The 57671-nt window shown below is 42.7% G+C and carries 37 protein-coding genes and 1 pseudogene (2 of these 38 running past the window's edge); 10 read left to right on the top strand and 28 right to left on the bottom strand.

Going from position 1 to position 57671, the window contains the following annotated elements; all coding sequences use genetic code 11:
- The 3 genes from BacF7301_RS20535 to BacF7301_RS20525 all read right to left on the bottom strand — a co-directional run.
- Positions 1 to 2019 carry the 5' portion of an RNA-binding domain-containing protein gene (locus BacF7301_RS20535; RefSeq protein WP_167965769.1) on the bottom strand. Its footprint begins 1827 nt before the window's first position, so 2019 of the gene's 3846 nt are visible here — the first part of the coding sequence; the start codon lies at positions 2017 to 2019; the stop codon falls past the left edge of the window.
- Positions 2020 to 2161: 142 nt separating this feature from the next.
- Positions 2162 to 2590, bottom strand: a complete 429-nt coding sequence (locus BacF7301_RS20530) for a hypothetical protein (protein WP_167965767.1) — start codon at positions 2588 to 2590, stop codon at positions 2162 to 2164.
- A 1165-nt stretch (positions 2591 to 3755) separates the two neighbouring features.
- Positions 3756 to 5381, bottom strand: coding sequence for a sensor histidine kinase (locus BacF7301_RS20525; protein ID WP_167965766.1), 1626 nt, complete (start codon positions 5379 to 5381; stop codon positions 3756 to 3758).
- A 274-nt stretch (positions 5382 to 5655) separates the two neighbouring features.
- Here BacF7301_RS20525 and BacF7301_RS20520 point away from each other — a divergent pair, with 274 nt between their 5' ends.
- On the top strand, positions 5656 to 7515 hold the full coding sequence (locus BacF7301_RS20520; RefSeq protein ID WP_167965765.1) for an SLC13 family permease: 1860 nt from the start codon (positions 5656 to 5658) through the stop codon (positions 7513 to 7515).
- A gap of 263 nt (positions 7516 to 7778) precedes the next feature.
- Positions 7779 to 7943 (top strand): annotated as a pseudogene (locus tag BacF7301_RS20515) (LruC domain-containing protein); the annotation flags it as partial.
- Positions 7944 to 8172: 229 nt separating this feature from the next.
- On the opposite strand, the gene BacF7301_RS20510 reads toward BacF7301_RS20515, so the two are convergent.
- Together BacF7301_RS20510 and BacF7301_RS20505 are read right to left on the bottom strand one after the other, a co-directional pair.
- Entirely contained in the window at positions 8173 to 9114 is a 942-nt protein-coding gene (locus BacF7301_RS20510; RefSeq protein WP_167965764.1) for a Ppx/GppA phosphatase family protein, read from the bottom strand.
- The gene (locus BacF7301_RS20505; RefSeq protein ID WP_167965763.1) at positions 9111 to 11201 is read right to left on the bottom strand and encodes an RNA degradosome polyphosphate kinase; all 2091 of its coding nucleotides are present in this window, start codon (positions 11199 to 11201) and stop codon (positions 9111 to 9113) included. The genes BacF7301_RS20510 and BacF7301_RS20505 overlap by 4 nt, the downstream gene beginning before the upstream one ends.
- A 171-nt stretch (positions 11202 to 11372) precedes the next feature.
- Between BacF7301_RS20505 and BacF7301_RS20500 the strand changes: the two genes are divergently transcribed.
- On the top strand, positions 11373 to 11951 hold the full coding sequence (locus BacF7301_RS20500) for an HdeD family acid-resistance protein (RefSeq protein WP_167965762.1): 579 nt from the start codon (positions 11373 to 11375) through the stop codon (positions 11949 to 11951).
- A 93-nt stretch (positions 11952 to 12044) separates the two neighbouring features.
- Here the strand turns inward: BacF7301_RS20500 and BacF7301_RS20495 are convergent, their stop codons facing one another.
- The 5 genes from BacF7301_RS20495 to BacF7301_RS20475 are packed head-to-tail and all read right to left on the bottom strand — an operon-like array spanning position 12045 to position 22747.
- The gene (locus BacF7301_RS20495; RefSeq protein WP_167965761.1) at positions 12045 to 15029 is read right to left on the bottom strand and encodes a M60 family metallopeptidase; all 2985 of its coding nucleotides are present in this window, start codon (positions 15027 to 15029) and stop codon (positions 12045 to 12047) included.
- A gap of 34 nt (positions 15030 to 15063) precedes the next feature.
- Positions 15064 to 16365 carry a discoidin domain-containing protein gene (locus BacF7301_RS20490; protein WP_167965760.1) on the bottom strand — a complete coding sequence of 434 codons (1302 nt, stop codon included), beginning with the start codon at positions 16363 to 16365 and terminating at the stop codon, positions 15064 to 15066.
- 33 nt (positions 16366 to 16398) lie between these two features.
- A complete protein-coding gene (locus BacF7301_RS20485) occupies positions 16399 to 18351 on the bottom strand; it encodes a RagB/SusD family nutrient uptake outer membrane protein (RefSeq protein ID WP_167965759.1) in 1953 nt (650 codons plus the stop codon).
- Between the two features lie 24 nt (positions 18352 to 18375).
- Entirely contained in the window at positions 18376 to 21762 is a 3387-nt protein-coding gene (locus BacF7301_RS20480) for a TonB-dependent receptor (RefSeq protein WP_167965757.1), read from the bottom strand.
- Between the two features lie 46 nt (positions 21763 to 21808).
- Positions 21809 to 22747, bottom strand: coding sequence for a FecR family protein (locus BacF7301_RS20475; protein ID WP_167965755.1), 939 nt, complete (start codon positions 22745 to 22747; stop codon positions 21809 to 21811).
- Positions 22748 to 22949: 202 nt separating this feature from the next.
- On the opposite strand from BacF7301_RS20475, the gene BacF7301_RS20470 reads away from it, so the two are divergent.
- Positions 22950 to 23510 (top strand): RNA polymerase sigma-70 factor, encoded by a 561-nt coding sequence (locus BacF7301_RS20470; RefSeq protein WP_167965754.1) that lies wholly within the window; start codon positions 22950 to 22952, stop codon positions 23508 to 23510.
- Between the two features lie 126 nt (positions 23511 to 23636).
- Here the strand turns inward: BacF7301_RS20470 and BacF7301_RS20465 are convergent, their stop codons facing one another.
- The 6 genes from BacF7301_RS20465 to dapF form a co-directional block, all read right to left on the bottom strand.
- Complete coding sequence (locus BacF7301_RS20465; protein WP_167965752.1) at positions 23637 to 25826, bottom strand: glutamine synthetase III family protein; 2190 nt, start codon at positions 25824 to 25826, stop codon at positions 23637 to 23639.
- Positions 25827 to 25972: 146 nt separating this feature from the next.
- On the bottom strand, positions 25973 to 27409 hold the full coding sequence (locus tag BacF7301_RS20460; protein WP_167965751.1) for an ammonium transporter: 1437 nt from the start codon (positions 27407 to 27409) through the stop codon (positions 25973 to 25975).
- Positions 27410 to 27511: 102 nt separating this feature from the next.
- On the bottom strand, positions 27512 to 27868 hold the full coding sequence (locus tag BacF7301_RS20455; RefSeq protein ID WP_004303701.1) for a P-II family nitrogen regulator: 357 nt from the start codon (positions 27866 to 27868) through the stop codon (positions 27512 to 27514).
- Between the two features lie 147 nt (positions 27869 to 28015).
- The gene (locus tag BacF7301_RS20450; RefSeq protein ID WP_167965749.1) at positions 28016 to 28777 is read right to left on the bottom strand and encodes a hypothetical protein; all 762 of its coding nucleotides are present in this window, start codon (positions 28775 to 28777) and stop codon (positions 28016 to 28018) included.
- A 183-nt stretch (positions 28778 to 28960) separates the two neighbouring features.
- The gene (locus BacF7301_RS20445) at positions 28961 to 30193 is read right to left on the bottom strand and encodes an LL-diaminopimelate aminotransferase (RefSeq protein ID WP_167965748.1); all 1233 of its coding nucleotides are present in this window, start codon (positions 30191 to 30193) and stop codon (positions 28961 to 28963) included.
- Between the two features lie 23 nt (positions 30194 to 30216).
- Positions 30217 to 31059: a diaminopimelate epimerase gene (gene dapF / locus BacF7301_RS20440; protein WP_167965746.1), complete on the bottom strand. Its 843-nt coding sequence runs from the start codon at positions 31057 to 31059 to the stop codon at positions 30217 to 30219.
- 415 nt (positions 31060 to 31474) lie between these two features.
- Between dapF and BacF7301_RS20435 the strand changes: the two genes are divergently transcribed.
- A complete protein-coding gene (locus BacF7301_RS20435) occupies positions 31475 to 31771 on the top strand; it encodes a thioredoxin family protein (protein WP_167965744.1) in 297 nt (98 codons plus the stop codon).
- An 85-nt stretch (positions 31772 to 31856) separates the two neighbouring features.
- Here the strand turns inward: BacF7301_RS20435 and BacF7301_RS20430 are convergent, their stop codons facing one another.
- From BacF7301_RS20430 to BacF7301_RS20395, 8 genes are all read right to left on the bottom strand, one after another.
- A complete protein-coding gene (locus BacF7301_RS20430) occupies positions 31857 to 32195 on the bottom strand; it encodes a type II toxin-antitoxin system HicB family antitoxin (protein ID WP_167965743.1) in 339 nt (112 codons plus the stop codon).
- Between the two features lie 11 nt (positions 32196 to 32206).
- A complete protein-coding gene (locus tag BacF7301_RS20425; RefSeq protein WP_167965741.1) occupies positions 32207 to 32464 on the bottom strand; it encodes a type II toxin-antitoxin system HicA family toxin in 258 nt (85 codons plus the stop codon).
- An 87-nt stretch (positions 32465 to 32551) separates the two neighbouring features.
- Positions 32552 to 33412: a fimbrillin family protein gene (locus BacF7301_RS20420; protein ID WP_167965739.1), complete on the bottom strand. Its 861-nt coding sequence runs from the start codon at positions 33410 to 33412 to the stop codon at positions 32552 to 32554.
- Between the two features lie 38 nt (positions 33413 to 33450).
- On the bottom strand, positions 33451 to 35208 hold the full coding sequence (locus BacF7301_RS20415; protein WP_167965737.1) for a fimbrillin family protein: 1758 nt from the start codon (positions 35206 to 35208) through the stop codon (positions 33451 to 33453).
- A 154-nt stretch (positions 35209 to 35362) separates the two neighbouring features.
- The gene (locus BacF7301_RS20410; protein WP_167965735.1) at positions 35363 to 36367 is read right to left on the bottom strand and encodes a fimbrillin family protein; all 1005 of its coding nucleotides are present in this window, start codon (positions 36365 to 36367) and stop codon (positions 35363 to 35365) included.
- Between the two features lie 26 nt (positions 36368 to 36393).
- Positions 36394 to 37278, bottom strand: a complete 885-nt coding sequence (locus BacF7301_RS20405) for a FimB/Mfa2 family fimbrial subunit (protein WP_167965733.1) — start codon at positions 37276 to 37278, stop codon at positions 36394 to 36396.
- Positions 37260 to 38327 carry a DUF3575 domain-containing protein gene (locus BacF7301_RS20400; RefSeq protein ID WP_167965732.1) on the bottom strand — a complete coding sequence of 356 codons (1068 nt, stop codon included), beginning with the start codon at positions 38325 to 38327 and terminating at the stop codon, positions 37260 to 37262. The genes BacF7301_RS20405 and BacF7301_RS20400 overlap by 19 nt, the downstream gene beginning before the upstream one ends.
- Positions 38328 to 38703: 376 nt before the next feature.
- Positions 38704 to 39744 (bottom strand): tyrosine-type recombinase/integrase, encoded by a 1041-nt coding sequence (locus BacF7301_RS20395; protein WP_245208272.1) that lies wholly within the window; start codon positions 39742 to 39744, stop codon positions 38704 to 38706.
- Positions 39745 to 40294: 550 nt separating this feature from the next.
- On the opposite strand from BacF7301_RS20395, the gene BacF7301_RS20390 reads away from it, so the two are divergent.
- On the top strand, positions 40295 to 40789 hold the full coding sequence (locus BacF7301_RS20390) for a hypothetical protein (RefSeq protein ID WP_167965730.1): 495 nt from the start codon (positions 40295 to 40297) through the stop codon (positions 40787 to 40789).
- A 75-nt stretch (positions 40790 to 40864) separates the two neighbouring features.
- Here the strand turns inward: BacF7301_RS20390 and BacF7301_RS20385 are convergent, their stop codons facing one another.
- The 4 genes from BacF7301_RS20385 to gltB all read right to left on the bottom strand — a co-directional run bounded on the left by BacF7301_RS20385 (position 40865) and on the right by gltB (position 49490).
- Positions 40865 to 41629, bottom strand: a complete 765-nt coding sequence (locus BacF7301_RS20385) for a glycerophosphodiester phosphodiesterase family protein (RefSeq protein ID WP_167965729.1) — start codon at positions 41627 to 41629, stop codon at positions 40865 to 40867.
- A 173-nt stretch (positions 41630 to 41802) separates the two neighbouring features.
- Positions 41803 to 43470 (bottom strand): asparagine synthase B, encoded by a 1668-nt coding sequence (gene asnB / locus BacF7301_RS20380; protein WP_167965727.1) that lies wholly within the window; start codon positions 43468 to 43470, stop codon positions 41803 to 41805.
- Between the two features lie 4 nt (positions 43471 to 43474).
- Positions 43475 to 44821 carry a glutamate synthase subunit beta gene (locus BacF7301_RS20375; RefSeq protein WP_167965725.1) on the bottom strand — a complete coding sequence of 449 codons (1347 nt, stop codon included), beginning with the start codon at positions 44819 to 44821 and terminating at the stop codon, positions 43475 to 43477.
- Positions 44822 to 44885: 64 nt separating this feature from the next.
- Positions 44886 to 49490, bottom strand: coding sequence for a glutamate synthase large subunit (gene gltB / locus BacF7301_RS20370; RefSeq protein WP_167965723.1), 4605 nt, complete (start codon positions 49488 to 49490; stop codon positions 44886 to 44888).
- A 362-nt stretch (positions 49491 to 49852) separates the two neighbouring features.
- Between gltB and glmS the strand changes: the two genes are divergently transcribed.
- The 4 genes in view from glmS to carB are tightly spaced (at most 40 nt apart) and all read left to right on the top strand, a layout consistent with a single transcriptional unit that may run on beyond the window.
- Positions 49853 to 51697 (top strand): glutamine--fructose-6-phosphate transaminase (isomerizing), encoded by a 1845-nt coding sequence (gene glmS / locus BacF7301_RS20365; RefSeq protein ID WP_167965721.1) that lies wholly within the window; start codon positions 49853 to 49855, stop codon positions 51695 to 51697.
- Between the two features lie 40 nt (positions 51698 to 51737).
- Positions 51738 to 53621 (top strand): amidophosphoribosyltransferase, encoded by a 1884-nt coding sequence (locus BacF7301_RS20360; protein WP_167965719.1) that lies wholly within the window; start codon positions 51738 to 51740, stop codon positions 53619 to 53621.
- A 27-nt stretch (positions 53622 to 53648) separates the two neighbouring features.
- A complete protein-coding gene (gene carA / locus BacF7301_RS20355; RefSeq protein ID WP_167965718.1) occupies positions 53649 to 54800 on the top strand; it encodes a glutamine-hydrolyzing carbamoyl-phosphate synthase small subunit in 1152 nt (383 codons plus the stop codon).
- Positions 54801 to 54809: 9 nt separating this feature from the next.
- Positions 54810 to 57671 carry the 5' portion of a carbamoyl-phosphate synthase (glutamine-hydrolyzing) large subunit gene (carB, locus tag BacF7301_RS20350; RefSeq protein ID WP_167965717.1) on the top strand. Its footprint extends 366 nt past the window's final position, so 2862 of the gene's 3228 nt are visible here — the first part of the coding sequence; its start codon is at positions 54810 to 54812; the stop codon falls past the right edge of the window.

Genomic DNA, 57671 nt, shown 5'->3' with positions numbered 1-57671 from the left:
ATCGTCGTCGGGCCGGCAATAGCCGATATATTCTCTGACTAATGTTGCCAGTGCATTCTCTGTGTCAATCGGTGTATCGAGGTATTCTAAGACGGCGGCATTGATATATCCTCTCTGCTTGTTGATGTTCCTTACTTTCAATATGGCTGTTTCGCCCACTTCCGGATAAGGGTATGTGGCTGGTGTAAACAAACAATATCCTTCCTTACTCAGCCACATGCAAGATTTCTTTTGTACCCTGTACAACCTGGCATAAAATCTGCTGTCCGGCTGTACTGTAGACATTGCCATGTCGGACAATTCCTGGAAAATGCTGAACGATAGTCTCCCGTCACTATCTACCTTGACAACCGTTGCGTCGAATGTATCACCTTCATAAAATATGTTGTTGAAACTGTTGATGCGGTAATGGCATACTTCACTGGCAAGCAAGGCGCCTTTGCCTTCATAGTCAGGATCATCTATTTCGGCAAACATCATTAACGGGAAACGTGGGTTGAAAGCGGAAAGCCGGATAGTGACCTGTGTACCGACAGTAGGCAAAGTCTTTATGGCTGCTTCCTTGTTCTGTTTCACGTTCACTTTCTTTTTTGATATTTCCGTCAGTTCTTCCCAACATCTCTTTAATACTGTGATGTTTCCTTTTTCAGTCATTTTGAGCTTTAGCTCTTTTCCGGCTATTACTTGTATGCGTCCTTCAAAGGGCGAAAGGATTTCCGCATTTTTTTGATAATCCATCAATGTGTTGGGCGACTTTCCTGCGTATATGGAAAATACTCTGTCACGAAGCGAAATATGTCCGTTCGGCAACGCTAGTTGCGCAGCCGATTGTTGCTCTTCACTGTCTGTTTCACTGGTGAAAACGCGCAATTTGGTGACAAAAAACTCAGTCTTGAACCGTATTACATCATTCCAGGTAAATTCTAGCTTGCAAGTGTTTTCTTCCGTGACCAGTTCGTTGAATGCTTTGTCTACGAAAAAACGTGCTGACTCGGGATGGGCTGTACAACAGTATCTGTAAAGCATGGCTTTGTAGACTGAAAACAGCATATTCTTCCTGCCTTTACAAAGCAGCAGGTAAAGGGCGAGGAGATAAATGTTGCGGTCATAACGGGTTTCATTCCATTCCTGGTTGTCTATATGTTTGCGTATCAGTGCAATGAGGGACAATAGCGGATATTCATCCTCATCTGCTGTGCTGGTAGCCAGATACCGGCAAAATTCTGCTAATGCGCCGGGATCCTTATCCCATAACGTGGTATCAATGCCGAATAAAGCTATTACTTGCGCTATCTTTTTCGATTTGTCCAAAAGATAGCCGGATGTACGTATCTTGGAGAAAATCTTTTGAAGAAAGGCACTGGCTTCGCCGCCTTGCACAAGGGCGGCAGCATTCACCAATGCTTCTCCATGCGCCAGTTTCCGCTCGCATTCTTTACGATATGCGTCGGTGGCATCCGGTGAATAAAGCGTAAGATACAAGGAATCTTCCAGCATCCATTCTATAATTGCCTGCTGATAGTGTACCAAAGCACATAGCAGTTCAGTGTTCTTTACTTCAACGGCTTCATCCATTTCCGATTGCAGCACAGCAAGATAAGAAAGTATCCACGTCCCGACGCACTTCTCGTATTCCACTAGCATTTGCGTCAACATCTTATTTTTGACTGTTCTTTTTTTAAGAGCGTCCAACGTAAGGGATTCCAAAGGCGGTTCTGTCCGGATATTGTGAATCAATTGGTCATAAGTAAGGAAATTAGTTCCTTGTTTTAATTGCCGGTTATCCGGTTCATCCATAGTGATATCGGCTTTTTCTTGTACAAAAAGTGGTGAACCGTCGGCATCATATGTGGATAATGTACATCTTATGGTTTCGGGGATTGGCTGGCCGTACTGGGATTGCAGCATTTTTACACGTAATTTCAACTGGTTATCTTCTATCAGATAATATTGATTGTCGGCAATGGCTAATGTACCGGTTACCTTTAAATAATATGTAGTATTCTTTTCGTATTCCATGCAAATAGATGTTTGTGTGCAATTATTTAGTATTAGTCGATAAAAGTAGAAAAAATAAATAGGAAATCCTATCAGATGAGTAATTTTTTTTTTAAAGATTGCATATTCAGATATTATATTTATCGTTTTAAACGACTTATATTCACCGTTTCCATTTGCTGTATAATCTTTTTATCCATCCGGCGTTGACGAATCTTTCGTGCTTCGCAAGTTCTTTCTTGCAGTCACGTATCCGGACATTCAGTCTTTTCATTATCGCCTGTATTTCGTTTATCTTAGCGTTTTTTTCTCTTAGCAGTGCCAATTCCCTGTCTTGGGAGTTTATGATTTCGGCGTACATATTGCAAACTCTTGTTTTTTCGGCGCATAATTCTTCTAATGTGTCGATATATTCAGACGTAATTCCCGCCTTGTCCCAATGTAGGAACTCCTGAATCTCTTTCTCGTCGATAGCGGGGATGCCTTTTGCATATGATACAGTAAGTTTTTTCATTTCCACCCAAAGCCAAATTACTTCCTTGGCTATTCCGTATTTGACTGCTGCTTTTTCTACGCTAATACATTTTGACATAATGCTCTTTTTAGTGTTCCACGATAATAAGTGAATATTATTTTGTTTATGTTGGTTCAACGAGCATCCAGCCTTTTATATTCAGGTCGGATAGGGATTATGAGTCGGGCTGTATAAGGAACCGTCCGGACATAAAAAAAGCATGGATGCTGTTGTACCATATATCCAAACTTGAGGCTTAGCAAGACCCTTGACCGGATAATGATAACAACAGACATCCACGCTAATCGTTTATATATAACACATCTCTAGCTGATATGTTGATATACAGCTATTCACGTGGAGTATCTGTTGTATCATCTCTCGGTCAAAAACTGCTAATTTTCCAAGTTTGAGAGACAATACGAATTTTACTCCTTTTCAGGATAAAAAAACGCCTTCCACTTGTTTCATCACGCTGATGTGCGGAAAACGTGTTACAAAGATAGATGTTTTTTTTGTAATACAATGAAAATAATAGGAATAAATGCAGAAAGTTTCGTTCAGGGGATGATGCCTGATGTTTTTGCGCTTCTTTGTTAATTTTGTGATGCCTTGCAACTGCTCTTATATTCATAGATGTTTATAAGTGGAGTTCACTTTCTTCACCATGTTTCAAATCTTTGTGAATAAGAAAGTTATGGTGAAGAATCACCGGAAATTCCAGCTTTCACATCTCTTCACGCCTTCACCCGTTGAAAGCATCTTTTAGTCTGGACGCAAAATTAAAAGACGCCTGCTACCTGACTTTTTCAAAATACTATGAGCTAAAGTAAATATGATTATAGCTAATCTGATTTTCATTATAGCTAATCTGAATATGCTATAAGCAAATTTCTTGTTAGCTATTAATTGTTGAACTGTCAGCTATTAATTGTTAAACTGTCAGGTGTTAATGTTTGAAATACAGGATATTAATAGTTGAGGTGCAGGGTATATATGCATAACAGGTTGGATATATATGGCTGTGTCATAGCCATTACTAGTAAAGGAGTGAAGGATTGTGAAAGCCAATAAATCAGGCTTTCATTCACCGCAACCAGCTCATTTATAGTTGTTTGAGAAGCAGTGAAGAAAGTGAATATCCGGCAATGAACATAATGTAGTTTTATAAATGAGGATAATCTCGAAGCATCAGTCTCGGTGAGGTATATTGATAATCAATGTAGATAGACTGTCTATTTTATTATTTCACAATAATCTCCCGTATCGGAATTCTGAACCAAAAACAAGAACCTTCCCCTTCTTTGGAATCGACTCCGATCACTCCGCCCAATCGTTCTACAATAATACGGCAGATAGCCAATCCGAGTCCCGTTCCTTTTATGAAAGAGTTCAATTTGACAAAGCGTTCAAATACCTTGTCTGTCTTATCAGCAGGAATTCCGATTCCTGTATCTTTTACATAAAAATAGATATCACCTTTTTCCTCTTCAATCCGGTATCCCATTTGGATAGTACCTTTCGGAGTAAACTTCATGGCATTGTTGGTGAAGTTTATGATAACCTGCGACAGGCGAACGCGGTCGGTGTTGAGAATGCACTGCTCTGCCTTTTCCGCAAACATGATTTGTACGTCCGGCGAGGTATTCTTTTCTTGCATTTGCCGGCAGATGCCGTCCATCAATTCATTAATATCTGTCGGCCCTAATGTAAACTCCATAGTACCTGCTTCAATTTTCGACAAGTCGAGGATGTCATCTATCAACTGCAATAATAATATATTGTTGCTGGAGATAATTTTCATAAATTCCTGTTTTTCTTCTTCTTCCTGTGATTGGCAAATCATTTCGGAGAATCCGACGATAGCGTTTAACGGAGTACGAATTTCGTGGCTCATATTGGCAAGGAAAGCTGATTTTAACCGGTTGGACTCTTCCGCTTTTTCCTTTGCTTCTTGCAGCATCCTGTCCATTTTTAATTTCTCAGTGATATTTTCGAAACGAAGTAATCCGCCTATGATTTCAGTCTCGTTTTTGTCATTGAACACAGGAGTCGCCGTTACCTCAAAGTCTACTTGGTCAACTCTGATTGTATGTCGGATAATCTTCCCCTGCTCAATGGCTTTCTTAAAAGCACATTGTCCGCATGGCTCATCCCGGAGTGCGCTGGTTTGATAGCATATTTTGCCCGGAATATACCGTCTTCCTTTTACCATATTGGCGATATGGGTTGTTTCTTCCCATTGTACACGGTAATTTTTATCAATATAGATAAGCCCGAAATCTATACTTTTCAGAGCTAACTTCTGTTTTCTCAATGCTTTCTCCAACTGCTCTTTGGCAGTTTCCAATTCTCTTTCGTAATTCTTGAGTTGGGTAATGTCCCATCGGATTGCCAACAACCATTTTTTTTCTCCTTCCCATGAGATGATTGATTTCACGGCAATCGTGTCGTGTACTATTCCATCCGGAGTGATATATTTCTCTTCTCCGCGATAAATTTTACCTTCTTTTACGAGCTCTTTGTCGATATTGCGGTATTTTTCTCCCCGCTCTTCTCCGTATATTTCATAATCAGTACGTCCTATAGCCTCTTCACTGCTGATTCCGGATTCGATACTCGACTCTTTATTCCAATAGTAGTATCGAAAATCATTTGTAATGTCTTTTACGATGATGGGAAAGGGGAGATTATCGAGAATATCGAATGAGAAGCGATAAGAATGATTTGTTTTTTCTATTGCTTTGCGTAGCTTCTGAATTCGGAATAATAGGATGCAAACAATAAGAAGTAATATTATTATTAGTAAATAATTGAAACTCCAATGGGGCTCGCTAATCCAGTAAATCAATAAACTATTGTTTGCCATAAGATGTTTGTTATAAATAGGCTGTAAAGATATGAATTCTTACGTAATTCTCAAAATTTGATACATGAATATATCGTTGTTCAGCGATATATTATAAGACTGTAATTATATAATATTTTAAAAATAAAGCCTTTATGGTATTGATTGATTCCAGTTTGGTGTTAAGAACTAAAAACATATCTAATTTGTTTTTATTAAGTGGGAGTATTTTCTATTTTTGTCTGCCCAAATTGATTTTTGATAAAGTCAGAATAAAACAATCATTTAATTACTTATGTTAATAACCATTATTATTCTCGTTCTTTCGGCTATCTTTTTCGTGAACGGCAAGATTCGTTCGGATATTGTGGCACTTTGTGCGTTGGTAGCCTTACTTATTTTTCAGATATTAACCCCTGATGAAGCTCTTTCCGGTTTTTCCAATTCGGTAGTCATTATGATGATCGGATTGTTTGTGGTAGGCGGGGCTATTTTCCAGACAGGGCTGGCAAAAATGATAAGTTCCCGTATCCTTAAACTTGCGGGAACGAGTGAAACCCGTCTGTTTCTATTGGTCATGCTGGTGACTTCTGCCATTGGCGCATTTGTCAGTAATACCGGAACGGTGGCGCTGATGCTTCCTATTGTAGTCAGTTTAGCTATGAGCGCCGGAATGAATCCGAGCCGGCTGTTGATGCCGTTGGCTTTTGCAAGTAGTATGGGTGGTATGATGACCTTAATCGGTACTCCGCCGAACCTTGTGATACAAAACACACTGACTTCGGCAGGACTCGAACCGCTCTCTTTCTTTTCATTCTTGCCGGTAGGTCTTGTTTGTGTAGCTGTCGGTACGTTGGTGCTGATGCCGCTTAGCAAATGGTTTCTTTCTAAGAAAGGAAAGAAAAGCGACAATTCACGCTCAGGCAAATCGCTGAAGCAATTGGTAAATGAATACGGGCTTTCGAGCAATTTGTTCCGTTTGCAGGTGATAGGAGATTCCCGCCTTTTGGGAAAAACAATCATTGATTTGGATATCCGACGCAAATATGGGCTGAATATTATAGAAGTCCGTCGTGGGGATGCGTCGCAACATCGCTTTCTGAAAACGATTACACAGAAGTTTGCGGCGCCGGATACAGTACTCCAGGCAGAAGATATCCTATATATGACAGGCGATTTTGAAAAGGTTCAACTGTTTGCCGAAGACTACCTGCTGGAAATATTGGGCGACCATGCAACGGAGGAAACGAAGAACTCTGCTAATTCTCTTGAGTTTTATGATATCGGAATTGCGGAAATAGTCTTGATGCCGGCATCCAATCTGATAAATCAGACTATTAAAGAAACAGGGTTCCGTGATTTGTATAACGTAAATGTATTGGGTATTCGTCGTAAAAAAGAATATATATTGCAAGATTTGGGCAATGAGCGGATTCATAGCGGTGATGTTCTTTTAGTGCAGGGCACATGGAACAACATAGCCCGCCTTAGCAAAGAAGATTCCGATTGGGTTGTTTTAGGACAGCCTTTGGCAGAAGCGGCTAAAGTTACTTTAGACTATAAGGCTCCGGTAGCTGCCTCTATCATGGTGTTGATGGTGGCAATGATGGTATTCGACTTTATTCCTGTTGCTCCGGTCACTGCCGTTATGATAGCAGGTATATTGATGGTACTGACCGGATGCTTCCGTAATGTGGAAGCTGCTTATAAAACAATTAATTGGGAAAGTATCGTGCTGATTGCCGCCATGCTTCCCATGTCTTTGGCTTTGGAGAAAACAGGGGCTTCGGAGTATATATCCAATACGTTAGTCAGTGGTTTGGGGTCTTATGGTCCTCTAGCGTTAATGGCAGGTATCTATTTTACAACCTCATTGATGACTATGTTTATCAGTAACACCGCTACGGCAGTACTGCTTGCGCCGATAGCTTTGCAAAGTGCCATACAGATAGGTGTTAGTCCACTACCGTTCCTGTTTGCTGTGACAGTAGGAGCAAGTATGTGCTTTGCTTCTCCGTTCTCTACACCACCTAACGCGTTAGTGATGCCTGCCGGGCAATATACCTTTATGGATTATGTCAAAGTAGGATTGCCGTTACAGATTATTATGGGAATTGTGATGATTTTCGTTTTACCTTTACTTTTCCCTTTTTGATGCGAACGTGAAAAAAAAGCAGGAGGCTGTATTGAAAAATACAGCCTTTTTTTATTTAATATCTGCAAATACGACTATCTTTGCAAGCAGATTACCAGCGTATTAGGGGTAATAGCTTTTTTCGCATAAATAAAACGAACTAAAGAATTAGGGGATTATGAAACAAAACATTGCAAAAGCACTAACATTTTCGTTATTGGCAACCTCTGCCGTTTTTACCAGTTGTGTGGATAATGAGAAAAACTTGTTTAACGCAGACCAACAATAATACATGGGCTCTTTGTGTCCCCGATAAATTTGCTTATCCGATGGAAAGAACTGTGATAACAGAAGCGTATGGTCATTTTGCGGATTGGGCGCATGATCAGAGTACTAATACCGATTGGTATAGTACGCCTTCAAGCAGTGATAAGGTAATAAAATACTAATCTTCTTTTTTAATATAAGTCGACAGCCGGAGAATGAACTATTTTCCGGCTGTTTTCTCTATGAATTAACCCCTCGATTGCAAGGCAGTAGTAATTGTCTTGCATGATTTTTTTCGTCTGACTATAGTCTTTTATTCGTCTGACTATAGTTAGACGAAAAGATAACTATAGTCAGACGAAAGTTCAACTATAGTCAGACGAATAAAGTTATGTAAACTGAAGCATAAATTCATTCAATCGGAGAAGTAAAATTATGCGAAGCAGGTGCTACATTCATATTCTGTGTGTACAGGCTATCAATGATGCCGTCGGACAATCCGATAGTAGGTACAATGATACCGGTAGCTTTTACATAAGTCGCCACTTCAAGAAATATCTCTGCTGCGGGAACAATTACATCTGCCCGGTCCGGTTTCAGTTTGTATTGCTTGATGCGTTGTTCGGTGGGAAGGGCTTGTAAAGCCGTATAAATCTCACGCAGCGATTCAACGGGTAGGAGAGAAGCCTTTTTATCCTTCTTGTCTGCGAGACGGAAGAGCTTGTTAATATTTCCGCCCGAACCGATAATGCTGACAGGGGCATATTCCGCGGCAATGCCAATCAGGTCGGTACGTAGCGCTTCCTTTTCCTCTTCTTTCACCATGCCGCTAAGCATACGGACTGTACCTATATTATATGAACGGGAGTTTTTCAATTCTCCGTTGCTGATAAGGTTAATTTCCGTACTACCGCCGCCAACATCTACATATAGATAATTCTGTCCGGATGCAAACAGTTGCTCGATGTGGTTGTCATATACAATATGCGCTTCTTCCTGCCCGTCGATAATATCTACACGGATACCTGTTTTCTTGGCTATCTGCCGGACAATATCTTTGCCGTTCCGGGCGTCGCGCATAGCGGACGTGGCGCAGGCACGATAATCCACTACATCATATATTTTCATCAATTGCTTGTAGGCTTTCATCAGCCGGATCAGTTTCTTCTCTTTTTCTGCCGAAATAACACCTGCTGTGAAAGCATCTTCTCCCAGCCGTAACGGGATACGGATGAGCTGCACCTTACTCATAAGTTCGGGCGCATTTTCCTCGTTTACGCATTTTATTAGTAACCGAACGGCATTGGAACCGATGTCGATTGCTGCATAATTAACTTTCTTCATACTTATCATAATGTGTTGTTGTATTCGTTGTATAACTTTTCTTGTGAACGGAATGGTGATATTGTTTCCTCGCCTAGTGGAGGAGTGAATGGAAGATTCCATGCCCGGTTGCTTCCCATCCCGTCTACTATGTGTCCTTTCGCTGTGTCTTGAAATCCGTAACAGACAATCCGTTTTAAATCCGCCTGTATCTCTTTGTCGTAAACAGGAGCCAGCACTTCAATGCGGTTGTCCAGGTTTCGTGGCATCCAGTCTGCCGAACCGATATAGTATTTTTCTTCTCCGCCATTGGCGAAAATGAAGATGCGTGAGTGTTCAAGATAACGGTCTATAATTCCATTGATATGTATATTCTCACTGACGCCCGGAACAGCCGGTACCAAAGAACAGTTGCCGCGTACCACCAGTTCTATTTTGACTCCTGCTGCTGAGGCTTCGTATAGCTTTTCAATAAGTGTGCGGTCTGTTATGTGATTTACTTTGGCAAGGATATAGGCGTCTTTTCCCTGTTCCTTGTTCTTTATCTCCTTATTGATAAGAGCAATCAACCGTTTACGCATATCATTGGGAGAAACGAGCAACTCTTTGAAATTAACGGGCGTGTATGGCTTCTCGATAAAGTCAAATACGGCATTTACTTCCCGGACAATGGGACGGTGGGCGGTCATAATTGTATAGTCGGTGTACATACGTGCATTTCCTTCGTGGAAGTTTCCCGTGCTGATACAGGCAATGTCTCCGTGGCGCGTTCCGATGTGTACGAGTTTGGAGTGAATCTTCAGTCCTTCCACTCCGAAAATTACATGGATTCCTGCATCCTGCATTCTTTTGCTCCAATTGATATTCGAGGCTTCGTCAAAACGTGCCAGTAATTCGATGACTACCGTCACCTTCTTGCCGTTCTTTGCTGCGCAAATCAATGCCTTGATTACTTTGGAATCTTTAGCTAGCCGGTAAAGCGTCGTCTTGATACTTTTCACTTCTTTGCTGATAGCAGCTTCGCGCAGTACGCGGATGAAAGTATCAAAACTATGATAAGGATAATGCAGCGAGCGGTCTTTCTGACGAATCAGGGTCAGCAGACTTTCCGCACCGTTTAGTTCGGGTTTGAAAATCGGTTCCCAAACAGGATATTTCAGATGATTGTGACCACAGACTGGAAATTTCATTAAATCTTTGAAATTATGATAACGTCCACCGGCTACACGGGTATCGTTCTTGCCTATATTCAGACGGTCGGTCAGTCTTTTTAGTAAATCCCTGGGGATTTGCTCGTCATACACAAAACGGAGAGGTTCGCCTTTCTTGCGACTTTTCACTCCTTTGGAGATTTTCTGAAGTACGCCCGTCCGCAAATCACTGTCTATTTCCATTTCGGCATCTTTGGTGAACTTAAAGGTGTATGCTTCATAATCGGTATATTTCATTCCGACAAAAATCATAGGCAGGCAGTAGCGGATGACGTCATCGAGAAACATAAGATAAGTCTTTCCTTCCGATTCGGGCAGTTGGATGAAGCGTCCGAATTCTCCGACCGGCAACTGGATGACTGCATAATCCTTCTCTTTTATTTTTCCAGTTTCATCTTTGCGGAGCAAGCGGATAGCGAGATAAATATCTTCATCTGTCTGGTCGTCCAACTGGCGGGGGCCGTTAAGGAAAAGTGGGGTGGTGGAACCATTTAGCTTGTTGCGATAAAAAGAACTGATGAACGTTTTCTGTTCATCGTTCATTTCCGTTTCTTTGATAACATAAATATTTTCTTTTTTCAGTTCTTCCATGATAGAGGCGAACGTTTCTTCAAACTGCTCGTAGTAACGGTTGTGCAGCTTGCCTATCTGTTTCAGTGTGTGTGCGGCGACTTCCTGTTCTTTCTGTATGTTCTTGTCGTCATACTCTATAATCCGATTTAAGGTAGCGACACGGACACGGAAGAACTCGTCGAGGTTGTTTGAATAGATGCCAAGAAAAGTCAGCCGTTCCAGTAAAGGAACTTCCGGGCGGGCGGCTTCGAGTAAGATACGCTGGTTGAAATACATCCAACTGATGTCACGCTCAACGTAAGGACACTTCTTTTTTGTTTCGCTTGGTTTCATAATGAAGAATCTGTTTTTAATTTTCTGCAAAATTATCTAAGTGAGATGTAATAGCTATAACGAATTTATTACGAACTTATTACAATGTTTATTTGTTATTTTTATATATCAGTAGAAACACTTATATTCGCAAAAGTATTGGAACAGACTTGGTTAAAAAATATAGAATTTATGAAAACAATGAATTATTCCCTTATTCGTATTCTCTTTGCACTCGTGATAGGTTTGGTCTTGGTGATTTGGCCGAATGCGGCTGCCAGTTATATTGTTATCACAGTAGGAGTCGCTTTTTTGATTCCCGGTGTTATCAGCCTTTTCGGCTATTTCGGACGGAAAAGAACGGAAGGTGAGCCCGCCCCCCGTTTCCCGATTGAAGGAATCGGTAGTTTATTATTCGGACTTTGGCTGATTATGATGCCTGAGTTCTTTGCGGATGTTCTGATGTTCCTGTTAGGGTTTATTCTGATTATGGGTGGTGTGCAACAGATTGCTTCGTTATCTGCCGCTCGTCGCTGGATGCCTGTTCCGGGAGCATTTTATCTGATTCCTTCCCTGATTCTTATTGCGGGTATCATTGCTTTGTTCAATCCGACGGGAGCACGTAATACTGCTTTTATCATTATCGGTATCAGCAGCTTGGTTTATTCGCTTTCCGAGTTGATAAATTGGTTCAAGTTTGCACGTCGTCGTCCACAGACTCCGATGTCACATAACGATGACGATATTGAGGATGCGAAGATTATCGAATGATTTTGATTTAACCGGAAAATAATAATAAGGGCTGCTCCGTTTCTAATGTTGAAAATGGAACAGCCCTTTTACTTTGTGTTATGTGTTGAATTATTAATTTACTTTGATACTTCTACGTACCCCGTCTGCTTGTACAGCCCAGAGTTTGGTTTCGTTTATATTCACGCCATTAGGAAGAAAAGCAGTAAACTTGAAACTATTAGAGAAGAATACTAATTGTCCGGTACTGCTATCTCCTTTTCTTACTTCAAAAGCGACAGCTTTAGAACCTGTGCCGGAATCAACCGTAACATCGGTACCGGAAAGTGTTGCTTTTACATAATCATCGGCAAATGTTGCTGTTGTTCCTTTGAATTGTTCATAATATCCTATATCTCCGGATTCATTGGAACGATAATCATTCGCATCAAACCATTCTTTCTTCCGGTCTTCGATATATTGAATAGGGGCGGCTTTAGCGTATCGTTTAGAGAAAATATTTCGTTTGGTTTCATTAATCATATCTTCTGTTATTTCATAGGGGAATGTACCATATTGATTTACTTTGAAGCCGGAAACCGTTGGTGTAAAAAAGCCCCATGTATCAAAGAAATCAAGTAAATTCTCTTGTGCAGCGTCACATACAGCTTCCACAAACATCATTTGTGATTTTGCCGGGCCGTTATTCTGACTTTCAGCAGTATATGTTCCTGCATATTTATTCCTCATGTTTTCGAATACTTTAGGCCAGAAATCCGTTTTGCCTTTACATAAATGATAGTAAATAAATAGTTGCCAATACATCCTCATATGTAATTCAGTATCTTCATTTTTGGCACTGCCTTCACCTAATGTTACCCAGGGAGAATTAACAAAACAGCGAGATATGGCAAGACGGGATAAACCATAACCACGTGAATGATATTTTCCCATTTTGTAGATCACGTAGTTGGAGAATAGATTGTTGGAAGATTCTGAACATCCTGGCCAGTTGATCGTTTTTTGGTGAATATGTCCGATTTCGTGTGCCGGTCCCCAAGCGTTATCTTCTACCGCTTCTACTTTTTCAGGCAATAGGATATTTTCAAGGTAACTATACACGAAACCTACACGATACTCTGATTGCCACATATAACTGCCTTCCGGTGAAATAGCAAAGATATGATTATTATATCTTCTTCTGAGCTCGTTGGTGAATCCCATAATTTCGTGTTCCCAACCAACAATATTATCCCATAAGTTAATAGCTTCTACAATCTTGGTAGGTGCCACTTTTCTTAGTTCTGATGTATGGAAGTAGAAGATGATATCTTTGCCTCGTACACCGAAATATTTATAAGTGGCTTTGCCTAATAAGTCTGTATATACAGCATTGGTCTTATCTGTTGCTAAATCGAAGAAACCACTGACTTTTCCACTGGCATAAGGAATATGTATGCGTATCGGTTCATTGGCAGGGTTAGTAGGATCGGCTGTGTATAAAACAAATAACATACCTTTCTTTTGGATCTTAACTACGTTAAGTCCTTCTGCAAGCGCAATGACTTGTGCCTTATCCGGAGATTCGGTTTGTACATAGCTATTGTCCCCTGAAACGATTTCTTCTCCCAAAACTTGCAATGAGACTGCATTGCCATGTGTATTGCCTACTAGCACAATAATTTCATCATCTTTCTCTACATGTATTCCGGTAATATTATCTTGATTGCCATATTTTTTGGTTAGCACTTTATTGGCTGCTTCAAATACATCACTATAAGGCTTGTAATCCTGTATGCGGAACTTTCTTTCCCAATCGGAGTATTCCCCGTTTTTCATTTTGGAAGCCAGTTGGGCAAAGTATCCGGGTAAACTATTAATCATGTCGTCTGTGGCATCTGCATTTAATTCACAGCAGGTAATGTCTTTGAATACTGCTAGTAGTTGCGCATTGAGATGAGAATTATTATTATGATAGAATTCCATTTCATTGCAGGCTACTCCTGCTCCATACGAGGATTTAACTTCAATTTTAATGCCATATACTTGTTGTATACGTTTTGGTAAGAGTACTTTTTGCGCATCTAGTGTATTCTGTAAGGTATAATCTTTTTCTATTTTTATCCATGTCCGACCTGTTGAAGGAGAACTTTCAGGGCGGGTGTTTTGGTTGAAAGAGTTTATTTCCCCACCGTCGAGATAGTAAATATTGATTTCTTTAAATTTATTATTATTGTTTGCATAATACATAATATAATCCAGTTCTTGTGTCCCGTCAAAGTAATATTCTAATGTAGCAGGAAATTGTACTGTTTCAAACCAATTTGAATGATAGCAATGAGTATCATCTGTAAATGTGTCGTAGGAATTGGAAATAGGCTGAGAGCCTTGTTCTGTACTTGCCCATGCATTTCTGGGAATAATTTTTGTGTCTTCTTCCAGGATATCTCCTATATCAGTAGAACGCTTTTTCTGAGTAATAGTCAGTTCAACTGAGGGATGTTCATCCTCATCACCATTACCGATGAATGTGATCACCGACGAACGTTTTTCTAATGTCAGATTACTTTGTACGGTAAGTGTATATTTACTATCCACCATAGAACGTGTTTCGTTATCTTCTACCAGTGCTTTGACACTCAGCCAAGTTTTGTCTTGTTCCGGTATTTTCCAAGTAAAACTAGAAACATTGGTTGTGATAACTAGTTCATAGTCTGTTGTTTCGGAAGGGACATTATCAAACTTCTCAGGATTGATAAGAATTGCAGGCTTAGTTCCTAATTGCTTAACTGTAATGGTCTCGGTAATGCCGTCGGCCTTTAGCGTTAATTTGGCATCGCGTTGATTCAGATTGAGATTCTCGTCTAACGCCAAACGGAACATTTCCGGGTTACTGCTGATGCGGTGTACGTCACACCAATCTTTGTCGGACGTGATTGTCCAATCCGGGTCGTTTGTTTCTATCTTTATGTTGTCTCTTTGTACATCTTTCAAGTAATGCACTGCCTTTACATTCTCTGGGATTCGGAGATATGTGGCTGTTTCACTTCTTTCATCATCATCTGAACATGCAGTGAAGAGGAAAAGAGCGCATAATAAACTGAATAAAATATTCTTCATTGTGTTTCAATTAATTAGTTTATAATAATTAAGGTCATTCATCATTCTTAGCAGGATCTTTAATCAGAATACCAAATTCTGCCATACAAAGGTTTCTTTTGGTATTGTCGTCTTGTCCTTCCAATTGATTCAAATTAAGGGGTTCCCATATTTTCAAACGAATTTCTTTTGTTTGGTATAAGTCTGTGAAATCAAAGTTTTGCATCGCTAAATAGCCTGTACCTACTGGACCGTCTGTACCCGGTTCAGAACCTTCGTCCGTTAATGTCCCTTCTTCAATAACAGTGGTGTATTCACTTTGTCCTTCTTCTTTTACTTCTATAGAAAAGTGTTTGGCTAAGCGCCACCAACCATTTACCTTTGTTTGCCTTTGTTGGAGAATAACGCCAACTATATCCTGTACTTCGGGTAAAGTGATAATAAACTCATATTTGTCTTGGAAATTAGAGCTATTCCAACCGCACGACCAGAAACCGCTGCCATGATCGCCTACATTTCCATCAATGAGTTTATCAGCCCCCTGGTTGCCTTCAAGATATTCTGAGTTACAGGTAATTCCCCAGCCTTCTTTGTCTTGGGCAGTCCATAAAGGTATGGAATAGAATTTAACAACAGAGAGCGGATCTTTTGCTGTTTTTACCCATTCTTTCCCGATGCTGGAGTAAGTGCCGTATTCTACGGTACACTTTCCTGAGTTCTCCAAAATAAATTCAGCATGTCGTACTCCAAGAGCTACGGTTTTTGTTTCTACCAGTTCATTGCCAAAGTTGAATCTGAAGAATACTTTCTCAGAAGTCGAACTACTTTTTATTTGAGGCTCTTTCCATTCTGCTATCACTTTATTTCCCCCTTTGGGAGTAAGTTTGACGGAGAAGATAGAATCAGGGTCGCATTGCTTGTAATCTTTTGGAGTGATAGTGCGACTACCTAAATCTATATGTTTATTATCATTATTGTACGCATAGAAATGTAATGTATACTCTTGATTAATCAAATCTTTAATGATAACTTTTACGGATTCTCCGTTCTCATTAAGTATAGGATTACCATTTTCATCTTTTAAGAATGGAATAACGAGTTCACTGCCATAACGGCTGACGTTATATGAACGTTTCTTATTGTCATGGTCGGTGAATTCTATGTGGAGGAAGGCAAAATTGTTGTCTTCCGGATCCGGTGTCCATTCAACCTCACATCCACCATTTATCGGGGTTAATATGATGTGATTGATATCTATTGTTTTGGGCTTGTTACTGAAGTCGTCATCAGAGCAACTAACTGACAGAACGCCCAAGCTATATAAAGCTATGACTATATTATAAATGTATTTTTTCATAACTGATTATCTTTTCATGTTAAATTTAAAAGTTTAGTATCCGGGAGCCTGTACTAGATTGTCACTTTTATCCGCTTCTTCATAATAGAGTGGTATCAGATACAGACGGTCGTCCCATGATACCTCTTTGTATTCAGGCATTACTGTTTCCCGGTTGAATTGCTCTACTGTAGGTCCGGTGAATTCCACCATATTCATGCCATGTAATCCTTTACCCATAATTTCTTTGCCTTTCAACCAACGGCGCATATCGTAGAATCGGATTCCTTCTCCATAAAATTCAGTAAAACGTTCTCGGCGTACCCACTCTGTCATATCATCCTTACCATGTGGTATGTCACTTGAACTTAATGCGTTGATGCCTGCTCTGGTACGGACCGGATTGATTGTTTCAAGAAATGCTTCTTCTTCTCCTAAGGCTGCATGGCATTCAGCAAGGTTAAGATATAATTCAGCCATGCGTATCAGAGGACGGGGAGAAGTGAATGAGCCGCTGTTACTTGAACCGTTGTCTTTGTATGCCAGACTTGGGTGACACCATTTCTGACTGAGGAATCCGGTACGACAATAATCTCTATTAGAAATAGCCGGATTATATCCTTGTGTATTCTCATCTCTCATCTTTAATATTATAGGCATTTCCTTGACAATCTTTGTTCCATATTCGCCACCATTAAATGCCATCCACGCATAAAAACGAGGTTCACGATTAGTATTTAATTTGATGATTTCGTCGGCGTCAATTTTTCCGGAATAAGAAGGCTCATTATCTACTATCTTCTTTCCGGCAAGCTCATACCATTCATCTTGAGGGTAGAAGTGATTGACATCAGTGATAGGATATCCGTCTTTGGTATAAAACTGTTTTATGGCTTCCAATGTAGGGGATACTCCTGACCAACCGTCTTGCCACGTTCCGTCAGTCTTTTCAAACATTCGGCGAGGGAGGCAACCGCTAACTACCAGACTTTGTTCTGCAAGTCCCCATACGACTTCCTGGCATTTACCGGTAGCATTGGCTCGGGATAGTAACGCATAGCGCATACGGAAAACATATCTCATGAATTCTTTTTGGGAACTACTGACATCTTTCAGTTCATCAAAATTCGATTCTTGGTAGAGTTCTAATCCTTGGCGTAAAGCAAAATCAAGAGCCTCTTGACAGGCGTCTCTGGCATCTTTCCATTTTTGTTCGCTATATACGGGATTGACGAGTTGTTTCCCGTATCCCGGAGTTTCCCAGCGGGTATTTTCCCATTTCAGGCGTCCGGATTCATATAGGGTATTTCCATTCCATTGAGGAGAGGCGGCATAGAGGAGTGCACGGGCTTTTACGGCCTTAGCTATAACTTTATCAGCACGTCCCCAATCACCACCTGTCCAGCGATCGGGCAGGTCAGGCATTACTTCATCAATCAGGTCTACAATGAATTTTGTTACAGCATCATAGTGTGAACGTCCGGGCAGCTGATCTCCTGTCGCGTCGTTAGGATAAGCATGGTCCATAATAGGGCAGGGACCATATTTGCGCAATACCATAAAATGATAGTAGGCAACCAGAAACTTAGCTTCCGCTTTCCATATTCTCCGTTGGTCATCTGTCAGGTTCGGAGCTTTATCCACGATGTCGATAAACATATGGCAAGTACGAATAGGATCATATCCGCAGTAACGCCAATGCCAACCGCCGCCTGTAGCTGATGAGCGTTGGTTTGTTTGAAGATTATAGGCATCGCCGTTCCAACTGGGGGGCAATACATATTCGTCTGTTGAAGAAACATCCTCATTGTAGTAGTCTACCGGATTCCACTTATTCAATCCGCTGTAGCATGAATAGAGATAAGCCAATGTCAATTCCGGTTTTTTATAAGCATCTTCAATAGTCACTTGTTCTACCGGTACCACATCCAGATAATCGCACGAGGTGAGGGCAGTTGCCATTATTGTTGCCCCGATAATGAGTTTATTAAATATATTTGGTTTCATATGTTTGTTCTATTATAAATATTTCTAGAAATTAAGTTGCATACCAATACTGAATGTACGGGAAAGAGGATATGCATTCCAACTTAGTTCCGGATCCCATAATTTGAATTTGCTGAATGTTAGCAGGTTGTTGCCTATCAAATATATGCGTCCATATTTGAATGAATAACCTATTTCTGCATTCTTTAAGCGCATATACGAACCGTCGCGTAACCAATAACTGCTAGTTTGACGGTTATTGTTCGCGTCATCACGGTCTTCCAAACGTGGATAAGCAGCATTTGGATTAGGATTGGATTCATTCCAATAATCGTCAGCGATAAATTGTAGTACATTTTTTCGGGTATTTCCAAAAGGATGAATATTACCGATCATTATTTTTCGTTGTGCTGCCCCTTGGAAGAAGAAGCCTAAATCAAATTTCCTATAGCGTATTGTGGAACCGAATCCGTACATTATATTGGGAGTTCCTCCATAGGGAGACAGTTCACATACATCGGAGCCATCTATCATTCCATCTCCATTGAGATCCTTGTACTTGATATCACCCGGCATAGGTGAATTTCCAAATTTTTGTGAGGGACTGTTGTCGATATCTGCCTGGTCAATAAAAAGACGTTCTGCCACGTATCCCCATGTCCCGTTCAGGGCTTTTCCGTCCTTACGGCGATATTCTTCTTCGCGGTATGCTTCGTCAGAATATACCAGAGTAGCTTGGTTGTAAGTAAATGTACCTCGCAAATCAATACTCCAATTTTTTCCTATATCTTGTACATAATTCATCGCTACTTCTACTCCCGTATTTTTTACCTTTCCCACAGATGCCCATGGTTTGGCATTTTCGAAACCAAGATATTCCGGAAAACGCTCACGGCGGAGTAGTATATTACGTCGGTTGTCTCTGAAAATATCAACTGTTAATGATAACTTGCTGAATAACTCAAGGTCGATACCCAGATTAAGTTTTTCTGCACGTTCCCAAGTTGCATTTGTTACTCCATATTGTGTGATAACTGGCCCTTTGTAGGTGACATCCATATCTACTCCGGTTGTATATTTATGATTATCGTCATTTAATTCGACATTAGTCAGATAAATGAAGTGAGGCCCGTCTTTTCCGGTACGTATGTCTTTTGTTCCTGTTTCATCATTACCGACTAATCCCCATGAACCTCTGATTTTTAGATTTGTAATCACTTTGTTAAACGGCTCGAAAAATTTCTCATTACTGATGACCCATCCGGCAGCAACTGAAGGAAACATCTCAAAACGATGTCCTGAGGCCAGACGTTCCGTACCGTTATAACCAAAGTTTGCTTCGAACAGGTAACGTTGGTCGTATGCATAAGTGAGTCGTCCGGATAAGCCTTGGTTACGGGTTGGTAACGGATTGACGCGATACTCGCGTTGTAAGTAAAGTAACATAGCTGATAAATCGTGTTTTCCTCCGAAATTGCGTGCCCACTCTAAAGATGCCTGGAATTGTATAGTGCGATCGGCATATTTTTTCGGATCACTTTGAGTGATAAAATCATTTCCTTTATTACCTACACGTTCTAAGGTATAGTTTGCGGCATCGGGATCGTAAGGATCGTAAGAACCTGACTTTGGCATATAATAGTATGGTTCGACTTCACGGGTGAAGTAGGAGTCAGACCAATTTCTGAAGCTAATTAATCCTCTTAGTTTTAGTCCTTTGGTGATAAAGTCTAATCCTTGTTCCAGTTTTACTGTTGTTAGAATGGTAGCTTGGAAATCTTCACCATAAGTTGTTAACAGATCGGCATATGGATTGGTATATAATACATCTCCTGTATAATATGCATTACCAAACAACATATGATCGGTTCCGGCAGGATTTGCGCTGCTGGGATAGTAAGCCGGAAAGTTGACAGGATTAGCTTGTAGCATTTCCGCGAACAAATCAGTTGTGCTTTTGGCCGGGCCACCGCTGTTATGTAATTGAGCGTTCATACGTAACTCAATTTTAGTGCTGGGAGTAAGCTTGTAATCTATATTACTTTGGAAGGTATAGCTCCAGACATTTACATTATTATCGAATGAATAGAGCTTTTGGGTATTCAATACGCCGGTGTCATGATTGGCTTGTAAACTAAGATAATAGTTGGCTTTTGAACCACCACCACTGACATTGATATTCGCCCGTTGACTCATAGACATATCTTTAAACATCATATCCTTCCAGTTAACGTTCGGGTAGACGTACGGATTCTTTCCAAGACGTGTATTATCTATTTTTTCTTGAGAATAGAGTTGACCGTTGTAAGTTCCTTTACGAGTGTAATATGCCTCGTTTGCCATTTCCATATAAGTGGCTCCGTCTACGAAATTGGGAAAACTCATCGGGATATTGAATGAGTTTTCTACGCTGACATTGATACGTGTTTTCTCATTCTCCTTTCCGGATTTTGTCGTGATAAGCATAACTCCATTCGCACCGCGAGCACCATAGATTGCAGTGGCGGAAGCATCTTTTAAGATAGAAAAGCTTTCTATACTTTCTGCCGGAATATAGTTTAGTTCAGTAGTACTGATCTCTACTCCATCCAGCATAATTAGTGGAGTGGCACGTCCTCCGAAAGTACTGATTCCACGAATATAAAATTCAGATGCATCTTTTCCGGGTTCCCCACTGGAAGTTGTTGAAATAACACCGGCCAGGCGTCCTGCGAAAGAGTTAGTCAGTGAAGAAGTCGGTACTTTCAATGAAGAGGCTTTGATGTTGGTAATAGAGCCTACTACCGATACCTTTTTTTGTGTACCGAAACCTACGACTACCACTTCATTCAGAATTTCAGTATCTGAAGGTAACTCAATTTTTAATACACCCATGTCTTCAACGACTTTCTCTACGGTTTTGTATCCCATATAAGAAACGACTAATACATCTTTGTTGCTGGTTACATTAATGCTAAAATTACCGTCAAGGTCGGTGATTGTACCAATATCATTCCCTTTTAACTTTACATTAGCACCCACCAGCGTTTCTTGTGTATTTGCATCGACTACAGTACCTGTTACGGTACGTTGTTTTTTGACCGGTTTCTTTTCTTGAACACTTCCCGGGATATTTTTTACTTTTAAAATGACCTCATTGCCATTAATCAGATACTCCACATTGGTGTTCTTGAAAATTTCCTTAAGAACAGTTTCAATAGACCCCTTACAGTCGATGTTTCTTTTCTTCATTTCCTTTAGCAATGTCGCGTTGTAGAAGAAAACGTAATTGCTGTGTTTTTCAATTTGTAGGATTGCTTCTTTAATGCTTAAGGCTTCTCCTCTTACGGTAATCTGCGCATTTGCGGCAAATAAAGTAATAGGGTAAAGAAGCAGAGCCAAGACGATACTCTTTAGGTATCGTTGCCTGATTGAGAATACTTGTTTCTCCATGCTTTTTGTTAGATTTTAAGTTATTAAAATAGTTAATTAAAAGATATTAATGAATGAGAATTTCTTCTCCTTTCTTTTCTGCTTTTAAACTCATGCTATAACATATTTTCTTGATTACATCTTCTAGTTGTTCATCATAATTCAAGCTACCGGTATATTTATATTGTTTGTTGATTTCTTTTGCAAGAACGAGTCGGGAAGTATATTTTTGGTTAATAATTTCTACTAATTCCTCTAAAGTGATATCTGTAAATAGATAACGACCGTTTTCCCATCTTGTGTGATTTACTGTTTCAATTTCAATTTCAGTTGTTTCCGGATTATAGATTATTTTATCCTTAGGTTTCAATGATATACTATGAGAGGCGTTTTTTATATTGAAATCAATTTTTCCTTCATATAATATGATTTCGTTTTTATCTTTTCTTTTATTTTTAACAGAGAATGAGGTTCCCTTTACTTCTATGTATGCTTTTGGAATATGTACTCTGAAATTGTTTTTCTTGCCTTTGGTAACATCAAATAATGCTTCTCCTTTCAACCAAACCTCTCGTTGCTTTTCGAAATCTTTCGCATAACATATTCTACTTTTGGGCTGCATCCAAACATGAGAACTGTCCGGAAGTATATATAACAAAGCCTTTTCTGCTGTGAAATTAATATATTCAGGTTTTGGTGAGTTTGCATAATGCTTCATCAACCATAAACTTCCCCCTATGGTGAATAGAAGAATAGAAGCAGCCACTAGGAATTGTCGGAAAGAAAATGTATATGTACGTGTTTGTGTTGCTTTTCTGCAATTTTCTAATCGCTGCCATATTCTTTCTTTCATTTCTTGTTCCGATGATTCGCTAGTGGTGTGTTTCCACTGCCGCTTCATTCGTTCTTCGATAAGCTTATGTTGGGAAAGCTTTTTTTTCTCATCCCAATCAAGCTTGTCTGCCAAGAGACCTTTAATCAATCTGTTTACCTCATTTTTTTCCATTACTCATTCTTTTTTATGCCTTTCTGTATTAAATACTCGCAACTTGAACTTGACCCTCCCGAAAAAAAGTTTTTTTTCTGTTTGAGGTGTTTTTTTGTAGGATTTCGGTATTAATAAGAATAAGTTGTGGATATAATATTTCAATAAATTAGTATTGCTATTTGATTTTAGTGCTATATTTGCATCATAAACGAACTTATTTATGACAGATTCAGATTTGATATCTTTACTGAAAAAAGGAGATGATAATGCGTTTTCTATAGTATATAATAGGTATTGGGGAAAGGTATGTAATTTTTCTCGTCTCTATATAACTTCGGATGCCGATGTGGAAGACATCGTGCAGCAGGTATTTCTGAAACTGTGGAATTATCGTGAATCTTTAAAAGAAAATGAAAGTTTTGAGGGATTTCTTTTTATAGCCACCCGCAATCTTATCTTTAGCCATATGCGGAAAAGCTTTAATGAGAATGCTTATAAGCTGACGGTTTTGGATACTATCACTGAAAATGAAAATGATTGGTATGGGATTCAAGAGGAGATAGAGGCACATGAATTGGGAGAATACATAGAACAGTTGTTGAAGGAGCTTTCTCCCCGCCAACAGGAAATATTCCGATTGAGCCGTAAGGAAGGGTGTACCAACCGTGAAATCGCAGAGAAACTTGCTATTTCAGAAAAGACGGTGGAAAAGAATATGACTATCACTCTGCGTTTCTTAAGAGAGAATATACGCCTGTTGATTATCTTCTTGAGTGTATAGGGTATAAAAAGAAGAGGACTGCCTCACGGCACCCCTCCACTGCAAACTTAAAACAACCAACAAAAGAAATAGATAATCTCTATTCCATGCCCGATGAAGTCTTTCTCATCGGGCATTTTTCTTTTTTTATCTTACGAATAATAGTTCCCTGTATTTCGGAAGCGTCCACATTTGATTGTCGACAATGAGTTCCAACTTGTCGATATGGTAACGGATTTCTTCCAGTGCCGGAGTAATTGTGTCATGGTAGGCAATGGCTTTCTCACGTTCGCTTTCAATCTTGTTCGCCACTTTACGGGCTTCCACCATTGCGTCTACATGCTCTTTGATGAAGGCTGTACGGTCGGCAATCTCTTCGATAAGTTCCAGGTTCTTGGCAGATAGCTTGGCTGCCTTTTCTGCCGGGAACAGGGATTGCATCTTATAGACGTTATTAATCAAATCCGTTTGATACTGGGTTGCTACCGGGATGATATGGTTCATTGCCAGGTCACCCAATACACGGGCTTCAATCTGGATTTTCTTCGTGTAAGTTTCCCATTTCACTTCGTTACGGGCTTCCAGTTCTTTCTTTGTCATTACACCGGTAGCTTCGAACATGGCAATTGTTTCCGGTTTCAGATAGTTGTCGAAGATGACAGGAACACTCGTTTCACAATCCAGACCGCGGCGGGCAGCTTCTTCTTTCCACTCGTCACTGTAACCGTTGCCGTCAAAGTGGATGGCTTTGCACTCTTTGATGTAGCTGCGGATAATTTCGAGGATGGCAGAAATCTTCGGCTCTCCTTTTTCAATCAAAGCATCTACGTCTTTCTTGAATTTCGTCAACTGGTTGGCTACCGCAGAGTTCAATGCAATCATGGCGGAAGCACAGTTTGCTTCGGAACCTACGGCACGGAACTCGAAACGGTTGCCGGTGAAGGCGAAAGGAGAGGTGCGGTTACGGTCGGTATTGTCAATCAGCAATTCGGGTATCTGCGGAATATCCAGTTTCATGCCTTGCTTGCCGCTGAGGCTGATTAAGTCATCCTTTGTACTGTTTTCTATATGGTCTAATACTTGAGATAACTGCTTGCCCAGGAAAGACGAAATGATTGCCGGCGGCGCTTCATTCGCTCCCAGACGGTGGGCGTTGGTGGCACTGGAGATGGATGCTTTCAGTAATCCGTTATGATGATAAACTGCCATCAATGTATTTACAACGAACGTAACGAAACGCAGGTTGTCTTCAGGAGTCTTGCCCGGTCCCATTAATAAGATACCTGTGTCAGTTCCCAATGACCAGTTATTGTGCTTGCCGGAACCGTTGACGCCTTTGAACGGTTTTTCATGAAGCAATACGCGGAAACCATGACGACGGCTTACTTTGCGCATCAACGACATAATCAATAAGTTATGGTCATTGGCTAAGTTACATTCTTCGAAGATAGGAGCCAGTTCAAACTGGTTGGGTGCAACCTCGTTGTGACGGGTCTTTACTGGGATACCCAATTTCAGGGCTTCAATTTCGAGGTCTTTCATAAATGCTGCTACACGGGTAGGGATAGCACCGAAATAATGGTCTTCCAACTGCTGGTTCTTGGCGCTGTCGTGTCCCATTAATGTACGGCCTGTCATTAACAAGTCCGGGCGTGCGGCATATAAACCTTCGTCCACTAAGAAATATTCCTGTTCCCAGCCCAAATAGGCAACTACCTTCTTCACTTCCGGGTTGAAATAGTGACAAACGTCTACGGCTGCCTTATCTACGGCGCGAAGTGCTTTCAATAACGGAGCTTTGTAGTCGAGGGCTTCGCCGGTATATGCGATAAATACGGTCGGGATACAAAGAGTGTCGTCTACGATAAATGCAGGAGATGAAGGGTCCCAGGCACTGTATCCGCGGGCTTCGAACGTATTGCGGATACCACCGTTCGGGAAAGAGGAAGCATCCGGTTCCTGCTGTACAAGCAGTTTGCCTGTGAATTCTTCCATCATGCCGCCTTTGCCGTCATGCTCTACGAAAGCATCGTGCTTTTCTGCCGTACCTTCTGTCAGCGGTGCAAACCAGTGGGTGTAATGGGTGACTCCCATTTCAGTAGCCCATTTCTTCATGCCGGCAGCCACTTCGTCGGCAATGCTGCGGTCTAGCGGAGCACCATTGTCAATAGCGTCAATCAATGCATTATATACCTTGCTGGGAAGGTACTTAAACATCTTTTCCTTGTTGAATACGTACTTGGCGAAATACTCCGACGGACGTTCAACAGGGGTTGCTACCTCAACCGCTTTCTTCTTGAAAGCAGTTTCTACTACTCTGAATCTTAGTTTTGACATAATACCTAATTTGATTTGTTGTTAAATATGTTAGAGCAAATAATCTTTCTCTGTATAGTTCCCGGGAAGGCGGTCAAACCCGCCCGGGATAGAAATCTGTTTTTAAATCTATATCGTCTGTTTTATTAGTTTATAAGCAGACGTTTTTAGTTGTAAGCGGATTCTCCATGTTCGTAAATATCGAGTCCTTCTTCCTCGACACGTGCCGGAACGCGCAGACCGTGAATTTTATCAAGAGCCTTGAAGATGATGAATCCCATACCTGCCGCCCAAGCTCCGACTACAAGTGCTCCGAAAATTTGTGCTCCGAGGAATCCGAAACCGTATCCATAGAACAGACCTTCGCTGGTGGAAAACAAACCTGTAAGAATGGTTCCTAAGAAACCGCAAACACCATGCACGGAAGAAGCACCTACCGGGTCGTCGATTTTCAGGACTTTATCAATAAAGTCTACCGAGAATATCATCACAACGCCACAGATAGCACCAATCAATACGGCTCCTGCGGGAGATACGGCATCGCATCCTGCGGTGATACCTACCAAGCCTGCCAATACACCATTCAGTGTCAATGATAAAGAGGGCTTTCCGTACTTCATCCAACTGATTACCAGGGCGAAGAAACCACCGGCACAAGCTGCAAGATTAGTTGTCAGGAATACATGTGAGATTGCGTTTGCATCTGCTTCGGTACTTGCTGCCAACTGGGAACCGGGGTTGAACCCGAACCATCCGAACCAAAGGATAAATACACCTAGTGCAGCAACAGTCAGGTTATGTCCCGGAATAGCTCTGGATTTACCGTCTTTTCCATATTTGCCGATACGTGGGCCTAGAATGGCGGCACCTACGAGGGCAAGCCATCCACCTACCGAGTGAACAACAGTGGAACCTGCAAAATCATGGAAGGTCGTTCCGAAAAGGTTCATCATAAAAGAACCTGCTTCACCATTCATCAGCCAACCGCCGCCCCAAGTCCAATGACCGGAAATCGGGTAAATCAGCACACTGATAAAGATTGTATAAACCAGATACATAGAGAATTTCGTACGTTCTGCCATTGCTCCTGATACGATGGTAGCGGCAGTGGCGCAGAATACGGTTTGGAAAACAAGGAATCCTTCTTTGGGCAGCCCGTTATCCATGAAAGACAGGTCGAAGAAGTGGGGCATTCCGATGAATCCGCCTGCACCGAACATCAGTCCGAAACCGATGAACCAGTAAAGCAAAGAACCGAACATGAAGTCTACAAAGTTCTTCATCAAAATGTTGGCAGTATTCTTCACTCTGGTGAAACCGGCTTCTACCAGGGCAAATCCCGGCTGCATGAAGAACACGAGCATTGCTGCAAGTAGCATCCAAACCGTATTTAATCCTAAAGCCAGTTCGCCGATAGTATCCGGGGCTTCTGCCGTAGATTCGGTTGGGAGTGCTGAAAGTTCAGTTATTGTCTCTGTAACTGTTGCTGTATCGGCAATAACTGTATCCTGTGCTAGTGCACCTGTAGCAAAACAGCATAACATGAACATAGTAGTGGCTATCCACAGCTTTATGAAGCCATGGCCTTTATATTTTGTATCCATAATAATTATCTTATTTTATACCTATTATTAGTGATGTTGTAAACCTCTTTATAAACGTTATAATCCGCAAGGAAACCTGGGAGCGATACCTTGCCGCTGCCGCTAGCGTTCTTGTTCGGCGTTGTAGAGCGCTATGTCGCCGCGTTCGGCAGTGCGGATGCGGATGGCATCCTCGATGGGGATGACGAAGATACGTCCGTCACCGATTTCTCCGGTTTGTGCAGCCTTGATGATGGCTTGTACCGTTTTTTCTGTATTCTTGTCGCGTACGACAATAGAGATAAGTATTCGTTCGATGGTGCTGGTGTCATAGACTACGCCACGATAGATACGTCCCTGGCGCGCTTTTCCAATACCCCTTACGTCATAGTAAGAGAACCATTCGATGTCCGCTTCGAGAAGGGCGTCTTTCACGTCCTCGAATTTGGTTTTACGGATAATAGCTTCAATCTTTTTCATATACCTTAAATTATTAGTGTTGACCAGTAAAAGAAAGAGGTATAGGGCAGTGGCAGCCATAGCAGGTTACCATACAACAAACCGATAAAATCTAAACTCTAACTACCTTGACCCTATACACTCTTTTGATATTCTAAATTCTCTCTCTTAAAAACTTAGTCCGAATGTGAAATAAGCTCCTTCCGTGCGTGGATTGACTGATACCTTGGCGAATACCGGGACGGAGAAGGAATCGGTAATCTTGATGTCCTTGGAAGCTCCGAGGCTGACGTCCGATACACAGAAACCGCTTGTATAGCCATTGTAGAAAGTTGTTTCCCAAGGTACCATGCCTAAATCTACTGTCCAGTCAAGACCACCCAATTTGAATGGTGCGCTAAGTGCGAGATAGGAAGAATAAGCCCTTTTGCCATTTTCTTTCACGCCGTCGGCACCTGCAAAGTTCGTGTACCAGTTGACGGCCAGCAGACCGAAATCATATCCAACTTGTGCCTCAAACACATGAGCCGTAGAATGGGCTCCATATTTAAAATACTTGTTGGTTGAATAAACCGTTTCTCCGTCATCGTCCACACCTGTCGCGACCTGGGTATTAAACCAATAATCTGTTACCGAAACGCTAAAACCACCAATCGAGTAACCGATAGTCAAATCGAACTCTTTCGTGTCTGCCGATTCGAATCCTACAGAACCCCATGCTCCGAGTGAGAAACCTTTGTAAGCAATCCCCAGTGAAGGCTGGATACTGATTCCGCCTAAATCCTGCCCACGCCAGATGTAACCGCTTACCAAGTCAGCTCCCACGGAAGCTTCTAGTTTATCTTGTGCCATCGTTGCGGATGGGACAAGCCCTGACAGTAATAATGCTACTGTTATTACCCCCTTGTTTTTGTTAATCGTCGTTTTCATCGTCTTTTTACCTTTAAAAGTTAGAAAAATGTGGATGTACGGTCCATGTATATAGTAGCGCGCGAAATACTATCGTTTTTTTATAGATAACTAATAATGGATAACTGATAATGCAGGAATGATGATGTCCGTTAATGGGGGTATGTTGAACTTTCCATTTCCCGCTATCCATTATTCATTCAGTCAGAGCCAGTTTTTTATTCTTCTCATAGCTTCAATACAGTCGTTGCGTTCGCCAAAAGCGGTCAGGCGGATATATCCTTCGCCACTTGGTCCGAAGCCCACACCGGGAGTGCCGACAACATTGGCTTCATACAACATCTGTTCAAAGAATCGCCATGAGGATAGGCCATTCGGAGTTTTCACCCATAAATAGGGAGCGTTCACTCCACCGTAAACTTTCAATCCGGTAGCTTCCAGCCCTTCCTTCATAATTTTTGCGTTGGTCATATAATAGTTAATCGTTTCTTTAATCTGTGCCTTGCCTTCCGCACTGTAAACAGCTTCTGCAGCCCGTTGGGTGATGTAGGAAGTGCCGTTGAACTTGGTGCATTGGCGGCGGTTCCATAATCTGTTGAGCGGGATACGGTCGCCTTCCAACGTTGCGGCAGTAAGCTCTTTCGGTACTACCGTGTATCCGCAACGTACTCCGGTGAATCCTGCTGTCTTTGAGAAGCTACGGAATTCAATGGCGCATTTCTTCGCCCCTTTAATTTCGTAAATAGAGTGGGGGACGTTTTCGTCCTGGATATACGCTTCGTATGCGGCATCAAACAGGATTAACGTGTCGTTTGCCAAAGCATAGTCCACCCATTTCTTCAGTTCCGGTTTGGTCAGTGTTGTGCCGGTCGGGTTGTTCGGATAGCAGAGATAAACAATATCTATCCGTTTGTCCGGGATTTCAGGAATGAAGTTGTTTTCACTCGTGCAGGGCATATATGTGACATTGCTCCATTTGCCCGTTTCCTCTTCCAGTACTCCGGCACGTCCGCACATGACATTACTGTCTATATATACCGGATAGATGGGGTCTGTAACGCCTACGCTATTGTCATGGCGAAGAATATCACCTATATTTCCGGTATCGCTTTTGGCTCCGTCACTGACAAATATTTCGGAAGTGGAAAAGTGAATCCCGCGTGGGGCGAAATCATTCTTTATAATTGCTTCAATCAAAAAATCATATCCCTGTTCAGGGCCATATCCGCGGAATGTGTCTTTGCTTGCCAGTTCTTCTACCGCCTTGTGCATGGCTTCGATGCATGCTTTTGGAAGTGGCTGAGTTACATCACCGATACCTAGCCGGATGATGTCCTGTTTGGGATGCGTTATCCTGAAAGTATTTACCTTTTTCGCTATATCCGAGAACAAGTAACTTCCCGGTAATTTCAAAAAATGTTCATTTACTAATGCCATATTGTTATTGTTTTAAGTTTCTATCAGTATTCATTCTCAACTCTCAACTCTCCATTCTCAACTTCTTCAACAATTTCCCCATCGAAAACTTTGGTTGCCGGTCCTGTCATCAATATATGGCCTGAGGCTTCGTCCCATTCAATGAGGACTGTGCCGCCATCCATTATTATATTGCTTTTTCTTCCTGCAAGCCCGTTGATGAAGGCGGCTACTGCTGTGGCGCAAGCACCTGTCCCGCAAGCTTGGGTAATTCCCGAACCTCTTTCCCAGACTCTCATCCGTATGGTATCTTTGCCGACAATTTGTGCAAACTCTACATTGGTTCTGTCAGGAAAAAGAGGATAGTTCTCTAATTCGGGACCGATTTCCGGTAAGTTAATCCGGGTTATATCATCCACAAAAGTAACTAAATGAGGATTTCCCATTGATACTTTAGTTGACCGGAAAGGATATTTCCCTTTCCAATGTACTTCTCCCGTTTCCAACGGACTGCCCATATCTACTGTGACTGCGGTTACTGTTTTTCCTTCTACGTGAAGTTTAAGTATCTTAATTCCCGACAGCGTATCCAGTGTGATTTCTGTTTTATCAGTCAAGCCGTATTCATATACGTATTTGCCTACGCAACGGCTACCGTTTCCGCACATCATCGCTTCCGAACCGTCAGCATTGAAAATACGCATGCTGAAATCAGCCTTATCAGAACTTCCAATCAATATAAGTCCGTCACTCCCAATTCCTGTATGAAACTTGCTCCATTCGATTGCTTTCTTTCCAGGCTCTGCTATCGGATATTTGGTAGTGTCTACATATATGTAGTCATTTCCCGCTCCATGCATTTTTGTGAACTTAATCTTGTTTGTCATTTTGACTTATATTTATTGGTTGTTGTATCCTTTTGTTTTATTACAATGCAAAGGTATGACTTTTTGCTTTATGTTTTATTGAAAAGTATATCTAATATCTATTTATTTTTAGTAAACTTTCAATCACTTTCTATATGCGATGTGTAAGTTTTAATATGAAATAATATAAGGGTATATTCTTTTAAATTGTTATTTGATGGATGCATTTTGCATATCCTTTCATAATATATGAAGGATTTTTGTACTGTTTTCCTTCAATCTTTGCTATAAAAACAATAAAAATACCTTTTTAGTTTTGACGATATGCAAGCGGATTAGGTATTTTGGGTGACATACTGCTTATCGGATATTCTAAAGAACCTTTTTTTATATTCATTGTTCTACCACATACAATATTATAATAATATAGAAGATTATGGATATACAAAAACAACTAGAAGTGGCAGCAAGAACCAACCATTTAGTTTTGGTTGTATTCTATGCGGATTGGTCGCCTCATTATGAGTGGATAGGTCCCGTACTCCGTACTTACGAAAAGAGAACGGTAGAATTGATAAGAGTGAATGCAGAAGAAAATAGGGTAGTGGCTGATGCGCACAATGTAGAAACTGTACCTGCTTTTCTTTTATTGCATAAAGGACATGAGCTTTGGCGGCAGGTAGGAGAACTGACAGTGGAAGAACTGAAAGATGTATTGGATGATTTCAAATAAGAGGAGAGGTGGTAGCTCCACCTGCCGTGGTTTAGTAAAAAAGCACTGTCACGTGAGTTAAACTTACTACGTGACAGTGCTTTTCTTATAACATAGTTGCTATTTGATTTTCCAGAGCTCTTTTAATAAAAGCATTGATAGAAACCCCGGTTTGTTTGGCTAATGTAGCAATTTGGCTATGTATTTCCGGAGTAATACGAATATTCAGTGAACCGGAATAACTTTTCCGTGGTTCAATACCTTCTGCTTTACAATACTCCAAATAGTCATCTACAGCTTCATGGAAGGCTTCTGTCAGTTCTTTTACACTTTCTCCTTCAAAGTTGACGAGTCCATTGATTCCTTCTATTTTTCCAAAGAAAACGCCGTCTTTTTCACTGAAGTAGACCGAGCCAATATAGCTTTTGTAAGTTAGTGTATTCATATCGTTCTCCTTTATTTAATTAATCCTTCTTCTTTCAAGTCATTATATACTTGTTTTATTGCATACCCTTTTATGATGTTTCCGGGATGCGGCTTATGTATCATAATCGGACGTTTTGCTTTATTTTTGAATATTACTCTTGAACCGGAAGTTTTACCTTTATTAGATTTTTCATAACCAAAGTAATTAAGTAATTTCTCCATTTCATCAAAAGTAAAATCTGTAGGTAAAGTTTTGAAGCGTTCTATCAGTTTTTCTTTTGTTCCCATTTATTGGTTGTTTTTACAAATGTAACTGTTTTGTAGTTGCAGGCAATGTGAATTGCCATATTTAACAAAAAAAAGTAGTTTTCGAGCCTATTTAGAACTTCCGCCATCCACTGTATAAACTTGATAATTATTTGCTAGTATTCCGCTTGCTGTGAAGTTCCATTCCATTGTGCTACCCTTATTATCAGTATAGCTGCCGATAAATTGTTTCGATATAGGTTTGTCATAGGACGACGGGAATTGTGTGGGTGTTTTCATCAAATAACGGTAAGTGCCGTCGCTCATATGGTAGGGAGTGAAACTACTGAATTTTATGTTAGTAGCATCACTCGGGAGGTCAATAACTACTAATGCCATACAATGTTTCATTGAGAATGATAATTGTGGTCGTCCACTATCAGGAGATGGATTCACGCTGCTCTTGGCTGTCATTAAATCAAGATGTGTATAATCGTTGTAGTTGCTTTGGTCGATAGCAAGTTCCCAGTCCTGTAAAATTGTGTCAAAAAAGATATTGGGATCTGGAGAGTAAGTCCAAGGCTCATATTCCGGTGATAGATTTTGATAAGGATAATAAGCGAAATAGGTGGCTTGATAAACATACAAAGGACCTTGCCCGTTTTCATCTAGCCAAGTAATTCCACCTTTGCCATCATCTGAAGCAATGAGACGGATATTTTTTATTTCGGGCAATAGGCTCTTTTCTTTTACTGCATAAAGGCCTATTTCATCGCCAACAGTAAAATTTGTATTATAGCCATTTTCTATGGTGCGTGTAGATGTGCCGTTGGAATCCTTATAGCCGTTGTCATTAACGGTGACAGTGATGAAACGGGAAGTATCTATGGGAGTCTTTTCTTCCAACAGTTCGTCTTGTGAACAGCCGGAAAGTACTGCTACGCTGGATAGTAGCAGGAAGATAGGGAAAGTATATCTAAATGTTTTCATATCGTTTTAATTGATGGAATGGATTGAATTGAAAGGCTTTAAAAAGCGAGAATAGGGCGTACGACATGTGGCTGACTTACCTTATTATTCCAACTTATGTCGGCACTGTTAATACCGAAATACACTTTCTTGGCAAGTTGAGCACTATGCTCTGTACTTGACCAATAGTCGATATTTCCGAATTTATCGTACTTTCCGCCAACTTTACTAAATTGCGTGTTTAGCATTTCTCTTCCGATAGAACCTTTCTCGTTGTCTTGTCCCAAACTTATATATTTTAATTCATAGGCGGAAGGGCAGAACCAACCACTACTATTTGTGGGAGCAACATGGGTGCCGATAAAGTCATCCAAGCCATCAATAATCTTTATTCGCAGATTTTGACTTTTCCCGGAATTTCCCTCTATTGCTTTGTTATACTCACGTAAAGCTATTGTATTGGCGTAGCCCTGTATCTTGTCCATTGGTTTTATGCTAGTGAAACCTGTCGGTTTGCTATTACCTTCCAGCCAGGTCGCATTTTTTAGCCAGTCATCTATGGACTCAGATTCTCCACATGTCCATGTGCTGGTCGGAATATTCCATAAAGCGGCAACGAGACCGTGATTGTATTCACTATCCAACAAACCATAATTATCTTTCGTGATATTACTGTCAACCCAATATACAATGCCGATAACACTGCGTTCTTCTCCTGTTGTAGGATTTGTCAGTTCCGGATAGATGTCTAAAATTGTCGTAGTGCCGTCGTCGGCATACTTGCGGTAACCACCGTCAGAAGTAGAGCCGTCACTGTAATAATAATCACCGATTTTCAAATCGGTGGCGGAGAAGCCGGGGGCAGTTGCTTTGCTTGCTACATTAATCGGGGCGCTTTTTGCATTCCAAGCATCTGTCGTTGTAGTTTCCACTTCCATAAGTCCACCTTCTTTCACGGTAACTTTAAAAATGTATTCTTTACCGCTCTCCAATTTGACCTCATTTTCTTTCGGGATATAGTAATATGTGTATCCATCTGCCATTGTCACAGATATGAACTTCTTGTTCGACATATCTTGTGGAATAACAAGAGCATGGTAGCTACAAAAATAATTACCGCTAGGGTCATAAAATCCATATGGATTGATTGTGCCCATTGTAGCGTTGTTTACGTCCCATGTACCAACAGTACTTAGTGCTACAGGGGGTGTGTATTTGCCACTAAGTGCGATGTTATTCTCACTTCCGATTGCGATGCTAGTCGGACCGATACTTTCTCCTGCTTCGGTATATAGAATATGTATTATTACATGTGCTGTCTGATGATAGAAAGACAGATTTTTGCTGCCATTAAAGGAGATGGACTGTGGGGGCGCATAGAGAAAATCACTTTTGTTATAACCGGTGCCAAACTTATCTGTGGCAGTCATGCTTTGGTCGGACTTCACTGCCCATGTGGATTGTAGTTCAGCATTGTAGCCTGTACCGTAATACCATGCACAAACTTCTTTTGTTTCATTTTTCTGCTGCCAATAAAATGGTTCAGTAGAGGTAAATACTGCTGATTTTCCGCTGTTGCTCGAAGTATATTTCTTTATCGTTCCGTCTATTTTTACGGCTATATTTTCACGTTTCCACCACATCCCCTCGCTAGATTGCCCTCGAGTGATTGTCAAGCCTTCTATTGGAGTAGTGAAGGTCATGGGATATTTGCCTTCTGCCAACGAAGTGTCATCCGTTTGTTCCGGAGAACATGAAGCCAGACAAAGTACTGCTGATAATGCAAAAGCATTACAGATTTGTTTTCTTGTTTTCATATCTGCTCGTTTTTATTTATTTTCTTTCATTTTGTTGATGTGTGCCACCTCCCGCCGCGAAGCGGGAAGCAACTGTTTTTTCAATTTTTTCAGTGCCCGGACTTGACGCATGGCGTCCGGAATGGCTGTTATACACTGGTTAGGGTGTCTTCATTTACAGAGAGGCATCTACATTTCCGTCATTCGGCAGTTCAGCAGGTATCCAGGGTTTAATAGTTGCATTGGTTACTTCAAGTCCTGTTTTATTGACAGTGACAGTATACACGTATTCTTTTCCAGCTTCAGTTACCATCTCTGTTTCGCTTTTGTCAGTAAACAGTGTTGTGGTATAAGTAATATCCTTAGTGACATAATGCAATGCAAATTCTAAGCCACCTGGCACTTGCTCTTCCGGACAAAGGATATAGGTAAATTGACCATATTTCGTTCCGTCAATAGTTACATCTTCTCCACTTATACGTGGAATACCATTAGTGGGTTGATATAAAAATGCAAGACTATTTACTGCATTTCTCGGAGTGATAGTGCCTTCTTTAGGATCAAATGTAACTTTAGAATGTAGATTCGGTGATTTAGAGGAGAATATGAGGTCATACCATGATGTAAAAGCCCATGCATCTTGGAAACCTACACCCGCTTTCAAACGAATGACCAATTTACTCATTTTATGGTCAAACTTAAAATTCACGGCAGGACTATTTTTAGTCCCGGTTGCTTTGGCATACATAAAATCAATCCGTTTGTTACTCATTTTTTTCTGCTCTGTTTCCTGGCTGATTATGTCACCTGATATGGTCTTGTAATCAGTCAGATACTGATAAGCTATGCAAGGATAATATGCTGAGAATTCGCCATCGGCAGCTCCGTAATAAATGGCATCATATATGGGGTCAACAGGTTCAAAATTAGAAGTTCCATCCACTAATTTATAGTTTTTGGCTGTATATTCCAGTTCTCCACTAGTGGCATTGACACTAATCATGTCCCCTTTTTGCCATTGGCTATCATTGGTCACGCGTGTCTTTGCCTTATTGATACTGGCCGAAACCTCCAGTGGTACCAATCCGCTCTCTACGGAATTATCCGTTTCATTGTCATTGCTACAAGCAGCCAACGTCACTAACGCTGCTGCCAAAAAATAAGATCTTGAATTCATCATTCTTGTATATTAATAATAATTTATAATCAGTTAGCTTCCACATCTCCTTGTCCTTCTTCCAATCCGGGTGTCCAGTCATTTATAGAACCGGATGCTCCCATTTCTATAGGTAGTTCAAGGTTTGCATCCAGTGTTAATGGTTCTATTGATTGGGAGAAGTTCTTTAATAAATCAGTTAAGTTGCTATTAATCAAATGCGAAGTGCCGTCGTTCATAGTCACTGTTATAGCTAGATTCTGCGATTCAGTGGGAATAATACCTAACAGATTAACGGTAGTAGTGAGCCGGGGAAGATGGTCGGCGGCATCGGTTGACAATTCGAAAGACGGAGTTATTGAAACGTTTTCGGCAGATGACAGTGTACCCGTACGCAAGTCCACAGAAGTGGCAATGCCATTCAGCGTGGTTACGACCCGTTTGAAACGGTTTTCGTCTCCCTCTTTCAGCTTTAGTACCAATGTCAATTGGCGTACCCGTTGCTGCATCTTCACTGTAGTTCGCAGGGTATCGTCTTTTTGTACATCCAGGGTTTGAGCGGCAGAGAAAAGGTATCCAGGGAGCGCTTCAATGGTGTTGCCATCGGTAGTTGTGTTTACTGTGGCGATATTTCCATTGATAGTCATTCCTGAAGGGACATTGTATGCCAATAGTTCATACTGTCCGGGGGTGAACAAGGTATGATAAACATTGGTGGCATCTGTAACCTTTTGGTCGGCAGTGGCACCAATGCGTAGTAAATAGTCGGTAGGCAATACGGATTCCGAAGAACGCATATTCCAGTCAGTCGTAATCTTAATCGCTCCTGTGGTGGGGTGCGGTGTGTTGTAAATATCATCCTTGACGCAGGATGCTGTCAAGAAAGACGCTCCTAGAAAAAGAGCCGTGTATGAGATTATTTTATAAGTTTCCATATCAGTGTGATTCCTAGTTGGTTAATACCCCAGTAGTCTTTTGTTTTCGTATCTTTGCGTACGCGCACATTGTTGATGAGTGTGTACTTGTCATAGTCGGCAGATGTGTAACCGGCTGCGGCATGAAAATCGAGAGAAAGCGAACGGTTCAGGTCGAATATGTAGCCGCCGGTTAGTCCTCCGCCTTGGTAGTTGCCCTGATGTCCGGTATTACCTAGTTTGTAATGAAAATCGCCGGTATGGTACATGGCTCCGAGGAAGCCTTTGCACTGTTTGCCGAGATAGTAGCGTATTTCGGGGGAAACTTTCCATAATGCATAGCGGCGGTTTTTGTTATCCCAGCTCCATGAAGTCCAACTGCCATTGATAAGGACACCGAAATGCTCGTTGATATGCCACTCGATGCCTAAATCAGGAGTCAGGGTAGCCCAGCGAAGCAGGTTGGCGCGCAGAGAGAGATGATAAGGGTTGGACGTTTTCAACAAAACTGCGGGAGTTTCCGAGGAAACAACAGTTTGAGATGTCGGCTCTGCGGGCGCCTCCTGTTTCGGGGTTACTTCTGCGACGGGAGATTTTTCCTTTGCAGGTTCTTGTGTTACTATTGGTTTTTCTGTAATTTTCGCTTTTGGAAGTTGTAAACGGACGATGACGACATGGCGTAAATCTCCGTAAGGTTCAGCATAGTTGTGGGTGATGAAACAGGATTCATTCACTCCTTTACTAAGGATAAGTTCGGATTTTACACGGTTGCTGCGAATCTTCGCAAGTTTCAGATTCTCGGTTACCGTAGGTTGGGAAGCGCAATAACCGTCAACAAGTAAAGGAGCTTCACCGCTCAAGATAGCTGCCTTGTAGGTTTCTACCAACGACAAAAGATTGTCAAGTTGTGTACCATTGCCTTTCCATGGGGTATAGAACATATCCTTATGGGAGACAAAACGAAAGACATAAACGGTGTCCGAAGTCTGGGACTGCGCCAGACAAAGGCTGGGCGACAGAAGCAGCAGGAGTAAAAGTGAAAGAGGAAGATAGAGTTTGCGTGTCAGCATCTTATTTGGATTTTGGTATTAATTTAATCCTCTTAATTTGTATTTTCTCATCTCCGTTACTTTGCAGGTAACGGAAAAACCTTTGTTTTGTCCGGTATGGATGAATCGATATGGAGAAGACGTTAAATGAGAGCTCAAGTTCTCTGCCCCTGCTTTTAAGATAGTGGTAGAGGAATAAATCTTTTGCAAATTTTAGATGTTGATGAAGCACTAATGCGAAAGAATACTATGTTTTATTCGTGTCGTTTCTCTTATAGATTAATATTTTAGAAAAAAGGTATGATTATATTTGCATATATTAATCGTTAACTGTATTTTTGTTGCGTATTCTATTTTCCGTTACCTGCAAAGTAACGTGCTTGTAATTAGTTGTTTATTAGTATTTTAGAACCATTTTTCTTTGATTTTTCCTTCCTTCCGTCTTCCTGCTTACGTAAGAAATTATCTTTCTGTTAACCCGGTCAAGTTCTTCAAGTTCGAAAGGTTTGAGGTAGGTTTCCGTGACTTTCACTGAAGAATGCCCCAAGGCGTTGGAAATCATGCCGACAGGGCATTTGTCGTGGAAGGCAAGCGTTGCCCATGTGTGGCGGGCAGTATAAGATGAGAATTTGCATCTCATTCCTAAAACTTGGGACAGTTGGCTCAGGCGGTAGTTGAACGAACGAAGTACTTGTTGGTAGCGCTGGTATTCCTTGCGGCTTCCCGGTTCAAGAGGTTCATTACCACCTAGAATAGAAAGCAGGTAGGGAGATTTAGGATTGCGGTCGGCGCAGTCACGGAGCAGAGTTTCCGCTTCCTTTGGGACGCTTACCACGAGGAGACGTCTTGTCTTTTGACGGGTATAGCTGATGACACCGTTCCGGTAGTCACATTTGCGTAGGCGGGCAAGGTCGGCAAAGGGCATGCCGCGAAGAAGGAAAAGCAGGGAGAACCAGTTGTTAGCTTCACGGAGTTTATTGCTTAGGGAAGAAAAAAGGGTGGCTTCCCCGAGGATGAAAGTGGATGTTAAGGACAGCAGCCGTGCCATATCATCGGAAGGAAGCGCACGTTTCACGTCAGAGCAGACACCAGTGTACAGATGGTCGAAAAGACCGGGGAGATATGGCACTTTCTTTGCTAAGAGTGCACGGTGATACATCGCACGGAGCATACGTATGTATGTGGAAACGGTATTCATGCTGAGCTGGCGACCTTTCAGGTATTGCTCGAAGCCGCGAAGGACGGGGGAAGTGAATACCGAACGCAGCTTCATTGGGATACAAGGTTTCTGGTACGAATACCAGTAGAGCGTAAAGGACCGCAGCGTACTGCGGTAGACATGAGCCGTGCCGAAACGGCATTCCGATTCCAGATTCTCGACGACGGAAAGCATCAAGCCTTCCAACTTGTTCTGTTCTTTCAATTTTTTTTTTGCCATTGATAATCTTTTTTTTAGAGTTATATGATTAGATATGAAATGTTTAAGGGATATAAAAACGGCTGGGAAAGGATTGTTTACCCACGGCCGCGCATTTTCAGCTTTTTACCCCAATGGACAAATTTAGTTAATATTCATTTTCGCTTTTTAGATATATTATCGAACAATGGCCGCATGTCCTGCGCGCGCAATTAATAATTAGATACGAAGATTAAGACATTTCATTACAAATACAACAATTTACCGCACGCCTTATTTTTGAAAAATCAGAATATTGCGGCTAGTTTTGCGCCCGGATTTAAAGGAAGGCTTCATTCCTCACCGAGAAACGACCGTTTCCTCGGTGAGGAACGGCGTCTTCCTTTTAAAGGAACGGTGCTTTGGTTTTAAACCAAAATAGGCAGTAGTAACCAATTGTATATCAACGTCTTACAGATTCAGAATTCCGTCCCCGAAAGCCATAGGAGTTTTCTCTGCAAATCAAACGGAATTCACAGCCACAAGTGCTGTCTGTACATAAGTTTTTATTACAAACCACATTTTAATTCCCATGGTTACAATTACGTTTGCCGTCAAGCCGTATCTGGCAAGGTACATGTACGTCCGTTACGGACAGTGTTTAGAACTCTCAAAAAGTGGCTCGTCGCCGCAAAGTTCTGTTCCTATTCATCTTTCACATATCAGCCCGATATATCATCTGCTGTATCAGTCGACAGTGCCGCATCCTAAAGGCGCGCCGTGGAAAGAGACGGGGAATATTTGTTTCGTATTGCCAAGTCCGAGAGCCGGGAAGTCGCCCGAAACGTATAATTATATCGGGCGGGATAGTCTGTTGGTTATAGAAAAGGAGATAGAGACGGAGATGAAGGCGGAACTGTACCGCTACCTGCAGGACAACAGGTTCAATAAAGGAGTGATGTATAAAAAGTCCATGCACCGGTTTGTAGAGTATTACGGAATGGAAGAATTGGTGCAAGAGGAAAGTCTCATGCGGGCGTTTCAGAGATGGAATAAGTTGGTGAAGGAAGAATATAGAATAATGTAATTGATAAAGCCACTATCACGTATCTTGAATTTACGTGATAGTGGCTTTTAGATTAAAAAAAGTATCCTTTTAGGATTAGAACTTCTTTAATTCTTCTTGTAATACAACCGGCTCATTGGTAGTAATGAAGTCTACTTTATTCTCAATCAGCCACTTCATGTCTTCTGCCTCGTCCACTGTCCATACATTGACTTTCAAGCCAAGGTCATGAGCTTCTTTAATCCATTCGGGGTGTTTTTTAATCACTCCCATATGATAGTCAAGACCCGCAGCACCAAGCTCTTTTAATTCTTTCGGAGATAAATCACCGTTCAGATAAAATACTGGGGTTCCGGCAGGTGCCAGGCGGATAAATTCTTTCATGGCATGCAGGGAGAAAGTAATATATTCCATGCGGCTCTCCAATCCCATACTCTTTACCATAGCCAAAATTTCCTGCACAGCTTTAGTTTCACGTTTCTTGGTACTGTGTGCTTTAAGCTCGAGTATTAATTGGGTATTGCACTTTTTCCCAGCTTCCAAATACTGCTTTAGACTAGGCAGGTTTTCTCCGTTAGAGAGTTTCAGCCCAGTCAGTGCATCCCCTTTGGAATATTCCATCGGCCGCATTTTATAAACGGGGTCATGGTTGACAATCAGTTTATTATCTTTGGCAATCCATACATCAAATTCTGAACCGTAGCATCCGATGGAATCTGCTTTTTGAAGTGCGGTAATACTGTTTTGTGATGAACCCGGGGTTTTCCAAAAACCACGGTGGGCAATTACTTTTGTCTGTGCCTGCATACAGCAAGCAGTTACTAAAAGGGCGGAAGCCATCATCATTTTCTTTAAATTCATTTGTTTGGTCTTTAAAAGGTTTAATAGATTTAATTGGGTTTGGCTTCAAAAGTATAAAAAAGAAAACGCAAATCAGACAATAATATGCTAATCTGCGTTAATCCTTGGGATTTTAGAATAGAAATGCTACAAAAGAGTAACAGAAATAATCCATCCTATTACTTTTCGACAAGTTAAGTATAGGCTTCTTCATGTATCCCTTTTACCGCGCGTCCGCTTGGCTCATTCAGATTTCTGAAGGCAATATCCCATGCCAGCGCTTCTGCCGTAGAGCAGGCTACGCTGGGAACACTCGGTACGCTACGAGCCGCACTTTCACTGGGGAAATGTTCTTCAAAGATGCTGCGATAATAATATTCTTCCTTGTTTTGCGGAGTATTGATGGGGAAACGTTCGGTTGCATGTGCCATTTGTTCGTCACTTACGGCAGCGGTTGTTATTTCTTTCAATGTATCAATCCAGGAATATCCCACACCGTCACTGAACTGTTCTTTCTGTCTCCATGCTACGCTTTCCGGCAGCATATCGGCGAAAGCCTCACGTACGATTCTTTTTTCAATATCCTTTCCGGGGCACATTTTAGCCTTCGGGTTCAACGTCATTGCCACATCAAGAAACTCCTTATCAAGGAAAGGAACACGTCCTTCTACTCCCCAGGCAGATAAACTCTTGTTAGCGCGGAGACAGTCATACATATGCAATTTTGAAAGTTTGCGTACCGTTTCTTCGTGGAACGCCTGCGGAGTAGGGGCTTTGTGAAAGTAGAGATAACCACCAAAAACTTCATCGGCACCTTCACCGCTCAACACCATTTTGATACCCATGGACTTGATGACACGTGCCAGCAGATACATAGGAGTAGAAGCCCGCACGGTAGTTACGTCATACGTTTCGATGAAATAGATAACGTCACGAATCGCATCCAGCCCTTCCTGCACGGTGTAGTTTATTTCGTGATGCACTGTTCCGATATATTCAGCGACTTCACGCGCTTTTATCAAATCGGGCGCGCCTTTCAGACCGATGGCAAAAGAGTGAAGTTGCGGCCACCAGGCATCGCTTGCTCCGTCTGTTTCTATACGTTTGGCTGCATATTTCTTGGCGATAGCGGAAATGACAGAACTGTCCAGACCGCCGGAAAGAAGTACTCCATAAGGTACGTCACTCATCAACTGGCGATGAACGGCATCTTCTAATGCTGTTTTTACATCGGCGGTTCGGGCATCGTTGTCTTTTACAGTTTCATATTCTGTCCAGTCGCGCGAATACCAGCGTTTCATCTTTCCCTCTTTACTATAATAGTAATGTCCGGGAAGGAATACCTCATATTCGTCACAAAATCCTTCAAGCGCTTTCAGTTCGCTGCCGAAGTAGATTTTCCCCTCTTTATCTTTACCTATATATAAAGGTATAACGCCGATAGGGTCGCGGGCAATCAGGAACTCATCTTTCTCTTCGTCATAAAGGACAAAGGCAAAGATACCACTGATGTCTTCCAGGAAATGAATACCTTTATCTTTATAAAGGGCAAGAATAACCTCACAATCACTTCCTGTCTGGAAATCATATTTTCCGGCATATTTTGCACGAATATCACGGTGGTTGTAGATTTCACCGTTTACGGCGAGCACCTGTTTACGGTCGGGTGAGTATAAGGGTTGCCCGCCACTTTGCGGGTCGACAATAGAAAGACGTTCATGTGCCAGGATGACACTTCCGCCTACATAGATTCCGCTCCAGTCCGGTCCGCGATGACGGATTTTCTGAGCCATTTTCAGTGCTTTGTCTCTTAGCTCTTTGGTCTGAGCTTTTATATTGAGTATACCTGCTATTCCACACATAACTTTAATTTTTGGTTGTTAAATAAGCATCTATTTCCGCAGCCGCTTTCCGTCCGCCTGCCATGGCACGTACTACCAGACTGGCTCCGGTAGCTGCATCTCCGGCAAGAAATACATTATCAGCAAATTGCGGTTGTTCCGGTTTCAAGAATCCCATAGCCAGCAATACCATATCCACTTCGATTACCTCTTTTTTTCCGGTAGGTTTCATTGCCGGACGTCCACCGTCTGTTGCCGGAATCCATTCTACCTCTTCCACCTCTACACCTGTCACCTTTCCGTTCTTTCCGAGGAACTGATTGGAAGTCAGGCACCAGCGTCGTGTGCACCCTTCTTCATGGCTGGAAGTTGTTTTGAAGACTATCGGCCATTGCGGCCACGGAGTAGCCGGATTATGTCCCACAGGCGGTTTAGGCATGATTTCAATTTGAGTTACACTGATAGCTCCCTGGCGTACACTGGTTCCGATACAATCCGAACCGGTATCTCCACCACCGATGACAAGCACCTTTTTTCCTTTGGCATTCACTAATTTATCTTTTGGGAAAGTCTGTCCTTCCAAAATCCTGTTTTGTTGCGCCAGCATTTCGAGGGCAAAATGAATACCTTTCAATTCCCTTCCCGGAATAGTTAAATCTCGTGCTGTTGGTGTACCTGTGCAAATGCAGTAAGCATCGAACCCTTCCGGCAGATGATTGACATCAATTTCTACCCCCATTTCGAACTTGATTCCTTCCGCTGCTAATATATTCATGCGTCGGTCAATCACATTCTTATCCAGTTTGAAGTTGGGGATACCGAAGCGGAGCAGTCCGCCGGGTGCTTCGTCTTTGTCAAATAATGTGACACTGTATCCTTTCAGGTTCAACTGGTTCGCTACAACCAGTCCGGCAGGGCCTGCACCAATTACCGCAACTTTTTTTCCGTTTCTTTTCGGCTTTTGTACCTGTATATATCCCTCGCGAAAGGCTGCTTCAACAATAGCCGCCTCATTTTCACGAATTGTCACAGGTTGGTCGCATGACAGTTTTAATACACAAGACTTTTCGCAGAGGGCAGGGCAGATACGTCCTGTAAATTCAGGAAAATCACAAGTGGATGACAAAACTTCGTATGCCTCTCTCCATTTTCCCTTGAATAAGGCATCCTGCCATTCCGGTTGTTTATTCCCTATCGGGCAAGCCCAGTGGCAGAAAGGTACGCCGCAGTCCATGCAGCGGGATGCCTGCAACTTACGGCTGTTTGTATTCAACGTCTGTTCTACCTGACTATAATCAGTGATTCGTTCGCTCACAGGGCGGTATCCCGCTTCCTGTCGAGGTATATTTAAAAAAGCTTTAGAGTCTCCCATTTTCTTTTAAGTTTAATTTTAGTTCCGCATGGAAACCTGGATCCGGCACCTTGCCGGTTGCCGGTTAATAGTCTCTTTGCATGTCTGCAATTTTCTGTTGTAACTTTTTCATCTGTTCTTCCTGCAATACTTTTTTGTATTCGATAGGTACTACCTGGATGAATTGGTCTACATAATGATTCCAGTCGTCAAGCATTGTTCGTGCCAGTTTGGAGCCCGTGTACAGGTAGTGCTGGCGAATCAGTTCGTGTAACTCCTTCCGGTAGCTTGCTTCTTCGATAAGGGACAATTCCACCATCTCCATATTACAGAAATAATCGAAGTTGCCGTCTTTGTTCCATACATAGGCTACACCGCCACTCATGCCGGCTGCAAAGTTGCGTCCGGTTTGTCCGAGGACTACAACGCGTCCGCCGGTCATATATTCGCAACAGTGGTCGCCTACACCTTCCACTACGGCGACGGCACCCGAATTACGTACGGCAAAACGTTCTCCTACACGGCCGTTGATATACACTTCACCACTTGTGGCGCCATAAAGCAAAGTATTGCCGGCAATTGTATTTTTATCAGCTTCGAAATTGCTGCGGATAGGGGGAAGTACGGCGATACGTCCGCCGCTCAGACCCTTGCCCAAATAGTCGTTCGCTTCCCCTTCCAGTTTAAAGTTGACACCCGGCACAAGGAATGCACCGAAAGACTGCCCTGCCGAACCTTTGAATTTCACATTCAACGTATGTTCCGGCAATCCCTTAGCTCCATGCTTCTTCGCGATTACTCCCGAAAGCATAGCACCTATTGCACGGTCTGTATTCGCAATCGTATATTCTAAAGAGATTTCTTTCTCATGTTCGATGGCATCTTGGGCGGCATCAATGATAGCCACATCCTTTACAGTAGAGATTCCATGCTCCTGGTCGGTGACATGACGGATAGCGGCAGCATTATCAATACGTGCCAGCATCCTGGTGAAATCAATCAACGCATGCTTCGGATTCGGGTCGTCCGCTACGGATTTACGTTCAATCAAGTCTGTACGTCCGATAATATCATCCAGCCGGGTAAATCCCATTTCAGCCAGATGTTCACGGACTTCCTGCGCCAGGAACGTGAAGAAATTGACTAAATATTCACTGCGTCCGTGGAAACGTTTACGTAATTCCTCATTCTGTGTGGCAACTCCTACAGGACAAGTATTCTGATGACATTTACGCATCATCACACAACCTAATACAATCAGTGCAGAGGTGGCAAAGCCATATTCTTCGGCTCCCATCAATGCCATTAAGATAATATCCCGTCCGGTTTTCAATTGCCCGTCAGCTTGCAGAACCACCTGGCCACGGAGTCCGTTCAGTACCAATGTCTGCTGTGTCTCGCTCAATCCCAGTTCGGGAGAGATACCCGCATAACGGATAGAAGAAGCGGGAGAAGCTCCCGTACCACCTTCGGCACCGGAAATAACGATTAAGTCCGCTTTTGCCTTTGCCACACCTGCGGCAATCGTGCCTACACCACTTTCCGCGACCAGTTTCACACTGATTTTGGCCTGTGGATTTACGTTCTTCAAATCGAAAATCAATTGAGCCAAATCCTCAATCGAATAAATATCGTGATGAGGCGGGGGAGAAATCAGAGAAATTCCCGGAATAGAGTGGCGTGTCTTGGCAATCACGTCGTTTACTTTGAATCCCGGAAGTTGTCCGCCTTCACCCGGCTTTGCCCCTTGGGCTATCTTAATCTGAATCTCGTCAGCATTAACCAAATATTCCGCCGTTACACCGAAACGTCCCGAAGCAACCTGCTTGATTGCACTTCGCAAAGAACTGCCGTCCGGTAGCGGTTGAAAACGGGAAGCGTCTTCACCGCCCTCACCAGTATTACTGCGTCCGTGAATCTTATTCATGGCGATAGCCATTGCCTCGTGAGCTTCTTTGCTGATAGAGCCGAAAGACATGGCACCCGTAACAAAACGGTGCAAAATATTCTCTACCGGCTCCACCTGGTCGATAGAAATCGGATTGCGGCGGAATCCCAGGAAATCACGCAGGAAGATAGGTTTCTCCTTGTCATCCACCAAGTGAGTATATTCCTTGAATTTCTTATAACTGCCCAACCGGGTAGCCAATTGCAGCGTACTGATGGTTTCGGGATTCCATGCATGCTTTTCTCCGTCTTTGCGGAATGAATATAAACCGGTAAGAAGTTGAGAATGGAGAGTTGAGAGTGGAGAGTGAGACTCCGCATGGCAACTCTCCACTCTCAACTCTCCATTCTCAACTTCTCCCACTCCTTCCTCATGAAAAGCAATGGCGTCTCTGGCAATCTCTTCCAGACGGATACCCCCGATTGGTGAACCGAGTCCCCCGAAATAAGCCTTGCTTAACTCTTCGCTCAAACCGACAGCTTCGAAAATCTTTGCACCGCGGTATGAACGGATGGTGGAGATACCCATCTTGCTCATAATCTTGAACAGACCTTTGCAGATGGACTTGATATAATTCTTCTCAGCCGTAGCATAGTCCAATTGAATATCTCTATCTTTCACCAATTGGTCAAGTACCGCAAATGCCATATACGGATTCAATGCGCTTGCTCCGAAGCCGAGTAATAAGGCTGCGTGCATCACTTCGCGTATTTCACCGCTTTCTACTACCAGTGCCGTCTGCACACGTTTTCCAACGGAAATCAGATGATGATGAACAGCGCTTACCGCCAGAAGGGACGGGATTACTGCATGGTCGGCATCCACATCACGGTCACTCAGAATGATATAGTTCACGCCTTCCGTCACGGATTCTTCCGCCATTTTGCAAAGTCCGCCCAGTGCTTCCTGAAGCCCGGCTTTTCCTTTCGCTACTTCAAAAAGCATCGGAAGCTTTACAGTCTTAAAACCTTTATAGCGGATATTACATAAAATATCCAATTGAGTATTGCTTAGAATCGGATGGTTCAGACGCACCATCTTACAATGGCTTTCGCTCGGTGTCAGAATATTCATGCCGACAGCACCGATATATTCCGTCAATGACATCACCAGTTCCTCGCGTAGCGGGTCAATCGGCGGATTCGTCACTTGGGCGAATTGCTGGCGGAAATAATTGTAGAGCAATTGCGGCTTGTCCGAAAGTACAGCCAACGGGGTATCGTTGCCCATTGAATGGATAGGCTCTGCGCCGGTGCTTGCCATAGGCATAATCAGTCTTTCGATGTCCTCTTTTGAATAACCGAAAGTACGGAGCATCCGGTCATAGTTTTCTACATGATGAGACACTTTGCGCCCGCTTTTCAATTCGTCCAGTTCGATACGGTTGGTAGCCAGCCATGTGCGGTAAGGTTTTGCTTCCGCCAATTGCTTTTTCAGTTCACCGTCGTAATATATTTCGCCCTTTTCTGTGTCAATCAATAGAATCTTACCCGGTTGCAGCCGTCCTTTTTCTTTAATATCTCCCGGTTCGAAATCCATTACGCCGACTTCCGAAGCTACTACCATCATATCATTTTTCGTAATCAGATAGCGGGCGGGACGCAGGCCGTTACGGTCGAGCATACCGCCGGCAAAACGTCCGTCGCTGAACAGCAGGGCGGCAGGTCCGTCCCAGGGCTCCATTAATATAGAGTGATATTCATAGAAAGATTTCAAATCTTCACTGATGGGATTCTTCTCGTTGAAAGACTCCGGTACAAGCATTGCCATGGCGTGAGGCAGGCTCAATCCCGACATTACTAAAAATTCCAGTACATTATCCAATGAAGCACTGTCACTCATACCCGGCTGTATAATCGGACGAATCTCTTTGATATCTCCGAGAGTGGGAGAGGAAAGTACACTTTCGCGGGCTTCCATCCAGCCGCGGTTACCGCGAATCGTATTGATTTCACCATTGTGTGCCAGGAGACGGAAAGGTTGTGCCAAACCCCATGTCGGGAACGTGTTGGTACTGAAACGGGAGTGTACCAAAGCCAGTCCGCTGGTAAAGTAACTATTCGTCAGGTCGGGATAATAGTTGCGTAGTTGCAATGACGAAAGCATACCTTTATATATAATGCTTTTTGTGGAGAGCGAAACGACATAAAAATCCTCTTTCGCCGGAATGGCTGACATTCTGACTTTATTTTCGATTCTCTTACGAATCAGATACAGTTTGCGGTCGGCAGTCTCCGTTTCCGTAAATCCGGTGATAAATACCTGTTTGATATCCGGTTCATTGGCCAAAGCCGCTTCTCCCAGGATTTCCGGGCAGGTAGGTACATTCCGCAGATGCATCAGCGTAAGCCCTTCCTTTTCGATTTCTTCGATGATGATACTCAAAATAGCTGCCTGGTCTTTTTCATTTTTGGGCAGAAAAAGCAGACCGGTGCCATAACGTCCCTTTTCCGGAACGGGGATGCCTTGTAATAAAATAAACTCGTGCGGGATTTGTAACATAATGCCTGCACCGTCTCCGGTCTTGTTGTCCGCACCCTCGGCGCCGCGGTGGCGCATGTTCTCCAATACCTTTAAAGCCGACTCAACAATGTCGTGTGACTTTTCTCCGTGAATGTTTACCAGCATACCAACACCGCAGGCATCGTGTTCGTATGCCGCGTCGTACAAGCCCGCCTGTTTGGGCTGTCGTTGGTAAGGGAATCCTTCTGTTTCGTTGTTAAAAAGTTCTTGTTTCTTCATTCTTACTAGCTTTATTGTATGATAATACCTGTTTGATGTATCAAAATGTTCGGCAAAAATAAGTATTTAATTTCATAATGATAGTAAAATACCGTCTTTCTATGACACGAAATACAAAGCCTGTTCTTTATTCTTTTAATTTGTAACCAAAATCCTTTGAATTGCTTTTAATTTGTTATCCTGATATCTGTTATTTGAAACTGATTGTAATCTGTTTCTTTTTGAGCTAAAAAGATTATATTATTTAACTTTTTGATGTGTTTACAACTTTTTTGTGCATTTCTGTCAAATAAATATCGAAATTGTTATCTTTATGTTATTTGGAATGCGTATATTTGCAGCCGAAATAAAAATATCATAATATGTGTGGAATAGTAGGCTATATTGGTAAAAGAAAAGCCTACCCCATCCTTATAAAAGGGCTGAAGCGATTAGAGTATCGTGGATATGACAGCGCAGGGGTAGCATTAATCAGTGACAACCAACAGTTGAATGTGTACAAGACGAAAGGAAAAGTCTCCGAACTCGAAAATTTCGTCACACAGAAAGATATTTCCGGTACAATCGGAATCGCCCATACTCGTTGGGCTACTCACGGGGAACCTTGTTCCGCTAACGCCCATCCTCATTACTCTTCTTCCGAAAAACTCGCTCTCATTCACAACGGTATCATTGAAAACTACGCCGTGCTCAAAGAAAAACTCCAAGCCAAAGGCTACATCTTTAAAAGCAGTACAGATACCGAAGTTCTCGTTCAATTAATAGAATACATGAAAGTTACCAATCAGGTTAGTTTGCTGGCTGCCGTTCAGTTGGCGCTGGGAGAGGTGATTGGTGCTTATGCGATTGCCATTCTTGATAAAGAGCATCCGGATGAGATTATTGCGGCACGCAAAAGCAGCCCGCTGGTAGTGGGTATTGGCGAAGATGAATTCTTTCTGGCTTCGGACGCCACTCCGATTGTAGAATATACAGATAAGGTGGTCTACTTGGAAGACGGAGAGATTGCCGTAATAAACAGGGGTGAAGAGTTGAAAGTAGTCGATTTGAATAATGTCGAAATGACTCCCGAAGTGAAGAAAGTGGAATTGAAGCTCGGACAATTAGAAAAGGGCGGTTATCCGCACTTTATGCTGAAAGAGATTTTCGAACAGCCGGACTGCATTCATGACTGTATGCGCGGACGTATAAATGTAGATGCGGACAACGTAGTGCTTTCGGCAGTGATTGATAATAAGGATAGGCTGCTGAATGCCAAACGGTTTATTATCGTGGCTTGCGGAACTTCCTGGCATGCCGGACTTATCGGCAAACAACTGATTGAAAGTTTCTGCCGCATACCGGTAGAAGTGGAATATGCTTCTGAATTCCGTTACCGCGACCCTGTGATTAACGAGCAGGATGTAGTGATTGCCATCTCTCAGAGTGGTGAGACTGCCGATACATTGGCTGCTGTAGAATTGGCAAAGAGCCGCGGGGCATTTATATACGGAATTTGTAATGCCATCGGTTCGTCGATTCCCCGTGCCACTCACACTGGTTCGTATATCCACGTAGGCCCGGAAATCGGAGTTGCTTCTACCAAAGCATTTACGGGACAGGTCACTGTATTGGCGATGTTGGCATTGACACTTGCCAAAGAAAAGGGAACGATTGACGAACAGTATTATCTTTCGGTTGTGCGGGAGTTGAACCAAATTCCTGAAAAAATGAAAGAAGTGCTGAAGTTGAATGATAAACTGGCGGAACTATCGAAAACTTTCACCTATGCGCACAACTTTATTTATTTGGGACGCGGATATAGTTATCCCGTAGCTCTCGAAGGTGCGCTGAAATTGAAAGAAATTTCGTATATTCACGCCGAAGGTTATCCGGCTGCGGAGATGAAGCATGGGCCGATTGCCTTGATTGACGCGGAAATGCCGGTAGTGGTGATTGCCACCCAAAATGCCCTGTACGAAAAAGTGCTGAGCAACATTCAGGAAATCAAGGCGCGGAAAGGACGGGTGATTGCTTTTGTGACGAAAGGAGATACGGTTATCAGCCAGATTGCCGATTGCAGTATCGAACTTCCCGAAACAATCGAGTGTCTCAATCCGTTAATAACTACGGTACCTCTCCAGTTGCTTGCATACCACATTGCGGTTTGCAAGGGAATGGATGTAGACCAGCCCCGGAATTTGGCTAAATCTGTAACAGTGGAGTAAACCTTGTAATATATATAACAGGTAATTTGGATTTGTATAGATGGAACAATTGAAACATGAATGTGGCGTTGCCATGATACGCCTGCTTAAACCGCTGGAGTATTACGAGAAGAAGTACGGAACGTGGATGTACGGTCTGAACAAGCTTTATCTTCTGATGGAAAAGCAGCACAACCGTGGACAGGAAGGCGCGGGACTGGCTTGTGTGAAACTGGAAGCCAATCCGGGTGAAGAATATATGTTCCGCGAACGTGCTTTGGGTTCCGGTGCCATTACCGAAATCTTTGAAAATGTGCAGAACAATTTCAAGGATTTGACTCCCGAACAACTGCATGACGCGGAGTACGCCAAACGTACTTTGCCTTTTGCCGGTGAAGCATATATGGGGCATCTCCGTTATTCTACCACAGGGAAATCCGGCATCTCTTACGTACACCCGTTTTTGAGAAGGAACAACTGGCGTGCCAAGAACCTGGCTCTCTGCGGAAACTTCAATATGACGAATGTGGACGAGATATTTGCCCGCATCACTGCCATCGGTCAGCATCCCCGTAAATATGCCGATACATATATCATGTTGGAACAAATGGGACATCGTCTCGACCGTGAAGTGGAACGTGTCTTCAATCTTGCCGAAGCGGACGGGCTTACAGGCATGGGCATCACCAATTATATAGAAGAGCATATCGACCTGGCTAATGTACTACGTACTTCCAGTCGTGAGTGGGATGGGGGATACGTTATCTGTGGACTGACCGGAAGCGGTGAATCTTTCGCTATCCGCGACCCATGGGGGATTCGTCCCGCATTCTGGTACCAGGATGACGAGATAGCCGTATTAGCTTCCGAACGTCCGGTCATCCAGACCGCCCTGAATGTTCCGTTTGAAGAAATTAAAGAACTGCAACCGGGACAAGCGCTGCTTATCAGCAAGGAAGGCAAAATCCGCACTTCACAAATCATCAAACCTCGTGAGAAGCACGCCTGCTCTTTTGAACGTATCTACTTCTCCCGTGGTAGTGATGTAGATATCTATAAGGAAAGAAAACTGCTGGGCGAAAAGTTAGTTCCGAAAATCCTGAAAGCTATCAATAACGACATCGACCATACCGTTTTCTCTTTTATCCCCAATACCGCCGAAGTCGCTTTCTACGGAATGTTGCAAGGACTGGACGACTATCTGAACGAAGAGAAAGTGCGGCAGATTGCCGCATTGGGGCATAATCCGAATATGGAAGAACTGGAAGTAATCCTTTCCCGCCGTATCCGCAGCGAAAAGGTGGCTATCAAGGATATCAAGCTCCGTACTTTCATTGCCGAAGGAAACAGCCGCAATGATTTGGCAGCCCACGTATATGACATTACCTATGGAAGTCTCGTGCCCGGTGTCGATAACTTGGTGATAATTGACGACAGCATTGTGCGCGGCACGACGCTGAAACAAAGTATTATCGGTATTCTCGATCGTCTCAGCCCGAAGAAGATTGTCATCGTATCCTCTTCACCGCAAGTACGTTATCCCGATTACTACGGCATAGACATGGCGAAGATGAGCGAGTTTATCGCTTTCAGGGCAGCTGTCGAACTTTTGAAAGAACGCGATATGAAAGATGTGATTGCAGCCGCTTACCGTAAATCCAAAGACCAGGTAGGACTGCCGAAAGAGCAGATGGTGAACTACGTAAAAGACATCTATGCACCTTTCACCGACGAAGAAATTTCCGCCAAGATGGTGGAACTGCTGACACCGAAAGGAACGAAAGCGAAAGTCGAAATCGTCTACCAGCCGTTGGAAGGACTTCACGAGGCTTGCCCGAACCATACGGGCGACTGGTACTTCAGCGGCAATTACCCTACACCGGGTGGCGTGAAAATGGTGAACCGGGCATTTATCGACTACATTGAGCAAATGTATCAATTCTAACAACCATACAACGATTCAATAATAAGAATGAGAAATGTGACATTAATCCTTGACGACGGGAGCCGGTTCTCCGGCAAGTCGTTTGGCTACGAGAAGCCGGTGGCGGGCGAAGTAGTTTTCAATACTGCCATGACCGGATATCCCGAGAGCCTCACTGACCCTTCGTATGCCGGACAGTTGATGACTCTTACCTATCCCTTGATAGGCAACTACGGAGTTCCCCCTTTTACAATCGAACCGAACGGGCTCGCTACTTTTATGGAGAGTGAGAAAATCCATGCGGAAGCGATTATCGTAAGTGACTATTCTTATGAATACAGCCACTGGAACGCAGTGGAAAGTCTCGGCGACTGGTTGAAACGTGAACAAATTCCCGGCATCACAGGCATTGATACCCGTGAGCTAACGAAAGTACTCCGTGAACATGGTGTGATGATGGGAAAGATTGTCTTTGGAGAAGTTGAGAATGAAGAGTTGAGAGTTGAGAGTTATGAAGATATTAATTATGTAGATAAAGTAAGCTGCAAAGAAATAATCTCTTATCTTCCTGACGGAACCTCTCAGGTTTTCCCGGTAACTACTTCCATTGCGCAGCTTAACTCTCAACTCTCAATTTTCAACTCTCAACTTAAAAAAGTTGTTCTTGTAGATTGTGGAGTAAAGACTAACATCATCCGTTGTCTGCTGAAACGTGATATCGAAGTGATTCGCGTGCCTTGGGATTACGATTTCAACGGACTCGAATTTGACGGATTATTTATTTCCAATGGCCCGGGCGACCCGGATACTTGCGACGCTGCGGTACAAAATATCCGTAAGGCAATGAAAAATGAGAAACTCCCTATCTTCGGAATCTGCATGGGTAACCAATTACTTTCGAAAGCAGGTGGAGCCAAAATATACAAACTGAAATACGGGCACCGTAGCCACAACCAACCTGTGCGTATGGTAGGCACGGAACGTTGTTTCATCACTTCTCAGAATCACGGTTATGCCGTAGACAATAATACGTTGGGCGCAGATTGGGAACCGCTTTTCATCAATATGAACGACGGTTCCAATGAAGGAATCAAGCATAAGACGAATCCTTGGTTCTCGGCGCAATTCCACCCGGAAGCTGCCAGTGGCCCTACGGATACGGAATTTTTGTTCGACGAATTTGTAAACCTGCTTAAATAACCGACAATCATGAAAGAAAATATAAAGAAAGTATTGCTGCTGGGTTCCGGTGCCCTGAAAATCGGTGAGGCCGGTGAGTTTGACTATTCCGGTTCGCAGGCGCTCAAAGCCTTGAAAGAAGAGGGGATTGAAACGATTCTTATCAACCCGAATATTGCTACCGTACAGACTTCCGAAGGTGTGGCAGACCAAATCTACTTCCTGCCGGTGACTCCGTATTTTGTAGAAAAGGTTATTCAGAAAGAGAAGCCCGAAGGCATTATGCTTGCATTCGGCGGGCAGACGGCTTTGAATTGCGGCGTAGCTTTATATAAGGAAGGAATCCTCGAAAAATATAACGTAAAGGTGCTCGGTACTCCGGTACAAGCTATTATGGATACCGAAGACCGTGAACTTTTCGTGCAGAAACTGAACGAAATCGACGTAAAGACTATCAAGAGCGAAGCCGTAGAAAATGCGGAAGACGCCCGTCGCGCAGCAAAAGAGCTGGGTTATCCGGTGATTGTCCGTGCTGCTTACGCGTTGGGTGGTCTGGGCTCCGGCTTTTGTGATAACGAGGAACAACTGGACGTCCTCGTAGAAAAGGCTTTTTCTTTCTCTCCGCAAGTGTTGGTGGAAAAATCACTTCGTGGCTGGAAAGAAGTGGAATACGAAGTGGTGCGCGACCGCTTCGATAACTGTATCACTGTTTGTAATATGGAAAACTTTGACCCACTAGGTATCCATACCGGTGAGTCTATCGTTATCGCTCCCTCTCAGACACTTACTAACAAAGAATATCATAAACTCCGTGAACTGGCTATCCGCATCATCCGTCATATTGGTATCGTCGGCGAATGTAACGTGCAATATGCTTTCGACCCGGAATCCGAAGATTATCGGGTGATTGAGGTAAATGCCCGTCTTTCCCGTTCATCGGCGTTGGCTTCCAAAGCAACCGGCTATCCGTTGGCTTTCGTTGCCGCCAAGTTAGGATTGGGTTACGGGCTTTTCGACCTGAAAAACTCTGTAACAAAAACAACTTCCGCTTTCTTCGAGCCTGCTCTGGATTATGTAGTCTGTAAAATTCCTCGTTGGGACTTAGGAAAGTTCCATGGAGTAGATAAAGAATTAGGCTCTTCCATGAAATCAGTCGGTGAAGTAATGGCTATCGGTCGTACCTTTGAAGAAGCTATCCAAAAAGGGCTTCGTATGATAGGGCAGGGAATGCACGGATTTGTGGAAAACAAAGAACTGGTTATTCCTGATATCGACAAAGCGCTTCGTGAGCCGACCGATAAACGTATTTTTGTCATCTCGAAAGCATTCCGTGCCGGATACACTATTGACCAGGTGCACGAACTGACAAAGATTGACAAATGGTTCCTTCAGAAGCTGATGAACATCATGAAGACTTCCGAAGAACTGCATAGTTGGGGAAACAACCACAAACAGATTGCCGACTTGCCGGACGAACTGCTTCGTAAAGCAAAAGTCCAAGGCTTCTCTGATTTTCAGATTGCCCGTGCCATTGGTTACGAAGGTGATATGGAAGACGGTATTCTCTATGTCCGCAATCATCGCAAGCATGCAGGTATTCTTCCAGTTGTGAAACAAATTGATACCTTGGCTGCCGAATATCCCGCACAGACCAACTATCTGTATCTTACTTATAGCGGCGTAGCAAACGACGTTCATTATCTGGGTGACCATAAATCTATCGTTGTACTGGGTTCCGGTGCTTATCGTATCGGTTCTTCGGTAGAGTTCGACTGGTGTGGCGTACAGGCATTGAACACAATCCGCAAGGAAGGATGGCGCAGCGTCATGATTAACTATAACCCCGAAACCGTATCTACGGACTACGATATGTGCGACCGTCTCTACTTCGACGAACTGACTTTCGAGCGTGTAATGGATATTCTGGAACTCGAAAATCCGCATGGTGTCATCGTATCTACCGGTGGGCAAATCCCGAATAACCTGGCATTGCGTCTGGATGCGCAGAATGTCAATATCCTCGGTACAAGTGCCAAGAGCATTGACAACGCCGAAGACCGCGAGAAATTCTCTGCCATGCTCGACCGTATCGGTGTAGACCAGCCGCGTTGGCGGGAACTGACTTCTATGGACGACATCAACGAGTTTGTTGACGAAGTAGGGTTCCCGGTACTTGTCCGTCCGTCTTATGTACTTTCAGGTGCCGCGATGAATGTCTGCTCCAATCAGGAAGAACTTGAACGTTTCCTGAAACTGGCAGCTAACGTATCGAAGAAGCATCCGGTAGTAGTAAGCCAGTTTATCGAGCATGCCAAGGAAGTGGAAATGGATGCCGTAGCCCAGAATGGAGAAATCGTAGCATACGCTATCAGCGAACATATTGAGTTTGCGGGTGTGCACTCCGGTGACGCTACTATTCAATTCCCGCCACAAAAGCTATATGTAGAGACTGTCCGCCGTATCAAACGTATCAGCCGTGAGATTGCCAAGGCTCTGAACATCTCCGGCCCGTTCAATATCCAATATCTGGCAAAAGACAATGATATCAAAGTTATCGAATGTAACCTGCGTGCCAGCCGTTCTTTCCCGTTTGTCAGCAAAGTATTGAAGATAAACTTTATCGAACTGGCAACGAAAGTCATGCTTGGTCTGCCTGTCGAAAAACCGGAAAAAAGCCTTTTTGAGCTGGACTATGTCGGAATCAAGGCTTCCCAGTTCTCCTTCAACCGTTTGCAGAAAGCCGACCCTGTGTTGGGGGTAGATATGGCTTCTACCGGTGAAGTTGGTTGTATCGGCATGGATACTTCCTGTGCCGTACTGAAAGCAATGCTTGCCGTAGGCTATCGTATCCCGAAAAAGAATATCCTGCTTTCCACAGGAACAATGAAACAG

The organism is Bacteroides faecium (assembly GCF_012113595.1).
In the GTDB taxonomy this organism is placed as follows: Bacteria; Bacteroidota; Bacteroidia; order Bacteroidales; family Bacteroidaceae; genus Bacteroides; species Bacteroides faecium.
Note: the sequence above shows the minus strand (reverse complement) of the source record. Positions and strands in the feature narration are given on the sequence as shown.

Excerpts from the sequence above, each read along its gene's own strand:
- BacF7301_RS20530 (WP_167965767.1), bottom strand. The coding sequence starts at position 2,590 with ATGTCAAAATGTATTAGCGTAGAAAAAGCAGCAGTCAAATACGGAATA.
- BacF7301_RS20525 (WP_167965766.1), bottom strand. The coding sequence starts at position 5,381 with ATGGCAAACAATAGTTTATTGATTTACTGGATTAGCGAGCCCCATTGG.
- BacF7301_RS20520 (WP_167965765.1), top strand. The coding sequence starts at position 5,656 with ATGTTAATAACCATTATTATTCTCGTTCTTTCGGCTATCTTTTTCGTG.
- BacF7301_RS20510 (WP_167965764.1), bottom strand. The coding sequence starts at position 9,114 with ATGATAAGTATGAAGAAAGTTAATTATGCAGCAATCGACATCGGTTCC.
- BacF7301_RS20505 (WP_167965763.1), bottom strand. The coding sequence starts at position 11,201 with ATGAAACCAAGCGAAACAAAAAAGAAGTGTCCTTACGTTGAGCGTGAC.
- BacF7301_RS20500 (WP_167965762.1), top strand. The coding sequence starts at position 11,373 with ATGAAAACAATGAATTATTCCCTTATTCGTATTCTCTTTGCACTCGTG.
- BacF7301_RS20495 (WP_167965761.1), bottom strand. The coding sequence starts at position 15,029 with ATGAAGAATATTTTATTCAGTTTATTATGCGCTCTTTTCCTCTTCACT.
- BacF7301_RS20490 (WP_167965760.1), bottom strand. The coding sequence starts at position 16,365 with ATGAAAAAATACATTTATAATATAGTCATAGCTTTATATAGCTTGGGC.
- BacF7301_RS20485 (WP_167965759.1), bottom strand. The coding sequence starts at position 18,351 with ATGAAACCAAATATATTTAATAAACTCATTATCGGGGCAACAATAATG.
- BacF7301_RS20480 (WP_167965757.1), bottom strand. The coding sequence starts at position 21,762 with ATGGAGAAACAAGTATTCTCAATCAGGCAACGATACCTAAAGAGTATC.
- BacF7301_RS20475 (WP_167965755.1), bottom strand. The coding sequence starts at position 22,747 with ATGGAAAAAAATGAGGTAAACAGATTGATTAAAGGTCTCTTGGCAGAC.
- BacF7301_RS20470 (WP_167965754.1), top strand. The coding sequence starts at position 22,950 with ATGACAGATTCAGATTTGATATCTTTACTGAAAAAAGGAGATGATAAT.
- BacF7301_RS20465 (WP_167965752.1), bottom strand. The coding sequence starts at position 25,826 with ATGTCAAAACTAAGATTCAGAGTAGTAGAAACTGCTTTCAAGAAGAAA.
- BacF7301_RS20460 (WP_167965751.1), bottom strand. The coding sequence starts at position 27,409 with ATGGATACAAAATATAAAGGCCATGGCTTCATAAAGCTGTGGATAGCC.
- BacF7301_RS20455 (WP_004303701.1), bottom strand. The coding sequence starts at position 27,868 with ATGAAAAAGATTGAAGCTATTATCCGTAAAACCAAATTCGAGGACGTG.
- BacF7301_RS20450 (WP_167965749.1), bottom strand. The coding sequence starts at position 28,777 with ATGAAAACGACGATTAACAAAAACAAGGGGGTAATAACAGTAGCATTA.
- BacF7301_RS20445 (WP_167965748.1), bottom strand. The coding sequence starts at position 30,193 with ATGGCATTAGTAAATGAACATTTTTTGAAATTACCGGGAAGTTACTTG.
- dapF (WP_167965746.1), bottom strand. The coding sequence starts at position 31,059 with ATGACAAACAAGATTAAGTTCACAAAAATGCATGGAGCGGGAAATGAC.
- BacF7301_RS20435 (WP_167965744.1), top strand. The coding sequence starts at position 31,475 with ATGGATATACAAAAACAACTAGAAGTGGCAGCAAGAACCAACCATTTA.
- BacF7301_RS20430 (WP_167965743.1), bottom strand. The coding sequence starts at position 32,195 with ATGAATACACTAACTTACAAAAGCTATATTGGCTCGGTCTACTTCAGT.
- BacF7301_RS20425 (WP_167965741.1), bottom strand. The coding sequence starts at position 32,464 with ATGGGAACAAAAGAAAAACTGATAGAACGCTTCAAAACTTTACCTACA.
- BacF7301_RS20420 (WP_167965739.1), bottom strand. The coding sequence starts at position 33,412 with ATGAAAACATTTAGATATACTTTCCCTATCTTCCTGCTACTATCCAGC.
- BacF7301_RS20415 (WP_167965737.1), bottom strand. The coding sequence starts at position 35,208 with ATGAAAACAAGAAAACAAATCTGTAATGCTTTTGCATTATCAGCAGTA.
- BacF7301_RS20410 (WP_167965735.1), bottom strand. The coding sequence starts at position 36,367 with ATGATGAATTCAAGATCTTATTTTTTGGCAGCAGCGTTAGTGACGTTG.
- BacF7301_RS20405 (WP_167965733.1), bottom strand. The coding sequence starts at position 37,278 with ATGGAAACTTATAAAATAATCTCATACACGGCTCTTTTTCTAGGAGCG.
- BacF7301_RS20400 (WP_167965732.1), bottom strand. The coding sequence starts at position 38,327 with ATGCTGACACGCAAACTCTATCTTCCTCTTTCACTTTTACTCCTGCTG.
- BacF7301_RS20395 (WP_245208272.1), bottom strand. The coding sequence starts at position 39,744 with ATGGCAAAAAAAAAATTGAAAGAACAGAACAAGTTGGAAGGCTTGATG.
- BacF7301_RS20390 (WP_167965730.1), top strand. The coding sequence starts at position 40,295 with ATGGTTACAATTACGTTTGCCGTCAAGCCGTATCTGGCAAGGTACATG.
- BacF7301_RS20385 (WP_167965729.1), bottom strand. The coding sequence starts at position 41,629 with ATGAATTTAAAGAAAATGATGATGGCTTCCGCCCTTTTAGTAACTGCT.
- asnB (WP_167965727.1), bottom strand. The coding sequence starts at position 43,470 with ATGTGTGGAATAGCAGGTATACTCAATATAAAAGCTCAGACCAAAGAG.
- BacF7301_RS20375 (WP_167965725.1), bottom strand. The coding sequence starts at position 44,821 with ATGGGAGACTCTAAAGCTTTTTTAAATATACCTCGACAGGAAGCGGGA.
- gltB (WP_167965723.1), bottom strand. The coding sequence starts at position 49,490 with ATGAAGAAACAAGAACTTTTTAACAACGAAACAGAAGGATTCCCTTAC.
- glmS (WP_167965721.1), top strand. The coding sequence starts at position 49,853 with ATGTGTGGAATAGTAGGCTATATTGGTAAAAGAAAAGCCTACCCCATC.
- BacF7301_RS20360 (WP_167965719.1), top strand. The coding sequence starts at position 51,738 with ATGGAACAATTGAAACATGAATGTGGCGTTGCCATGATACGCCTGCTT.
- carA (WP_167965718.1), top strand. The coding sequence starts at position 53,649 with ATGAGAAATGTGACATTAATCCTTGACGACGGGAGCCGGTTCTCCGGC.